53 protein-coding genes (1 of these 53 running past the window's edge) are annotated in these 57530 nt (G+C 49.5%); 23 read left to right on the top strand and 30 right to left on the bottom strand.

The features are described 5' to 3' along the window. Positions 1-927, bottom strand: the 5' portion of a protein-coding gene (ispE, locus tag PN498_RS18585; RefSeq protein WP_272064654.1) for a 4-(cytidine 5'-diphospho)-2-C-methyl-D-erythritol kinase. The gene continues 18 nt to the left of window position 1, outside the view; 927 of the gene's 945 nt are visible here — the first part of the coding sequence; its start codon is at positions 925-927; the stop codon falls past the left edge of the window. Positions 928-992: 65 nt separating this feature from the next. Then, positions 993-1826: a 16S rRNA (adenine(1518)-N(6)/adenine(1519)-N(6))-dimethyltransferase RsmA gene (gene rsmA / locus PN498_RS18580; protein WP_272064652.1), complete on the bottom strand. Its 834-nt coding sequence runs from the start codon at positions 1824-1826 to the stop codon at positions 993-995. A 268-nt stretch (positions 1827-2094) separates the two neighbouring features. On the opposite strand from rsmA, the gene PN498_RS18575 reads away from it, so the two are divergent. Then, positions 2095-3090 (top strand): hypothetical protein, encoded by a 996-nt coding sequence (locus PN498_RS18575; protein WP_272064650.1) that lies wholly within the window; start codon positions 2095-2097, stop codon positions 3088-3090. Here the strand turns inward: PN498_RS18575 and PN498_RS18570 are convergent. Beyond that, positions 3087-5201, bottom strand: coding sequence for a recombinase family protein (locus PN498_RS18570; protein WP_272064648.1), 2115 nt, complete (start codon positions 5199-5201; stop codon positions 3087-3089). The two genes, PN498_RS18575 and PN498_RS18570, sit on opposite strands and share 4 nt — an antisense overlap. A 509-nt stretch (positions 5202-5710) precedes the next feature. On the opposite strand from PN498_RS18570, the gene PN498_RS18565 reads away from it, so the two are divergent. After that, positions 5711-6472 carry an HAD family hydrolase gene (locus tag PN498_RS18565; RefSeq protein WP_272064647.1) on the top strand — a complete coding sequence of 254 codons (762 nt, stop codon included), beginning with the start codon at positions 5711-5713 and terminating at the stop codon, positions 6470-6472. 348 nt (positions 6473-6820) lie between these two features. Here the strand turns inward: PN498_RS18565 and psbM are convergent, their stop codons facing one another. Beyond that, entirely contained in the window at positions 6821-6931 is a 111-nt protein-coding gene (psbM, locus tag PN498_RS18560; RefSeq protein ID WP_008313172.1) for a photosystem II reaction center protein PsbM, read from the bottom strand. Positions 6932-7063: 132 nt separating this feature from the next. After that, complete coding sequence (locus PN498_RS18555; protein WP_272064644.1) at positions 7064-7381, bottom strand: 2Fe-2S iron-sulfur cluster-binding protein; 318 nt, start codon at positions 7379-7381, stop codon at positions 7064-7066. A 370-nt stretch (positions 7382-7751) separates the two neighbouring features. Here PN498_RS18555 and psbB point away from each other — a divergent pair, with 370 nt between their 5' ends. From psbB to nrdR, 3 genes are all read left to right on the top strand, one after another. Next, a complete protein-coding gene (psbB, locus tag PN498_RS18550) occupies positions 7752-9284 on the top strand; it encodes a photosystem II chlorophyll-binding protein CP47 (protein ID WP_272064642.1) in 1533 nt (510 codons plus the stop codon). A gap of 137 nt (positions 9285-9421) precedes the next feature. Beyond that, positions 9422-9520 carry a photosystem II reaction center protein T gene (locus PN498_RS18545; RefSeq protein WP_272064641.1) on the top strand — a complete coding sequence of 33 codons (99 nt, stop codon included), beginning with the start codon at positions 9422-9424 and terminating at the stop codon, positions 9518-9520. Between the two features lie 226 nt (positions 9521-9746). Beyond that, positions 9747-10259 carry a transcriptional regulator NrdR gene (gene nrdR / locus PN498_RS18540; RefSeq protein WP_272064640.1) on the top strand — a complete coding sequence of 171 codons (513 nt, stop codon included), beginning with the start codon at positions 9747-9749 and terminating at the stop codon, positions 10257-10259. Here nrdR and PN498_RS18535 read toward each other — a convergent pair. The 5 genes from PN498_RS18535 to PN498_RS18515 form a co-directional block, all read right to left on the bottom strand. After that, positions 10240-11076, bottom strand: coding sequence for an HAD family hydrolase (locus PN498_RS18535; RefSeq protein WP_272064638.1), 837 nt, complete (start codon positions 11074-11076; stop codon positions 10240-10242). The two genes, nrdR and PN498_RS18535, sit on opposite strands and share 20 nt — an antisense overlap. A 137-nt stretch (positions 11077-11213) precedes the next feature. Beyond that, complete coding sequence (gene dtd, locus PN498_RS18530; RefSeq protein ID WP_272064637.1) at positions 11214-11678, bottom strand: D-aminoacyl-tRNA deacylase; 465 nt, start codon at positions 11676-11678, stop codon at positions 11214-11216. Positions 11679-11683: 5 nt separating this feature from the next. Further along, entirely contained in the window at positions 11684-12184 is a 501-nt protein-coding gene (locus PN498_RS18525; protein ID WP_272064636.1) for an HIT family protein, read from the bottom strand. 235 nt (positions 12185-12419) lie between these two features. After that, complete coding sequence (locus PN498_RS18520) at positions 12420-13580, bottom strand: CobW family GTP-binding protein (RefSeq protein WP_272064635.1); 1161 nt, start codon at positions 13578-13580, stop codon at positions 12420-12422. 168 nt (positions 13581-13748) lie between these two features. Then, on the bottom strand, positions 13749-13889 hold the full coding sequence (locus tag PN498_RS18515; RefSeq protein ID WP_272064634.1) for a chlorophyll a/b-binding protein: 141 nt from the start codon (positions 13887-13889) through the stop codon (positions 13749-13751). A gap of 166 nt (positions 13890-14055) precedes the next feature. On the opposite strand from PN498_RS18515, the gene PN498_RS18510 reads away from it, so the two are divergent. Continuing rightward, positions 14056-14799 carry a DUF561 domain-containing protein gene (locus tag PN498_RS18510; protein WP_442951433.1) on the top strand — a complete coding sequence of 248 codons (744 nt, stop codon included), beginning with the start codon at positions 14056-14058 and terminating at the stop codon, positions 14797-14799. A 667-nt stretch (positions 14800-15466) separates the two neighbouring features. On the opposite strand, the gene PN498_RS18505 is transcribed toward PN498_RS18510, so the two are convergent. Next, positions 15467-17545, bottom strand: coding sequence for a M3 family metallopeptidase (locus PN498_RS18505; RefSeq protein WP_272064633.1), 2079 nt, complete (start codon positions 17543-17545; stop codon positions 15467-15469). Positions 17546-18065: 520 nt separating this feature from the next. Between PN498_RS18505 and bcp the strand changes: the two genes are divergently transcribed. From bcp to PN498_RS18490, 3 genes are read left to right on the top strand one after another with little or no spacing between them, the layout of a single operon-like run. Beyond that, positions 18066-18542, top strand: coding sequence for a thioredoxin-dependent thiol peroxidase (gene bcp / locus PN498_RS18500; RefSeq protein WP_272064712.1), 477 nt, complete (start codon positions 18066-18068; stop codon positions 18540-18542). 20 nt (positions 18543-18562) lie between these two features. Then, a complete protein-coding gene (locus tag PN498_RS18495) occupies positions 18563-19018 on the top strand; it encodes an NUDIX hydrolase (protein ID WP_272064632.1) in 456 nt (151 codons plus the stop codon). A 32-nt stretch (positions 19019-19050) separates the two neighbouring features. Next, positions 19051-19863: an alpha/beta fold hydrolase gene (locus PN498_RS18490; protein ID WP_272064631.1), complete on the top strand. Its 813-nt coding sequence runs from the start codon at positions 19051-19053 to the stop codon at positions 19861-19863. A 29-nt stretch (positions 19864-19892) separates the two neighbouring features. Here PN498_RS18490 and PN498_RS18485 read toward each other — a convergent pair whose 3' ends face one another. Continuing rightward, positions 19893-20762 carry a LysR family transcriptional regulator gene (locus tag PN498_RS18485; protein WP_272064630.1) on the bottom strand — a complete coding sequence of 290 codons (870 nt, stop codon included), beginning with the start codon at positions 20760-20762 and terminating at the stop codon, positions 19893-19895. Between the two features lie 119 nt (positions 20763-20881). On the opposite strand from PN498_RS18485, the gene PN498_RS18480 reads away from it, so the two are divergent. After that, positions 20882-21370: a redox protein gene (locus tag PN498_RS18480; protein WP_272064629.1), complete on the top strand. Its 489-nt coding sequence runs from the start codon at positions 20882-20884 to the stop codon at positions 21368-21370. Between the two features lie 92 nt (positions 21371-21462). Here PN498_RS18480 and PN498_RS18475 read toward each other — a convergent pair whose 3' ends face one another. The 7 genes from PN498_RS18475 to PN498_RS18445 all read right to left on the bottom strand — a co-directional run bounded on the left by PN498_RS18475 (position 21463) and on the right by PN498_RS18445 (position 26844). Further along, positions 21463-21912: a phosphatase domain-containing putative toxin gene (locus tag PN498_RS18475; protein WP_272064628.1), complete on the bottom strand. Its 450-nt coding sequence runs from the start codon at positions 21910-21912 to the stop codon at positions 21463-21465. A gap of 8 nt (positions 21913-21920) precedes the next feature. Next, positions 21921-22565, bottom strand: a complete 645-nt coding sequence (gene arsH, locus PN498_RS18470) for an arsenical resistance protein ArsH (protein ID WP_272064626.1) — start codon at positions 22563-22565, stop codon at positions 21921-21923. 289 nt (positions 22566-22854) lie between these two features. Next, a complete protein-coding gene (gene arsC / locus PN498_RS18465) occupies positions 22855-23247 on the bottom strand; it encodes an arsenate reductase, glutathione/glutaredoxin type (RefSeq protein WP_272064624.1) in 393 nt (130 codons plus the stop codon). 32 nt (positions 23248-23279) lie between these two features. Beyond that, positions 23280-24431, bottom strand: coding sequence for an ACR3 family arsenite efflux transporter (arsB, locus tag PN498_RS18460; protein WP_272064623.1), 1152 nt, complete (start codon positions 24429-24431; stop codon positions 23280-23282). A 371-nt stretch (positions 24432-24802) separates the two neighbouring features. Then, entirely contained in the window at positions 24803-25114 is a 312-nt protein-coding gene (locus tag PN498_RS18455; protein WP_272064622.1) for an ArsR/SmtB family transcription factor, read from the bottom strand. Between the two features lie 266 nt (positions 25115-25380). Then, entirely contained in the window at positions 25381-25734 is a 354-nt protein-coding gene (locus PN498_RS18450; RefSeq protein WP_272064621.1) for a hypothetical protein, read from the bottom strand. A 111-nt stretch (positions 25735-25845) separates the two neighbouring features. Next, positions 25846-26844, bottom strand: coding sequence for a zinc-binding dehydrogenase (locus PN498_RS18445; RefSeq protein WP_272064620.1), 999 nt, complete (start codon positions 26842-26844; stop codon positions 25846-25848). 180 nt (positions 26845-27024) lie between these two features. Between PN498_RS18445 and PN498_RS18440 the strand changes: the two genes are divergently transcribed. After that, positions 27025-27843, top strand: a complete 819-nt coding sequence (locus PN498_RS18440; protein WP_272064619.1) for a hypothetical protein — start codon at positions 27025-27027, stop codon at positions 27841-27843. Between the two features lie 42 nt (positions 27844-27885). Beyond that, the gene (locus PN498_RS18435) at positions 27886-28914 is read left to right on the top strand and encodes a glutathione S-transferase family protein (RefSeq protein WP_272064618.1); all 1029 of its coding nucleotides are present in this window, start codon (positions 27886-27888) and stop codon (positions 28912-28914) included. Positions 28915-29045: 131 nt separating this feature from the next. Here the strand turns inward: PN498_RS18435 and PN498_RS18430 are convergent, their stop codons facing one another. The 4 genes from PN498_RS18430 to PN498_RS18415 all read right to left on the bottom strand — a co-directional run bounded on the left by PN498_RS18430 (position 29046) and on the right by PN498_RS18415 (position 32923). Further along, entirely contained in the window at positions 29046-29621 is a 576-nt protein-coding gene (locus tag PN498_RS18430; protein ID WP_272064617.1) for a hypothetical protein, read from the bottom strand. Between the two features lie 19 nt (positions 29622-29640). Continuing rightward, a complete protein-coding gene (locus PN498_RS18425) occupies positions 29641-29937 on the bottom strand; it encodes a hypothetical protein (RefSeq protein WP_272064616.1) in 297 nt (98 codons plus the stop codon). Between the two features lie 339 nt (positions 29938-30276). After that, complete coding sequence (locus tag PN498_RS18420) at positions 30277-31416, bottom strand: sensor histidine kinase (protein WP_272064615.1); 1140 nt, start codon at positions 31414-31416, stop codon at positions 30277-30279. Beyond that, a complete protein-coding gene (locus PN498_RS18415; RefSeq protein ID WP_272064614.1) occupies positions 31409-32923 on the bottom strand; it encodes an ATPase domain-containing protein in 1515 nt (504 codons plus the stop codon). Before PN498_RS18415 ends, PN498_RS18420 begins: the two co-directional genes overlap by 8 nt. Before the next feature lie 418 nt (positions 32924-33341). Here PN498_RS18415 and PN498_RS18410 point away from each other — a divergent pair, with 418 nt between their 5' ends. Further along, a complete protein-coding gene (locus PN498_RS18410) occupies positions 33342-34586 on the top strand; it encodes an L-lactate MFS transporter (RefSeq protein ID WP_272064613.1) in 1245 nt (414 codons plus the stop codon). A 58-nt stretch (positions 34587-34644) separates the two neighbouring features. Here PN498_RS18410 and PN498_RS18405 read toward each other — a convergent pair whose 3' ends face one another. Further along, positions 34645-35499 (bottom strand): MlaE family lipid ABC transporter permease subunit, encoded by an 855-nt coding sequence (locus tag PN498_RS18405; RefSeq protein ID WP_272064612.1) that lies wholly within the window; start codon positions 35497-35499, stop codon positions 34645-34647. A gap of 580 nt (positions 35500-36079) precedes the next feature. Between PN498_RS18405 and PN498_RS18400 the strand changes: the two genes are divergently transcribed. The 3 genes from PN498_RS18400 to PN498_RS18390 all read left to right on the top strand — a co-directional run bounded on the left by PN498_RS18400 (position 36080) and on the right by PN498_RS18390 (position 38069). Continuing rightward, positions 36080-36988 carry a hypothetical protein gene (locus tag PN498_RS18400; protein WP_272064610.1) on the top strand — a complete coding sequence of 303 codons (909 nt, stop codon included), beginning with the start codon at positions 36080-36082 and terminating at the stop codon, positions 36986-36988. A gap of 138 nt (positions 36989-37126) precedes the next feature. After that, positions 37127-37537 carry a hypothetical protein gene (locus PN498_RS18395; protein ID WP_272064609.1) on the top strand — a complete coding sequence of 137 codons (411 nt, stop codon included), beginning with the start codon at positions 37127-37129 and terminating at the stop codon, positions 37535-37537. Then, positions 37503-38069 (top strand): hypothetical protein, encoded by a 567-nt coding sequence (locus tag PN498_RS18390; protein ID WP_272064608.1) that lies wholly within the window; start codon positions 37503-37505, stop codon positions 38067-38069. The genes PN498_RS18395 and PN498_RS18390 overlap by 35 nt, the downstream gene beginning before the upstream one ends. Positions 38070-38100: 31 nt before the next feature. On the opposite strand, the gene PN498_RS18385 is transcribed toward PN498_RS18390, so the two are convergent. Next, a complete protein-coding gene (locus PN498_RS18385; RefSeq protein ID WP_272064607.1) occupies positions 38101-38247 on the bottom strand; it encodes a hypothetical protein in 147 nt (48 codons plus the stop codon). Between PN498_RS18385 and PN498_RS18380 the strand changes: the two genes are divergently transcribed. After that, positions 38246-40186 carry a hypothetical protein gene (locus PN498_RS18380; protein ID WP_272064606.1) on the top strand — a complete coding sequence of 647 codons (1941 nt, stop codon included), beginning with the start codon at positions 38246-38248 and terminating at the stop codon, positions 40184-40186. The two genes, PN498_RS18385 and PN498_RS18380, sit on opposite strands and share 2 nt — an antisense overlap. 177 nt (positions 40187-40363) lie before the next feature. Here PN498_RS18380 and PN498_RS18375 read toward each other — a convergent pair whose 3' ends face one another. Together PN498_RS18375 and ppk1 are read right to left on the bottom strand one after the other, a co-directional pair. After that, a complete protein-coding gene (locus tag PN498_RS18375) occupies positions 40364-41149 on the bottom strand; it encodes a prohibitin family protein (protein WP_272064711.1) in 786 nt (261 codons plus the stop codon). Positions 41150-41671: 522 nt separating this feature from the next. Beyond that, positions 41672-43810, bottom strand: a complete 2139-nt coding sequence (ppk1, locus tag PN498_RS18370; RefSeq protein WP_272064605.1) for a polyphosphate kinase 1 — start codon at positions 43808-43810, stop codon at positions 41672-41674. Between the two features lie 224 nt (positions 43811-44034). On the opposite strand from ppk1, the gene atpD reads away from it, so the two are divergent. Together atpD and atpC are read left to right on the top strand one after the other, a co-directional pair. Continuing rightward, positions 44035-45483, top strand: a complete 1449-nt coding sequence (gene atpD, locus PN498_RS18365) for a F0F1 ATP synthase subunit beta (RefSeq protein WP_272064604.1) — start codon at positions 44035-44037, stop codon at positions 45481-45483. 88 nt (positions 45484-45571) lie between these two features. Beyond that, positions 45572-45982: an ATP synthase F1 subunit epsilon gene (atpC, locus tag PN498_RS18360; protein ID WP_272064603.1), complete on the top strand. Its 411-nt coding sequence runs from the start codon at positions 45572-45574 to the stop codon at positions 45980-45982. A gap of 196 nt (positions 45983-46178) precedes the next feature. Here the strand turns inward: atpC and PN498_RS18355 are convergent, their stop codons facing one another. Further along, positions 46179-46502, bottom strand: a complete 324-nt coding sequence (locus PN498_RS18355) for a 30S ribosomal protein PSRP-3 (RefSeq protein WP_272064601.1) — start codon at positions 46500-46502, stop codon at positions 46179-46181. 138 nt (positions 46503-46640) lie between these two features. Between PN498_RS18355 and PN498_RS18350 the strand changes: the two genes are divergently transcribed. Then, positions 46641-47447: a TIGR01548 family HAD-type hydrolase gene (locus tag PN498_RS18350; protein WP_272064708.1), complete on the top strand. Its 807-nt coding sequence runs from the start codon at positions 46641-46643 to the stop codon at positions 47445-47447. An 85-nt stretch (positions 47448-47532) separates the two neighbouring features. Here PN498_RS18350 and PN498_RS18345 read toward each other — a convergent pair whose 3' ends face one another. Further along, entirely contained in the window at positions 47533-50958 is a 3426-nt protein-coding gene (locus PN498_RS18345) for a PAS domain-containing protein (RefSeq protein ID WP_272064599.1), read from the bottom strand. Between the two features lie 540 nt (positions 50959-51498). Here PN498_RS18345 and PN498_RS18340 point away from each other — a divergent pair. From PN498_RS18340 to PN498_RS18330, 3 genes are all read left to right on the top strand, one after another. Then, positions 51499-54030, top strand: a complete 2532-nt coding sequence (locus tag PN498_RS18340) for a CPBP family glutamic-type intramembrane protease (protein ID WP_272064598.1) — start codon at positions 51499-51501, stop codon at positions 54028-54030. A 188-nt stretch (positions 54031-54218) separates the two neighbouring features. Continuing rightward, positions 54219-54623: an NIL domain-containing protein gene (locus tag PN498_RS18335; RefSeq protein WP_272064596.1), complete on the top strand. Its 405-nt coding sequence runs from the start codon at positions 54219-54221 to the stop codon at positions 54621-54623. 34 nt (positions 54624-54657) lie between these two features. Further along, on the top strand, positions 54658-55101 hold the full coding sequence (locus PN498_RS18330; protein ID WP_272064594.1) for a hypothetical protein: 444 nt from the start codon (positions 54658-54660) through the stop codon (positions 55099-55101). Positions 55102-55124: 23 nt separating this feature from the next. On the opposite strand, the gene PN498_RS18325 is transcribed toward PN498_RS18330, so the two are convergent. Then, positions 55125-56951, bottom strand: coding sequence for a radical SAM protein (locus PN498_RS18325; RefSeq protein WP_272064593.1), 1827 nt, complete (start codon positions 56949-56951; stop codon positions 55125-55127). Between the last annotated feature and the right edge of the window lie 579 nt (positions 56952-57530).

Raw genomic sequence — 57530 nt, 5'->3', positions numbered from 1 at the left:
GCTCGTTGGCGTAAACGACGTTACCCACAGCTGCAAATCGGGATCAGACAGACGACTTCGGGTTTGCTCTGCGATCGCTTCAGCTTCAGCCTGAGTTGCCGTTAGGGTAAACACCGTTGGGCCTGAGCCAGACATCAACGTTCCCAAACCGCCACAACTCACCATCGTCTCCTTCAGCTTTTGCACATCGGGATGAGCCGGCAATACAACTTTTTCGAGGTCGTTATGCAGATGTTCCCCAATCTCAGAACCGTTCTGATGGGAAATAGCTGCCACCATTGCACCTGAGCGCAGTGCTTCTTGACGACTTTCTCGCTCGACGCTGACGCTGACATAAGTTGAGGCAAACTGCTGTCGATAGGTCTGATAGGCCCACGGGGTCGAGACGGATAAATTTTGATACTTCGCCAATACAACATAGAGGTTGTCGATGCCATACAGCGAATCGACTTGTTCGCCCCGTCCGGTCGCGATCGCGGTCCCCCCGGCGATACAAAAAGGGACATCTGAACCCAACTCGGCGCCTAATGTCTGTAGCTCAATTTGGGTCAGTCCCAACTGCCACAGCATATCTAAGCCGATGAGCGTTGCTGCCGCATTCGTAGACCCCCCAGCCAGGCCGGCTCCGACAGGAATATTTTTCTCAAGGGTAATTTCAACGCCTCCGTACTGCTTCCAAGCCTGAGGAAACCGAGACTGGAGTAGAACCACAGCCTTGTGTACAAGGTTACTGGAATCGTTGGGGACTAGAGGATGATCGCAGTTCAGCCGAATCGCAGGAACGTTTAGACGTCGCAGCGTCAGTCGATCTGACAAGCTGACGCTTTGCATCACCATCACCAATTCGTGATAGCCGTCTGGGCGATCGCCGATGACCTCCAAATACAAATTGATTTTGGCGGCGGCGGAGAGAGAATAGGAATCCATATCGTTTTGCTGCTGTCTCCGAAAATGGCCCTTTAGATCTAGAAAACCGGAGCTGCATCCAGTCTTCACGTGAGATGCCCTTGCTCAAGCATCTTATTACTCAACGACACCCACTCTGCCACAGACAGGTCTTCTGCTCGCACGTTGTCAGCAATGTTTAGCATTTCAAACAATGCCAGTAGCTGCGATCGCTCAATTATGGACGACAGATTGTTCCGCAGCATCTTGCGCTTATTAGCAAACCCCAATTTCACAAGCTGTTGCAACAGCTGAGGATCTTGAGCCTGTAAGGGGAATGGACGCGGAGATAGCCGAATGACGGCTGACCAAACCTTGGGTGGCGGATGGAAAGCTTTGGGTGGCACTGAACAGATGATTTCGCAATCTGCTAGGTATTGCACTTTGACTGTTAAGCCACCAAAAGTTTTGGTTCCAGATTGAGCACAGAGGCGATTAGCAATGTCCTGTTGAACGAGCAAGACAATCTGGTCGAAAGAAGCGATTTGAGGTTGAATAATCGTTCCCAGCAAACGCTCTAAAATCGGTCCCGTAATGTAGTAAGGAATGTTGGCAACAACTTTATTCGGATCCTGAAATCCTGAGCCTGAGAGCTTTTCGGTTAAGTTCATGGTCAAGAAATCGCCCTGCAGCAGCAACAGATTTTGCGCTCCAGCAAATTTTGCGACGAGTTTGTGACACAGGTCATAATCGATTTCGACCGCTACGACTTGCTGCGCCTGGGATAACAGCCGATGAGTCAGCACCCCTGTGCCTGGACCAATCTCCAGGATGCAATCGTCATTTTTTAGAGCTGCTGCCTCAACAATTTTGGATAAAACCGTTTCACTCTGAAGCCAATGCTGCCCAAATTGTTTTCGAGGTCGTGCAGAGAAAGTCATCCCATTCTAAGGTGTGAAAGTGAAGTCATCGTATCGCACGACAATTTCAGAAAAACAGCGTGTCTACAGTGCTCAAATATCAGTGTTCCTACGGTTGTTTGAACAATTTCTAGATTTTCCTAAACATTACTGCATCCGTGCATCTTGGTAAAGAATTGTCTCTCTACACTACAGGTGTTGTGTACCAGACAACATTCTCCTGCCAGCTCTGATAAATTGAGTCTTCAAGCTTTCACATTGCCCGCCAAATCGTAGTTAATTCTCAACTATGCAACAGAGCAATTCTCTGGATTTCAAACTTGTTCAGCGGGTGTGTCTACTACAGCAGGCTCTAGATCAGGCTTTAGGTTCGCTTGACGAATTGACCGCTCAAGTTCGAGATAAGCAATGGGTTGAGACTCAGCTTGCTAATACTGAGAAATATGCGAATGTTCAGCAGCAGGCGATCGCTCATTTAAAGCAGCAACTTGCTCAGTTTACCGAGGTGCAAAATCATCTCCTCAGCGTCATGGGCTATCGCTTGAACGAGCTGATTGATCATCAACAGCAAGAGTTTGACTACCTCAATATTCAGTTCCATCAAACCAATGCAGAACTGCAGGGGTACTTACAGTATTTGGGGCAGCAGCAACAATCTGGCAAAGGCGCAAACAAAGAATCACCAGACTATCAGCTAGCTTTGGAAGCCGAGGTGATGGTGGCCCGTTCCATGTCAGTTAACCTCAGTCAACATCTGAGTGCCGCTAAGCAGCACCTAACTAGCCTGAAATCAGATCTAGGTGGACATCACACCCATTTGAGTCAAATTATTAAGACGATTCAGGCGATGATCGCCGATTTAGAAGCTTTTCAGGAAACGGATGCAACAACTCAGGCCGATTCCGTAGAGGAAGATGCCAATACCCGAGAATCCATGTCGATCTTAGATCCAGAAGATGTGATGGATTCTGTGGGGGATGGCGATGCCGACACGGGTGTGTTGGAGATGGCTTTGCATCGGCAGGAGCATCGTATTCATGAGCTAGAAGCGATGTTGATGGACCACGTCGAACAGGAGGCTCAGCTTCGACAGCGTTATCAAGCCGTTGCTGCCGAGCGCGATCGCTATAAGCGCGAGCTGCATAAGCTACGACAGATCCAAACGGTCCAGTCTTCCGCTACTGCTGACCCATCGGTTGCCCAAAACCGTACCCATCGGGCTCGTCGGCGATCGCAGCCCTCACAACCCATTCAGCCGCTTAAGTTACCGAACGACCCGTCCTAAGGGGCGGTCTCCAAAGTCGCCAGTGACCACTCCTCTGCAACATCGATTAAGGTCAGGAGCGGTCCAGTTTGTTCTTGTCCATTAACAGCCAGATCGCTGTGACAGAGAATGACCTGCTCGGTCGCGCGGCCCAATAGATCCCGCAAGATGCGTTCTAGACGGGCCTCATGACTTTGTTCAATAAAGTCTGCTGTCCACGGACGACCTTGCCGACCTTCCAGGAAAATGGGATAGCCAAAGAGAGCGTCAGTCCCTGTAAGCCATCGCGGTGATCCTGCATCCAGCCAAAATTGCCAACGATGCGTTAGCCGCTGTGAGCGATATTGAAAAACCGTTGAGAGGGTAATTCCCTGCTGCCCCTGCTCCAAAGGTTTGACCGGAAAGGGATTGGCGGTAACGATACCTTGACGCAGCAAATGCAGAAATCGTCCTTCGGGGGACAATTCGGTGTCTAGAGCATCGCTGGAGAACCGCCGCTGTAGTTGCAGACGGCCCTGTACTTCCCAAAAGTGCTGTGCCGTCTCAACCAGTTCTCGTAGAGCAGCCAACTGGTCATAGGGTAAATAGTTGCCGCGCCACAAGAAAGATTGGATGGCTCTATCAATCAGGCTTACGGGACTTGTGATGAGGCGCTGCTGACGCGCTTGCCGCTGTTGAGCAATCCACTCTCGTAGGGTGTTGTATGCCTCTGTTGCCTGATATCCCAGTCGATCCCAACGAGGAAATTCAGTCACTTCCAGCAGGTCAGGATGTTCGAGATCCGGTTGGAAGCAATGGTCGACAATCAATTCTGCCCGCACCGGATCAATTTGTACGCGCTCAAACCAGGACTGGTTAGGGCTGCCTTGAGCAGACTGACTGAGAACAACCAGCATCTCAGCGACGGCATCCTTGTCAAGGAATCGTCCCAATCCGGAATAGATGAAGGGAATTAAGGTCAGAACTGATCGCACTAACGGTGTACTGACTAGGGGGCGCTGGTCGTTCAAGGAGACCACGGGAATGCCCTGTTTTTGGAGGATCTCAGCTAGGGTGTAGCGGGCGATCGCGTCGAATCCAGGACCAATTACGGCGATCTCTCCCGGCGTCATTGCTTCCTGCTGAATCGCTTGGGCGATCGCTTCGGCAGTTCTACGCAACAGCTCTCCTCTTGATGTTGATTGAATGACCTGGATAGCTTCGATAGGCTCAGGTACGGCCACAGGGTCGAGCACAGCGGTGACAAGGAGTTCACCCCAAGTTGCTGCGATGGTATCTGAGGCAATATTTGATGTGTCATCCAGCACGGTTGCCTGATTCCGCAGCTTCTCTAAGGCACCAGGATCGGCACCAACACCTAGCCGGACTTTGCCATAGGGATTCCATGTGATGGCAGTCGGTAATCCCAAGCTGTCTGCATGCGCCAGAATCATGCGAAAAATGGCCGGATATTCATCCAAGTCGTCCGCCAAGACACCACAGAATCGCTGAGTAAACTTTTCGAGATAGAGCGAATGCGGTAAGAGGTAGCGCCAATAGAGTTCTGTCGCGATGCTGTAAGTCAAGAAGCCTCGCTTGAGACACCAATCTCGCCAGGTGACAATTGCTTGCGCGATCGCCTCCCAGACTTCGACCGGAGCAATGCCGTTGGGCATACCTTCTGGTAAAAGCGTGGAGAGGTCCTCCGCCGGAATGCCACTGTTGGCTGCAAGCAACAGGAAATCAAGCGATCGCCGGACGGTCTGTGCTTCTGTCCAGCCGGGAACCAATAGGGCATCTCCTTCAAGCTCACTTCGCCAGACCTGAGTTGCCAGTTCCTGCTCGTTTTCGGGGCGCAGCTTCATGGGAAACTGTGGACTCAGACCCAAGGCCTCGACTAACACAGGCCAGAATAAAGCGACTTCGTTTTGAATGAAGCCGGCTGGCGTTGAGGTGGTTACGGGCACGCTAGCAGGAATTGTCTCCGCCAAGCGGTCAGCTAGGACTAAGCGGTTATCTCCGTTAGCCGCAAACATCAGAAACACGGTTCCGGTCTCGACGCGATCGCGTTCAGCCAGCCCCGATAAATGGGCTAGCAGCTGGGCTGTTTTGCCACTGCGAGTTGTGCCTTCGATCCAGGTCAAGTTCTCCATGACCAAAGCTTATACGAGGTTAGAGGTTTAGGCTGGCGTTAAGGGACCTTCACGATGCGGCGGCACGTTAGCGCAGCGTTCAGATATTGAGCACATCACCGAATAGGTTGTCGTCTTGCCTTAGCGGAACGACGAGGGCTATATCCACGGTCGGTGAGCGTTTGGGGATAAGCTGCTGTGATGGTATGAGAAAATGACCCTGAAGTGGGTGACGGGGTAACTACAGAACCATAATTGTTGTTACTGCGTAAATAATTGCAGTCCTCCTTCTTGCTATTGTCTTCCTCCTGTTGCGCAGGACCAAACTGCATCCTTTTTCACATTTCCCCCTTATTTCCCTCACAGAGAGAGCAATGTTTCCAAGAGATACGCTTCAGGAGTGGATATTTGTGATTGGATATGTGTCGTTCCTTCTGTTTATTGCTTGGCGCGTCATTGTCTCTTCATCTAGCGATCGCTAAACATGAGAGTATGGCGATCGCAGCGAATCTTCCTGACAGAGATTATTCATGACTACGCTCGAAGCCATCATCTTTGACGTCGATGGGACTTTGGCAGAAACTGAACGGGATGGACATCGCGTTGCTTTTAATCAAACTTTTCAAGCCGCAGGTCTGAACTGGCACTGGTCAACGGCGCTTTATGGCGATCTCCTGCAGGTAGCAGGGGGCAAAGAGCGCATTCGCTATTTCATTGAGCACTACTCACCGCATGTTCCGGAAATCCACAATTGGACGGAATTCATCGCTGATCTCCATCGCACTAAAACTGAACGCTACACGGCTCTGCTGAAGACTGGCAATATTCAGCTGAGGCCCGGCGTCGAGAGGCTAATTTCTGAAGCAAGACGAGCGGGTCTTTGTTTGGCGATCGCCACCACCAGTCGCTTAGAAAATGCTCTTACCTTGTTAGAAACAGCGCTCGATCCTGAAGCAGCTAACTGGTTTGCAGTCATTGCGGCGGGTGATATCGTGCCGCATAAAAAACCAGCGCCCGATATTTATCACTACGTCCTCGACAAAACGGCTCTTTCATCAAGCCACTGCATCGTGATTGAAGATACTGAACATGGCCTGGCTGCGGCCACCGGTGCAGGCTTGAAAACAGTAGTGACTATCAATGGCTACACGGTGCAGCAGAACTTTTCAAAAGCGTCTTTGGTTCTCAATCACTTAGGAGAGCCAACCCATCCTTGCCAAGTTTTGCAAGGGATGTCTATGAACCAGGCGTATTTCAGTGTGGCGATCGCTCAACAGCTACTCACGCTTTGAACGCTTACTCAGCGATCAGGTCTCAAGCTGTAGTTTATCGGTAGTCTGTTCAATACTGACTTCACCCTCTAGGGAAGTCGTTCAACAATGACACAGGGTTGCGGAGATTTTCCGCTTCAACTCAACCAGCAGAAACGACCACTTTTTAGTTAGGGCATTTTGATGCCATCGGCAAAAATTTGGGCTGCCTATTCTCAACGAACAAACAGCCCAAAACAGTGTGATTAGTCAAAGGTTCAAGCCTTTTTCTGCATCGAGCTGGCGATGCAATCAAGCATAGACCCCAGTCTAAACCGCCTTATTTGGCTAAGACAGAGGCCTAACTTGTGAAACAAAATCTGATCGAACTTAAGAACCTGTCTGCTTACTAGAAGTCTGAATATACAGAATGAGAAGAAAGACCGTGGGCACTAAAACAAACAAAATGCTCGCGACAAAGCCTAGATTATTAACTTCCATGATGTAAAACCTTAACTCTCAAGCACAACATCAGCATCTACAGTCTACGCTATCGCGCTAACGAATCGTTTAGTCTTCGTCCTTCCCCAAAAACCCAAGCACCTAACTCACATAAGCGCAAACGTTGATGACCTATTTCTTCTTCTTAGGTTTGGTTTGCACCGTGACAGGGCCATTAACAACGACTTGACAGGCCAGACGACAGCTCTCAGGACGCTTACGAAGCTTTCGCTCTTCAACCTTGGTACGCGGTGATAAATTTTCTGCACCTTCAATGACATCAACGACACAGGTGCCACATTGGCCATAACCACCACAGTTCGTCAGCTTCCCAGTAAAGGTATAGATATCAACCCCGTTCTCCATCGCTTTGTATCGGAGATTAGCCCCATCCGCTGCGACAACTTCCTTTGCCTCCTTCCCTTCTTCAAGAAACTTAATAACCGCCATCAGTGTTCTCCTCAAGGATTCAAATTGGCTCAATCAGCTAGTTTTCATCCCTAAACTGCCTTGATCTCAATCCTAGCGAATTGCGATCGCGGTCAGGGTCAGCGTTTATCCGCTGAAGTCGATTGCGTAGGGATGTGACACTAGTTACACTTCTTTATATCTTGTCTACAAGACTTATCATTGCAAGGTCGAACTGACCAGATGGGATCTGATCTTTTTTGTCTTGCGTGGGTGAACCGATCACCTGAATGAGCTTCTTGGGTCCCCTCTGGGCGATTGGGAGGCGGCAAGTCTGGTAGGCTATCAATAATCATGACTCTTAATAAACCTGCAAAAGGAATTGTTGAAACTAAGAGGAGGAGAGTAGTCGATGGGACTACCCTGGTATCGAGTACATACGGTCGTTCTTAACGACCCTGGTCGCCTAATATCTGTTCACCTCATGCATACGGCATTGGTAGCAGGCTGGGCTGGCTCTATGGCTTTGTTCGAGTTAGCCACCTTTGATCCCAGTGATCCTGTTTTGAATCCGATGTGGCGTCAGGGAATGTTTGTGCTTCCCTTCATGGCCCGCTTGGGAGTCACTCAGTCCTGGGGGGGGTGGAGCGTTACGGGTGAGCCCGCTGTCAATCCTGGCTTCTGGAGCTTTGAGGGTGTTGCCGCAGCGCATATCGTGCTTTCGGGTCTGCTGTTCTTGGCGGCTTGTTGGCACTGGGTGTATTGGGATTTGGATCTCTTCCGCGATCCCAGAACAGGCGAGCCTGCTCTGGATTTGCCCAAGATGTTCGGTATTCATCTATTTTTATCGGGTCTTCTGTGCTTCGGCTTTGGCGCGTTCCACCTAACAGGTCTATGGGGACCTGGCATGTGGATTTCTGATCCTTACGGCGTCACAGGTCACGTTCAGGGGGTAGCGCCTGAATGGGGACCCGCCGGATTCAACCCGTTCAATCCTGGGGGCATTGTTGCCCACCACATTGCTGCTGGTATTGTTGGCATCATCGCTGGATTGTTTCACTTGACAGTGCGTCCTCCTCAGCGTCTCTACAAGGCTCTGCGGATGGGTAACATCGAAACAGTTCTGTCTAGTAGTATTGCCGCTGTCTTCTTCGCCGCTTTTGTGGTTGCCGGAACGATGTGGTACGGCAATGCAGCAACGCCGATCGAACTGTTTGGCCCTACTCGCTATCAGTGGGATAGTGGCTATTTCCAGGAAGAAATTCAGCGACGCGCTCAAGCGGCTTCCGCAACAGGTGCTTCCGCTGAAGAGGCGTATGCAGCTATTCCTGAGAAGCTGGCGTTCTACGATTACGTGGGTAACAGCCCTGCGAAGGGTGGTTTGTTCCGCGTAGGGCCGATGAACGAAGGTGATGGGATTGCCCGCAGCTGGCTGGGTCACCCTGTCTTCAAGGATGGCGAAGGCCGAGTGCTGAGCGTCCGTCGTTTGCCTAACTTCTTTGAGACGTTCCCGGTCGTTCTGACCGACAAAAATGGCATTGTTCGTGCCGATATTCCTTTCCGTCGAGCTGAGTCTAAGTACAGCTTTGAGCAAACTGGTGTGACCGTTTCGTTCTACGGTGGAGAGCGTGCTGGTGAGACCGTTACGGATCCCGCTGAGGTGAAGCGAATTGCTCGTAAGGCGCAGCTCGGTGAGCCTTTTGAGTTCGATCGCGAAACTCTAGAATCAGACGGTGTCTTCCGGACAAGTCCCCGTGGCTGGTTCACCTATGCTCATGCTGTCTTCGCACTGCTCTTCTTCTTTGGGCATATCTGGCATGGTTCTCGGACACTATACCGGGACGTCTTTGCAGGTATCGACCCCGAGCTTTCTGCCGAGCAGGTGGAGTGGGGTTTCTTCCAGAAAGTGGGTGACCGCTCGACCCGTAGCAAAGAGACTGTATAAGCAGTTCTGAGCTTTGCAGATCAATTGATCAAGCGTTCAGCTTTTTCCCTTTCAGTAAGGATATTAAATAGCTGAACGCTTTTTCATCGAAATACCTTAGACTAAACGTAGAGTAAGTAGAGTAGGAGGCCCTAAAGATGGAAGCCGTTGCTTACATTTTTATTTTCACTTGCATCATTGGTACGCTGTTTTTTGCGATCGCGTTTCGCGAACCTCCCCGGATTTCTAAAGACTAGCTTCGAGATCTGATTTTGCTGGTCAGATTCGCTGATTCTGCAAAAGCTTACAGAGCACTGGGCAGCGGTTCGTTTATGCGGACCGCTGCTTCATTTTTCTAGAGTTAGATACTATTAAAAAGGAGACTACCTAAGAATGCTTTAAGACTTGACAACTTTGTTGTTAAGTTCGGCGATATGTAGGTATTTTTTTGACTTAGTTGAGTTCTACTGGAGACATAGCGGCATGCAGTGTCCCTTCTGCCAGCATCCTAACAACCGCGTTTTAGAGTCTCGTTCGGCTGAGAGCGGCAGAAGTATTCGTCGCAGACGCGAGTGTCTAGAGTGCGGAAGACGATTTACGACCTACGAACGGATTGAATACGTTCCGATCACGGTGATCAAGCAGAGTGGCGATCGTGAGTCCTTTGATCGGTCTAAAGTATTACGAGGCGTTATCCGGGCTTGCGAGAAAACCGGGGTTGAGGCCAGCACCCTCGATTCCTTAGTAGATGATATTGAGGCGGATTTGCAGCAGCGGGCACGTCGAGAAATTGAAAGCACAGAAATTGGCGATTTAGTGCTCAAACGACTCAAAGATATCAGTGAGGTAGCCTACATTCGCTTTGCCTCTGTCTATCGTCAGTTTAAGGGGATTCAAGATTTTACCGAAACCTTAAATCACTTGAATTCGGAGACTCAAGTGGAAACGTCACCTGATACAACCGTTAACTCTCGTCTTAACGCACTGATTTCGTAGCATAACTGTGATAGTCACGAAACAGCGTTTTGGGATGCAGAATCAGCTGTTGAGTTGCGGCATAGAGATCACGATGCAGGGCACTGGGCGTAAACCCTTTCAGGTAAGCAGAGCTCCGGATACCACAGGTGACGGCAATAGCTGGGATGTCAGCCGCCTGTCCGGCACAAATGTCGGCTTCCGTATCACCAATCATGCAGCTCTGAGTCGTATCGCAACCGAGGCGTTGCTGATCCGCGATCGCATCTTTTAGGCGAGCAATCTTGTGTTCTGTACGGTTTGGGTAAGCGGCTGTTGTCGTGTCAGCACCATAGATCTGACTAACTGTCGTCGCTAAGTCATGTTGATGCAGAAAATCTAATACCTGAGCAGCCTGCCGCAGCGTAACAATCACGATCCGGTGACCTCGATCCTGTAAAGCATGAAGGGCCGCCTTAGCACCCGGTTGAAGTTGATCTTGTTGCAACAAAGTGGTCTGATTGACTATCGTCGCAACGTGATTCAAGAAATCATCCACTTGGATTCCTGACAAACCAGACCAGTCTGCGATTGTGGTATCAGGAGTTCGGTTTTGCTTCATGTACCAAAACTGCGCCTTAGTCAAGCGACGAATGGGCAGCCGTTCACCTCGCTCAGCATAGTCTGATCGGACAGCTGAAAGCGCTAGCTTATAAGTGCTGTAGTATCGTTCAGAAACGTCTGCAATAGGACCGTCAAAATCACAAAATAGAGTACGGTTGCCCAGTGCTGAACTCGACCTGGACGAAGTCTTTGACCGGTGGGGCAGACGTGCAGAGAGAGAAAGAGCGTTCTGCATAAAGCAAGACTTTAAGTTTAATTACAAAGTTCAAAAATCTACTACACCTTAACAGCCATTTTCGCGGAATGGGATGATTATTAGCAGGTTTCATATAGACTCGACTTATTGCTTATCGATCAAGAATAAGCTTTACTTTATGCTTTTAACGTATTGGGAGCTTCTCGTTCTAGCAAAAACGTGACTGGACCATTGTTCTGAATATCCACCCGCATGTTGGCACCGAATTGTCCGGTCACCACTTTCAAACCGCTGACACGCAGCTTATCCACAAATTGTTCAAAGAGGGGTTCTGCCACAGGTGGAGGAGCTGCTTTATCGAACGATGGGCGTCGTCCTTTACGACAATTTCCATAAAGCGTGAATTGGCTCACCACCAGAATTTCACCTCCAATCTCTTGTACAGAGGCGTCCCAGCGATCATCTTCTCCCTGCGGAAACAGCCTCAGATTGAGACATTTCTGTGCCATCCAATCCAGTTCGACCTCGGTATCCGTATCGGTAAGGCCAACCAAAAGATTCAATCCCTGAGCAATGTCGGCTATCGTGTGCCCATCCACTTGTACACGCGATTCAATGACCCTCTGAACTAAAACACGCATAGCGATTAATGACTCAAGGAACGCTGGTGGTAAAGCTGCTCATACATTTGACGAATCTTATGGGCCGCAGTGATCATCTCGGTATCGGTTGGTTTCGACTGTAGCGATCGATAAATTTGGAGTTCCAACCCTTGTAGCCCTAGTTCAGCTTTGCCCGCAAAGCGAGGTTGTAAAACGAAATGAATGTGGTAAGGCGGCTGATCGACCCAGGAGTTAATATAAATACGCTCTGCCCCTAGAGCCTGCTGCATTGCGTAAGTCATTTGCTGCAAAAAAGGCCCTAGAGACGCTGCTTCATTGGCAGACAAGTCCCAAAAATTCTCCCGATGGGCACGAGTTTTAATCACAACTGCACCAATACCGTGGCTGCCTAGACAGTGGTCGGCCATCCACCAAGCATTTTCCGCAATGATGCCGCCCGGAACAGATACTTTGCCCTGAACGATTTGACAGGCAAGGCAATCCGGGTGAGGCTGATTGCCGTTGTTGGGATGAGTGTTAGACATGCGATCGCGACAACAGAATGCTATGAGATAAATCCACCCGCCGCCTTATCAATAGACAAGACTCATCCAGTAATTTTTTCCGGCCTAACTCTCCTCACGCTAATGCCAGAGGTACTTCCACAGATTCTCTACAGGTCGTAGATGCAACACCCTTGCACTCAAATGCTAGGAAACCTTTGTCTTCAGCGACCATAAGAGACTAAGGCGATAAAACTGGATAGAACTATCCTACGTGCTAGCGACCAAATCCCTTTTCTCGATTTTCCGAGGGTTCGCATAAACAATCATTAAGCTGAGTCCGAAGTGTGTTGTGGTCCAAATTCTGCCCAATTAAAACGACCTGATTTTTAGGATTGCCTTTCCATTCGTCATCGTCTAGGGAAAACCGCTTGCCGCTGAGGTGGAAGATATGTCGCTTAGGGCTTTCATCAAACCAAATAATACCTTTGGCACGAAAGATATTTTCTGGCAGTTGATTATCTAGAAAAGACTGAAATTTGCGGATGGCAAAGGGGCGATCGCTTGCGAATGACAACGATGTAAAGCCATCGATTGCTAGGTGATCAGAGTGATGATGGTGGTGTTCGTGCTCATGGTCATGGTCACAGTCAGCATGGTCATGATCGTGTTCGGCATGGCTATGGTGCCCGTGGTCATGACTGTGCTCGTGGTCGTGACTGTGCTCGTGGTCGTGACTGTGCTCGTGGTCGTGGTGATCAGAATTGTCGAAGTACTGATCCGACTCGAACAATCCGACGCTCAGGATCAAAGGCAGCGGTACCTCTGACTTCGTTGTACGAATGATGCGCGCGCCTTCTTTAACGTCACGAATTTTACCTTCCAGCTGCTCCAGCTTGGCATCGTCTACCAAATCTGCCTTGTTCAATAAAAGGATGTCGCCATAGGCAATTTGGTTATAGGCAGCTTGGCTATTGAACAAATCGAGACTGTAATTCTCGGAATCGACAACAGTCACAATGGAATCAAGACGAGTCAAATCGCGCAATTCTGTACCCAAGAACGTTAGAGCAATGGGCAGAGGATCGGCCAATCCAGTTGTTTCAACCACTAGATAATCAATTTTGTCCTGCCGTTCCAGAACCTTATAGACAGCGTTCATTAAATCGTCGTTGATAGTGCAGCAAATACAGCCGTTGCTGAGTTCTACCATCGTGTCATCGCTTTCTCCAGTCGTGACTAGCAAGTCGTTATCGATGCCAATTTCACCAAACTCATTGACCAGAACAGCAGTTTTCAGCCCCTCTTGGTTGCTCAAGATGTGGTTCAGCAGCGTTGTTTTCCCACTGCCCAAAAAGCCAGTGATGATTGTGACGGGCATCCCCTGCTTTGTGTCGTCCATGCCCTTAGCCTGATTGGAGGTAACCACTGAAGTCATAAGCTGCTGCTAGAATTCGCGACATTCTCCATAATAATGTTCATTTTCGAATACGACTTTGTTCATCTTGAGACGGGAACAAACCGACAGGAAAATTGAGAAACATAAAAGCCTGGAGAGCGATCTCTCTCCAGGCCTAATACCGCCCTTAAAAGTCAACTGATATCTCTACATCAAGCCAATCTGAGACAGGATGCTTTGTCCTGTGAAGTATTCAGTAGCCACCCCAATCACAAAACCCAACATTGCTAAGCGACCATTCCACGTTTCAGCAAAGCGAACAAAACCAAACTTACCTTCGTTTTCCATGATAGTTATTCATAATGGTTAATTTAGGTTTTAATGCAACCCCTTGTTACAGAGCGTAACACAATCAATTATACCCTTGCCAAGTCCTAAACTAGCTTCCCTGAAAGCGGTAAAGTGCATGGCAGAATATAGCAGTTATGAACCTGATTACGGGGATTCTTTGACTATGCACGCCAAGCTTCAAACAGCATTTGCCCAAGGCCGAGCGCTCAAGATTATCAGTGGGCTAACCAACTTTAATCGAGATCGCGTCACATCTGTCATTCGAGCAGCGGATCAAGGCGGCGCGACCTGTGTTGATATTGCAGCAGATGCTGACCTTGTGCGGCTGGCTAAACAGCTAACGGATTTACCCATTTGCGTATCGGCAGTTGATGTCGATGCATTTGCCGCTCCTGTTCAGGCGGGCGCTGACCTAATTGAGATTGGTAACTTCGACGCTTTTTATGCCCAGGGCATTCGATTCGAAGCCGCAGAGGTGCTGGCGTTAACTCAGGCAACCCGTCAGCAGTTCCCCGGCATGACCCTTTCGGTCACGGTTCCCCACATTCTCGCTCTAGATGAACAGGTACAACTGGCTGAAGCATTAGTGTCCGCTGGGGCGGACATCATTCAAACCGAGGGCGGGACTAGCAGTCAGCCTAGTCACGGCGGCACGCTAGGACTGATCGAAAAGGCTGCTCCGACCCTAGCGGCGGCGCGAGAAATTTCTCGGGCGGTGACGATCCCAGTTCTCTGTGCGTCTGGGTTGTCGGATGTCACTGCACCCATGGCGATCGCCGCTGGAGCTTCAGGTATTGGTGTTGGCTCTGCCGTGAATAAGCTTGATAGCGAACTCGCCATGATTGCAGCTGTCCGAAGCTTGGCTGAAGCCCTTGACACAGCCTATTCTCATGCGATCGCTCGCTAAAGACTATTTTGTTCAACACGATAGGTTTGATAACACTTGTGGTGTGCTCGCCAGCAAATTTAGTCGGGGGCTAAATTCACCTTTGTGCAGAGGGTAGAGAATGGGTCAATAATGCCAGCCCCCGACATTCATAAAGTCAAAAAAAAGCCCAGCGATGCTGGGCTAGTGATGATATTTTGGATTCAAGTTTTTGATTTATCGGGTTGATTTATATTGATATATAGCTGCCTTTTAGGATAGCGCTTCTTCCTAAAAATGTCCTGTTTTTCTGAAAAAGCATAGGCCGAAATTCAGAAGAAAAAGGCAAAGAAATGAATCAATCCCCTTTCTAGATTAGGTTCTAGCGTTTTTCTAACGTTTTTGAATGACTCCGCACCAGCTACACATGCCTTAGCATTTCTCTCAAAAAGGGGAAATTGAATAGGCAGAAATGTGATGTATTGCCACCTGCGAGTGAGTCCTCACAACTGTAGCTTCAGCCATCCAGGCTGGTACACCCAATAGCATTCGGGTCCTTAACCATAGCCCAATGGCTCGCCGTCTTGTTCTAACGAAACTGACAACAAGCTTACAGCTATAGCGTTCTGCCTCGACGCTGCCCCTTCAAAATAAAGCAGGGCGAGCTAATCCCACCCTGCCTTTAGTACTCCGATGAGAGAGCTCAAGATTACGCAGCAACTAATCCACGATGGCGTAAGAGTGCCTGGGTGCTGGGTTCTCTACCACGGAAAGACGTAAAGACCTCCATTGGATGACGGCTGCCACCCAACGAGAGAACGGTATCCCTAAAGCGACGCCCAGTCGCTGTAATGGCCTGCTCGTTTTCCAATCCTGCTTCTTCAAACGCTGCAAATGCATCGGCGCTAAGGACTTCCGCCCAGAAATAGCTGTAGTAGCCAGCGGCATATCCACCGGCAAAGATGTGTCCAAATGCACAGAGAAATGCGTCTTCAGGTAACGGTTTCAGAACAGCTGTCTTTTCAGCCAAGCGATCGCGGACATCCCAGATCGTTTCTTCACCTCCTGGCTGATAGCGATGATGGAGTTCAATATCAAGCCAGCCAAAATTCACCTGTCGCAAAATTGCATTACCCGTCATAAAGTTACGAGCTGCAACGATTTTTTGAAACAGATCGTCCGGCAAAGGCTGTCCTGTTTCATAATGGCGAGCTAGGGTCAGCAACGTCTCACGGTGATAACACCAGTTTTCCATGAACTGGCTAGGCAGCTCGACAGCATCCCATTCCACATTGTTGATGCCCGCTGCACCGGAGTAGTCGACGGTTGTGAGCATGTGCTGTAACCCGTGGCCAAATTCATGGAACAGCGTTTCAACTTCTCGGAAGGTCATTAAGCTAGGTTTATCCTCAACACGCGGTGACTGGTTGCAAACCAAATAGGCAACCGGCAAACGGACTTGACCGTTGGATTGACCTCGATTGACGCAATCATCCATCCAAGCACCTCCCCGTTTTTCAGCAGGACGGCTATAGGGATCGAGATAGAAATGCGCGATCGTCTGCCCCTCTTCCCCAGTTACCTGAAAATAGCGCACATCAGGATGCCACACAGGTGCTTCGCCATCGGCAGCAGCAATCGTAATGCCAAATAGGCGATGAGCTAGCGTAAACAGACCTTCCAGCACTTGAGGCAGCGGAAAATAAGGACGCAGCTCTTCGTCGTTCAGACCATACTGCTCTTCCCGCATGCGCTCTGCCCAGAAGGACACATCCCACTGCTTAACGTCATCGGTAAACCCGTGATCTTGAGCAAAGGTTGTCAACTCCTCCAGTTCACGAGTGGCTGCCTTGTAGCTAGCGCTCCGTAATTCCTCCATCAGTTGTTCAACGGCTGACACCGAAGGAGCCATCTTCCGAGCAATACTCAACTCAGCATAGGTGTCGTAGCCCAAAATGTTTGACATCTGCTGACGAAGCTCCAGGATACGTTCAATCAGCGGTTGGTTGTCGAGATCACCGGAGGCAGCGCGAGTGATAAAGGCCCGATAGATCTTCTCTCTCAGATCACGACGACGGCTATGCTGCATGAAAGGAACGTAGCTGGGGTAGTCCAGCGTGATGCGCCAAGGCCCGTTTTCGACTGTAGCTTCCTCATGATCCGCTTCTTTAGCAGCCTGAGCCGCTAAAGCCAATAGACTTTGAGGCAGTCCCTCAATCTCTTCAGACGTTGACAGCGTTAGGCTAAATGCCTTCGTTGCGTCTAAGACGTGATTGGAGAACTTCGTTGAAAGCTCAGCTAGCTGCTGCTGAATCTGGTTAAAGGCTTCCTTGGCTTCACCTTCTAAACCCACACCTGACAGTTCAGCGTCACGGATAGCTGCGTCAACAATTCGCTTTTGGGCAGAAGTAAGCTGCTGCCATTGCGTGCCTTCTCGAATTTGCTTGAAAGCCTGGTAGAGCGGTTTGCTTTGTCCCAAACGATTGCCGAATTGAACTAAGCCAGGTTGCACCGTTTCATAGGCTTCCCGTAGTTCTGGGCTGTTTTTTACGCCCATCAAATGCCCAATAATGCTCCAGCTCCAGCCTAAGCGCTCCTCAATCTTGGTGAGGGGCTCAACCGAACCCTCCCAAGTCGGCTGAACGGTAGCTTCCAAATGTTCTAGATCAGATGTCAGCGTGCTCAGCAGCTCTTCAATGCCTGGAACGATGTGTTCAGGACGAATGGCATCGAAGGGAGGTAGCCCCTGACCAATCAGTAGTGGATTTGTTTGAACAGTTGCACTCATAGCACTCTCGATTAGCTTTACAGATTCGGTCAAACACGTAATGAGACAGGAGGATTGAATGGATAGGAGCAAAAGGCGATCGCGCTTCTTCACTCAGTTTGGGTGCGGCCTTCAACCCCTGTCAACGCGCTGAGCTTGAAGCCTCTTTTGACTTTAAACACAACATCACAGCACTTTTTCGAATGGGAAGCTTTGCTGCGCTGACTTTTAGATCTAGGTATTAGGAAAACAGTTCGATCTTCAACCAGGACTGACATCCCCATATCCCCTTATCCCTAAATTCTAGGAGACGCCGAATTCGACTTCCTCAGGCTTGGAAATTACAGGGCTAAGAACAGATTCAGCTGCATAAACCTTGATAGCGTTCACCCGTCAGGGAGGTCTTCAGGTCAATCTATAGACTCACTTCACTCTAGCCAAAACCACTTAACCAAAATCATTATGAGTTTATATTAGCGTGTTCTTGACCAGGTATAAGCCGGTATAGAATGACATCACGATCTTTATGCAACAAATTTTTATGACATTGACCGTTGGGGACCTAGCACCTGATTTCGAGTTACCAAACGCTGAAGGTGAGGTCATCAAATCGCAAGACCTGAGGGGGAAGTGGGTCGTTTTGTATTTTTATCCCCGTGACAATACTCCCGGCTGTACGAAAGAAGCTTGTGGTTTTCGGGAGGCTTACGCGGACTATCAAGATAGTGACATTGTTGTACTCGGCGTCAGCACAGACGATGCCAAGTCTCATACCAAGTTTGCGACCAAGCACAATTTGCCTTTTCCCTTGTTGGTGGATGAAGGAGGGGCGATCGCTAGCAGCTATGGCAGCTATGGTCTAAAGAAATTTATGGGTAAAGAGTACATGGGCATTACTCGCAGTACTTTTGTTATCAATCCTGAAGGTCATTTAGCCAAGATTTACCGCAAGGTCAAACCTGAGCCCCATGCTCAGGAAGTCTTGGCAGATATTGCAGCTCTTTCAGCAAGCACCTAGTGTGCTTGCAGTCTTTATCAATGGAATCAATTTGGCGTGCAGGACGAGTTTTGTTGGGTCTGATTCTTCGAAGACCCATTGTTGGTGTGTGTATTCTCCCTATTCTGCCTGATGGTAAGGTAGTGCTGATTCGTCGTCAGGATTCAGGGCGATGGGGGTTTCCAGGCGGGCTGGTTGATTGGGGAGAGAACATTCTGACGGCTACCCAGCGAGAATTGGAAGAAGAAACGGGTTTGGACGTATCCGAAGTGGGGCGGCTCGTCGGCGTTTACTCCGCCCCCAATCGAGATTCGCGTTTTCACTCCATTTGTATTGCGCTGGAAGTTCGCGTCATGGGGACGCCTGTAGTAAATGATCCGGCAGAGGTTGCAGCGATCGCGTCATTCGCTTGGACTGATTTGGCAGAACTTGACATGGCCCACGATCATGCCCAGCACGTAGAAGATTATCTGGCTAAGAGAACCGTCATCGCTTAGTGTCCAACGAGTAAAAGGGACCAACGACCAGAATGGTACGACCAATTCGGAGTGTCAGAGTTCGCGTTTCACAGGGAACTTTCTTTTGGCGAGAAATCGGGCATGGTCCAACCCTTCTGATGCTTCACGGCAGTTGGTCTAGCAGCGATCAGTGGGTTCCTCTGATGGAGGCATTAGGGCGGCAATTTCACTGTGTTGCTCCTGACCTATTGGGATTTGGAGAATCGAGTACGTTGCCACTCAAGACCTACTCCATTGAAACGGAGGTGAATGCTCTCACTGAGTGCTTAAAGCAGTTACGCACCTCACCGCAATTCATCGTGGCAGATTCCCTAGGAGCCTGGGTCGCAATTCGCTATTGCCTCAAACATCCTCACCAGGTTAAGCAACTTGTCATAGCGACTCCAGAAGGATTAACGCATCCTCAGCTAAAGCAGTATTGGCAGCCATATCGATGGTTGGCTCGTGCTTGGGCACCCCGCTACTGGATCATTCAAACGTTTGCGCCACTCATTATCCGCTTTGGTCAACAGAAGACTTGGTTGCGGCAGATCAAAGCACGACGCCAGCAGTTGAGACAAAATACGGCTGCCTGTCGGCTGCTGTTTCAGCGGCAGAGAACGGTTTTACAAGCTGAGGGATTGAATGAAGCCTTGCCCCAGCTGTCAACGCCAATGCTGATTCTCCAGCCAGCAATTGCATCCCACAGAACGACCTTAATCAACGCTCTGGTTCATCAACTCGCTCCGGAGGCGTACATCCAAATTGTTCCAGGGACTGAAACAGGACTCTGGCATCAAGCAGTTGATGACATCCAAACTTGGCTCAAGCAAAGTTCGATCTGACTCGACCTGTCGGTAGAAATCACCTAGACCTATAAGCCGGCCTCATCACACAGCATGGCAATGAAAACGTCTACAGCTGGTGTCCGGGGGGTTTGAGCAAGCGTTGCTGCGCCAATAACCCGTTCCAAAGGTTCTGGCAGCGATCGCACCTGGACGGATTTAGGAATGGGTAACGCTGCGAGTCTAGGAAGAACTGCCGCCCCTAAGCCTTCTGCCACCATACTGACAATCGTCGAATCCTCTTTGACAACATAAGCCACCTCAAGCTTTTGTCCCCATCGTTGCCAATGTTCACGCACAGCGTTAGTACATTCGGCATAGTTATACAGAATGAAATCGTAATCGGAGAGGTCATGCCACGTCAGCACCTTAGCGATCGACCGTGACGAACGAGGCAAAAGTGCCACATATTCATCCCTAGCAATCTCCCACACCACAAATTCCTCCGATCGGGGGAGCGGCACCAGTCCAATATCAACCTGACCTTCCCGCAAAGCCTGTTCCACACCGGCTGGCTCCAACTCAGACAGACTGACTTCCACACGGGGAAAGCGATCGCGAAAACGGGCTAGAATAGGCGGCAAAAGATGAGTCGATGCACTCCGAAAGGACGCAATTCTAAGCCGTCCAGCGTATAGTCCCTTTTCCAGATTAACCTCATAATCAATCTGCTCCCGGAGTTCCAAAATGTCTTGAGCATGCCGCAGCACTCGTTCCCCTACCTGAGTCGGTTTGGCACCGAATCGCCCGCGTTTCAGTAAAGGGACGCCTAATTCCGCTTCCAGAGACGCAATCGCGCGACTGACTGCTGCCTGAGACGTTTCCAATACAAGAGCTGCGTTAGAAAACGTTCCCTCACGAGCGATCGCAACCAGCACTTCCAGGTGATGAATGTTCATAGTAATGATCTATTCGCAAACCGAATAGATAGGACACGCCGACTGTTTTGATCCCAACTGAGCACAACAGTTAGGGTGACGGGCAAGCTGATTTCATCATTGAATTGCTACAGGTTGCCATGTTCGAACTCCTTTCTTTCCATCGTTTTCGAGACACGCCGAGTGTCCAGTTTTTTGACATCACTGTTTTAGACTCCAACGCCCGCGATCTAGTTTTTCATGAAGGACCTGCAACGAGTCCCAATAATTCTTCAGAAGGTGCTTGGCAATTTTACCTACATCCCAATCAAGAAGATAACCTGCTAGCGGTTGCGGGTGGACGGACATTTTACTTAGTGAACTTTTCCTGGGAATATCCGTTCCACAAAGTTCGCCTGGACGCCAACCAGCATATTTTGCGCCTCCCCCCCGGCACGTTTCACCGCTCAGTTTCCGATCCCAACGGTTCTCTGGTTTTAAACCAAGCAGTCCGTACTGCGCGAGCGTCTATCAAAAGTGAATTTCGGGTTTACAACAGCGCTGAAATTCCACGCCTACGCCGCTTATTAGATTCAAACTTGCAGCCTATCGAGCACGGCTTTGTAGAGGACTGGCCGATGGCTGCCTAACGCTGCCCAGGTAGTGAGGCGAACAGCGACTCCTTAGACGTTTTCACATTGTTGATTATTGTCGCCAGCTAGAAGTTGACGCACGTCAAGAGTCACTCTGTAGCCAGCGTTTTCAAAAAGTCGAGCTGAACCGCTCTCATTTCGACCCTTGGATTAGCGCGGGCGATCGCCTCCAAAACCTCCTCATAGCCAGCCCCCATCAGAATACGATAGGCTCCTAAAAAAGTTGCTGTGCGGCGACGACCGCTTGAGCAGTGCACTGCAACCGCTCTTCCAGCTGCTATTTGAGCAACCGCAAAAGTGCGAAACCCTTCAATCTGTTGCCGTGTAGGCGCAGTTCCCCCCGTCGTTGGTAGCCATAAAAACGGAAGCTTAGCCGCCTCATAAGCCTCCAGATTTGATGGATCGTCCATCACCGAAACAACAGCCCCAACTCCCAGCATTCCAAGCGTATTCACCTCACTAATATGAGGCTTTCGCATCCCCGCCAACTTTCCAGGAATAAGCCACCAAACACTTTCCTCAAGCGAAGATTGAGTCATCGGCCTTGTTATTGAAGTGCCTTCTGAGCAGACTCAGCCATAGCTTCAGCCGCCTTCACCTTGCGTTCACTGTATCGATCCGTTAGTTCATCCACCCTATCTCGCAACAGCAGAGTAAATCGATACAGCTCCTCCATCACATCGACAACGCGATCGCGATAAGCCGACTCCTTCATCGTTCCATCCTCATGGAATTCCTGATAAGCCTTCGCCACCGAAGACTGATTCGGAATCGTAAACATCCGCATCCAGCGTCCCAAAATCCGCATCGTGTTCACCGCATTAAAAGACTGTGACCCACCCGAAACCTGCATCACAGCCAGCGTCCGCCCCTGAGTAGGCCGAACAGCCCCCAACGTCAGCGGAATCCAATCAATTTGCGTTTTCATCAAACCCGAGATATTGCCATGCAGCTCCGGACTCGACCAAACCTGCCCCTCAGACCAGAGCGACAGCTCCCTCAACTCCTGCACTTTAGGATGAGTATCCGGTTCAGCCCCATACACAGGCAAACCATGCGGGTCAAAAAACCTCACCTCAGCACCAAACCCCTCAATAATCCCCGCAGCCTCCTCAGCCAACAACCGACTATACGACCGTTCCCGCAAAGAACCATAGAGAAAAAGAATACGAGGTGGATGAGCAAACACCATAGGAACCTACTTTGCAATTTTAGAGTTTCGATTGTGAATTCAAGCCAACCTGGCTTATATCACTTGCAACCTCAACATCAACAGCGCCCCACACTATTCCCCCCCTCCTAACCAACGCCTCAAAGCGGCAGCAAAAGACAACCGTCTTCAGCCTAAGTCCAGCACTGCCACCTTTCCGCGTGGATCACCTCCTACCCCTCCCCGCACCATCTGCGCCATCTGCGCCATCTGCGGATCTAGCCTCCTACCCCTCCCCGCACCATCTGCGCCATCTGCGCCATCTGCGGATCTAGACCAACCCCTCAATCAACGTCTTAACTCGTTCCTCAACCTCATCACGAACCCGAGGAAAAATCTCTGGCTGCTCAGCCGGATCATCCAACTGCCAGTCATCGAAATAGTCACGAGTCAGCCATTCCGGCGGTAAGTTAACCCCACAGCCGCAGAGAGAAATGACCGCATCAAAATCCTCCGGCCTAAACTCACTCAGCGCATTAGACGTCTGGTCGCTAATATCGATGCCAACATCCTTCATTGTCGCGATCGCCTCAGGCCGGACCTGACTCGCCTCCAAGCCCGCACTCGTCACCTCGATTTTGTCTTGGCCCAGCGACTTAGCAAACCCTTCTGCCATCTGAGAACGAGAAGAATTTTTCTTACACACAAACATGACCCGTTTCATCGAAACTCTCCCTGTTCGTTTTGTCATCAGCGTCATCGCAGCATGCTGATGCATCGAGGATCTGGCAAAGATGCCTTCTCTGGCTCTCGTGGAAACCAAAAAGCCGTCCTTTTGCAAAACTCCACCAGCATCAGCATGACAGGCACCTCGATCAGGACTCCAACCACCGTCGCGAGGGCTGCACCAGAGCTCAGGCCAAACAGCATGACAGCAGTTGCGATCGCCACTTCGAAATGATTACTCGCTCCGATCAAGGCTGCCGGAGCAGCATCTTCATAAAACAAGCCCATCTTCTGAGCGGCAACATACGTGATCAAAAAGATGAAGTTAGTTTGCAGGAATAATGGAACTGAAATCAGAAGAATGTGAAGCGGGTTCCGTACAATCAAGTCTCCTTTCAATGCGAAGAGTAAGACTAACGTCGTCAACAAGGCTGCGATTGAAACGGGACCAAGATATTTCAGAAAAACCTGATCGAACCAAACCTTGCCCCTATGCCTTAAAATCCACGTTCGCGTTATCGCACCTGCCAAGAGCGGCAACCCGACATAGACCAACACCGATATCACAATCGTTTCCCACGGAACAGTGAGATTGTTGGTTGCCAGCAGCCACCGTCCCAGAGGAGCGTACAAAAACAGCATTGCCAGGGAATTGATTGCCACCATCACCAGCGTATGGCCCTGGTTACTAAAAGACAGGTAGCCCCACATCAAAACCATGGCCGTGCAGGGAGCAATCCCCAACAAAATGGCGCCAGCGATGTAGGAATCTGCCAGCGCAATTTCCGCCCCACGGATTGTCTCGCTACCGGTTAACAGCGGTTGAAATAGCCACCCAAGAAAGAATTGGGCAAACACTACCATGGTGAATGGCTTAACTAACCAATTAATGATCAAGGTCAGCATGACTGGGCAAGGAGCTTGGGCAGCCCGCTTTGCTTGCGAAAAGTCAATTTTGACCATGATTGGATACATCATGAAAAACAGACAAACCGCAATAGGGATCGATACCTGATAAACGCTCATGGTATCCAGGACGACGGCTACCTCTGGCAACAGCCGTCCCAGCAGAATGCCTGCCACAATGCACAGAAAAACCCAAACCGTTAGATATCGTTCGAAAAAACTCAGCCGACCTCCAATCTGTCGGGCTTTGGTATCGCCCGAAGAGTGAGTTGTCATTGATCATCTCCAAAGAACACTGAAACACAGGGAAATCTTTCACCACGCTCAACAAGATGAGCACAACGAAGAAGCTCGAATTTCTATACTCAGAAAGTTCGAGGAATACGTAAAATCCATCTGCGTAGCATTTTATCAAATATTTTTGATTTTTTCTTAGGAATGATGATGAGTTCTAAGTGAGAGTTTTCTTAGAAAACTTGTTCGGCAATGGGCCTTAAGGTATTTTAAACGACGGAAATTTTAGGGTTGAGCTTTAACACTAGTGATTTAGCCTGTTGATCGCTGTATGAAGTGAAGAAAGAGATTTCAAACGATCATTGAGAGGAACAAAATTACGGCTTCTTGCGTCGCAATTTTGTTCAACTGAATCAGGTGTAGACGGGCAGGGGAGATGGTATACCATCAAGGCGGAAATCGGCTAGATGCTGCTCAATAGCAACGATTTGAGGAAGATTGAGACTGTAATAGGTCCAACGACCTTGGGATCGTGAGCGTACAATGGCCGATTCCTTTAAGACTCGCAAATGAAACGATAATTTAGATTGACTAACGTCTAGATGTTTACACAAATCGCAAACGCAATACTCCTGTTTTCTTAGGCTCTCAATGATGCGAAGTCTCAGTGGATCAGAAAGAGCATGAAAGGATTTTGCCGTGGAAATTTTCTCTCCTGAAAACATTTTCTCAGATGTTTATTACTTGACTACTTGAATCAAGTCTAATTAGTAAATCTAGAGATGCCATTGCCCCGAGGGGGGATTTCCATCATCAAAAAAAGCCATCTAAAAAACTAAAAATCTATGCTTATTAATGAGTCAAATTAATGCTGGTTTTTAGATAAACTTGAGTCTATAAATAAGCTGCAAAAGTTCTCATGAGAGATGACTCATCAATGTGTATTTTTTTGAAGCATTGAACTACGTAGAATTGAGTAGTTCTGTATCGGCTATGCTTCCAAATAGTGATTCAGGTCCTCTAAGACGCGAGGAAGTTCGGCTTCTGTCGTCAAGCGAATACGATCATCACGAACTGTAATCAACAGCTTGGCAGCAAAAGGGCTTGGCCAAATATTAGGATTGCAAAACACTTCGAAGAAAACGTCACCCGCATGCTGATACTCCAGGGTGGGTTCTGGAGTACGTTTGCTGGAACCCACAGGCTGAGCCGCGATCGCCTTAAGTTGAGTCACTAACTTGACGAGAGCAACCTTTAAATCTTGAGCTGCGGCCTCTGAGAAGTTGAAGCGAACAGAACCCTGCAGCAGATTGAGCGTAATTTGTGCCGAAGTTTGAGAAGTCATCTAAATGTATTTGATGGGACCTTCTAGTATTGTGAGGCGAAAATCTCCCCATTCTCTCTGTGCTTAACGTTGAGTAAAATTCGCCGCAATCGAATTACTGTCCAGCACCTATCAGTCCATCACCAAAACCACTTTGCCCATGCCCTGACCTTCCTCAATCCATCGGTGAGCGGTAGCAGCTTGACTCAGCGGAAACGTTTTGTCGACATGAATGTGCAGTTGACCTGTATCCAGACGTTTTGCACAGCTCGCCAAAATCTTAGCTTGATGAGCACGAGCTTCAGGAAGAGTTTGCAGCTGCGGCGTTAGCATCAGTTCAAAGCTGAGGCGAAGATTGCGATCGCGAGCCGTTTTCCAGTCCGTGCTCTCGGTCGGTGCTAGGAGCGTTATGACATCGCCTCCATATCGAGTTGCCTTAAAGCTGTCAGACAATACCGGACCGCCAACCGTATCAAAAGTAATATCAACACCATGGCCATCTGTCCAAGCCATGACGGCTTCGACAAAATGAATGCGATCGTAATAAATGCAGTGATCGGCCCCGAGTTGGGTAACAAGCTGGGCCTTGGACTCAGAGCTAATGGTGGTCGCCACATGAGCCTCTCGCAGCTTGGCCAATTGAATCGCAACGTGGCCCACCCCGCCCGCTCCGGCATGAATCAAAACACGCTGATGAGCCGTTATACGAGCGCGGTCATACAATGCTTCCCAAGCGGCAAGCAGCACAAGCGGTGCCGCCGCCGCCTCTGCAAAACTCAAACGAGCGGGCTTATGAATGGCGTCATGTTCATCCACAATGGCGTACTCTGCATAGTTGCCGCGATCGCCACCCAAACCACCACTACAAAAGAAGACCTCGTCGCCCACACTAAACTTACGGACCCCTGCCCCTACCGATTCAACAATTCCCGCACCATCGCAACCCGGAATTGTAAAGGCAGCGTCTTTCCTAAATGCTCCACGTCGGCGAATCTTCGTGTCAATAGGATTGATGCCCGCCGCTTTCAGCCTGACTTGAATTTCAGTATCCCGGCTGATGGTGGGGAGGGGGACATCGGTGTAGGCAAGAACGTCTACAGACCCAGGATGTTTAAAGAGACAGGCTTTCATACGAACTAAAACTGATAAGTCGGAAACTCGCTACGGGTATCGAGAATGACTTCCCATTTTTTACTTTAATGGATGCGCCCATGGGCAGACTCTTTTTAAGCGGCCTCTTTTTACCAAAAGAGATCGCTATGATCGAATGACTTGTTCGCGTTATTCGCGACTGGAGAAATAACTACTGCTATGGCCTTTCAGAACTTTTCCGTAACGACTCGTTGGCGTGCTCTTGTGTGGGCGACAGCTCTTTGTTTGACAGCAGGCTGTAGTGCCCAAGAACCTGTCAGCGATCGCGCTGATGTTTCCCCTAAGTCCGACATGTCCACACCGCAGCAAACTTCAGAAGCTGCTGAAAATTGGTCTGACAAGTCGCCATCCTCGGAAGCGTTCCTCGAATCGACCAATGTCTCAAAGGCCAACTCCTCTTCATCATCACAGCTGGCTCAAGCGATTGACTCCGACCTCACCATCGTTCCTGGTGAACGAGTAGGGCCTGTGAGCGAAACGACTAGCCGTGCCGACTTAGCAGAGATCTTTGGTGAGGCGGCCTTAGACGATACTGAAATTGCTGTAGGAGAAGGGTTTACAGAATCCGGTACGGTCGTCAATGCGGGCACCGATCAGGCATTTTCTGTGATCTGGTTGGATAACGATCGCACTCAACCGCTGTTAATTAGAGATTTTGGGTCTGCTTGGCAACTTTCAGAAGGGATTCAGATTGGCACCTCTTTTTCTAGGTTGCAAACCCTGCTGGGTTCCTTCGATCTCTATGGCTTTGGTTGGGATTATGGCGGTACCGTTGTGCTCGAAGGATCGAACCTAGAAGCGTATTATGGCATGCTCATTCTACGATTGCAGCCTGATTCAGCGGCGATCGCCCAGTCCTCTGAAGCCCTGCAAGCAGTTCAAGGTGATGAACTCTTTTCATCCGATAATCCCAATCTAGCGATGCTCAACCTAACAGTCGATGAAATGCTGGTGTACCTCAGTTCCGTGACCGAATAACGCTCCATTTTTCCCAACCCTCCATTCCTCCAACCCTCTACCATGTCAAGCTCCCCCAAACTCAAGGCTAGTCTTCCTCCCGGACTGATTGTTCGTCTGGGTAAAACGGTTTGGCATACTTTGTGGCAGGTGATGATGGCTCGGCTTGCGCCGTCTGACAAATCCGGCGCTTATACTCGCCCGGAGAGTGGTTTTCGCTCCATGATTGCACCAGACAGTCCCTATTCTCCCGCCACCGGACGCTACTGTCTGATCGTGGGTATGGGTTGTCCATGGGCACATCGAACGTTGGTGACTCAAGCCCTGAAAGGTCTGGAGAATGTCATTCCACTCTGGCGGGTATCTCCATCTCCTAATGAAGGCATTTGGCTGTTTGATAATCCTGGTTTGGGCTGGCGATCGCTCCCCGAACTCTACCAAACGGCTCAACCCGGCTACTCAGGGCGCAGTACGGTTCCCGTCCTCTGGGATACTCAGACCCGCACAATCGTCAACAACGAAAGCGCAGACATCATCAAAATCTTGAATGAAGGATTCGATGAATACGCTGCTCACCCCGAACTTGACCTCTACCCAGAAGATCTAAGAGAACAGATCGAAGCCTGGAACAGACGCATCTATCCGGCTATCAATAACGGCGTCTATCGTACCGGGTTTGCCCAATCTCAAGCCGCTTATGAGTCCGCCTGCACTGCATTGTTCACAGCGCTAGATGACATTGACGCTCATCTCAAAGGACATCGATATCTTTGCGGCGATCGCCTGACTTTAGCAGACGTACGGTTGTTCACGACTCTGTTCCGCTTCGATGCTGTTTACTACAGTTTATTCAAGTGCGATCGCCACCGTATCTGTGACTATCCGCAGCTGTGGCCCTATGCACGTGATATCTATCAGCAGCCTGGTGTTGCCCGAACCTGTGATTTAGCCGCTATCCGCGCCGACTATTTTGGCAATTTGTTTCCCCTCAATCCTGGTGGCATCATTCCTTTGGGCGCTGATCCCAAAATATGGTCTGAGCCTTGCGATCGCGCCTCACTGAGTCAAGAGCTACCCCTCACTGCTTCGTAGAGTGTGAAAGTCGTGTTGCTTCGCTTCACGCCTTAGCCTTAGGAGATTTTTGAAAATATAGCAGTGTACAAGTGAAACAAGTCCCTCTGTTCCCTAATTCCTTACCCTTGTCCCCTGTTCCCCTGAATGCCCTAATCGACAACGACGATGCGAACACCATTAGCGGTTTGGTTGGCTGTGACGGTTTCTAACATGCCAAGGGAGTTGTAATCGAAGCGAATATTGTCAATGCTGCGAATACGACCGCTTCTGAAATAGTTGAAATCCACGTTATCGATGGAGTTGAAGCGACCATTACTGAAATAGTTGAAGCGAATGTCATCAATAGCTCGGACGCGACCACTGCTGAAGTAATAAAAGCCCGTATTGCCAATGCGGCGGATACGCCCCCCGGTCGAATAATCAACTTCGACTGAGTAATTCTGCTCCGCAATCTCTACACGTCCCCCAGCGTGGACTTTGATGGTGGCCCCAGGAATGTTGACAAAGGTTTCTAGAACTCGGCCACGGTTGTTGATATGGACCACCTGAAAGCCTACGGCCTCCGATGCAAAACTATTCTCGGCTTCTACGTTCTGAGAATAGTCAAAGATGTCTTGGCTTTGATAGCTCGGAGAGGCGTATGCCAGGTTTGTCGGCAAGGCCACACTGGCTATTGAGACGAGAGATATCCAGCCACAGTACCCGAACAAGCAAATTGATTTCATAATCCATCCTGGACAGACTTCAGAAGGGAAGGTTGATAGACTCCAACATCTCTGACAAAGCCTTGATGATTGTCTTGGGTAAAAGGGCTGCCAAACAACCCACGAACACGGGAAGTGCGATCGCACTGCCTAACGTCACCCATCCCACCTCAGCTACAGAAGTATGGGTCATCTCTAGAGACAACACTAGGTAAACGAAGATAGGTAAGCCACTCAAGAAAGCGCCAGCTAAAAAGTTTTGAGCCAGCTTCGGCACTGTCGACCTATTAGCGTCTGACTGCTGGACCTGAGCTTTAGAGAGATCGTCTGATGACATACAACACCTCATCCTGTCTTTCTAGCTTAGGTGGACCCATAGAACCTGCCATCGTGCGATCGGATTCACCCACCTGGATGACGACCCTTTAGTCCTTTTCTTGAGGTTCTCAATCACTGCACACCCTGCCTTGCACAGGCGAACCATTGAACTTCTCAAGACCTCTATTACAGCCGTCGCCAGTCCCATAATCTTCAACGGATGCCAGACTTCTCTTTGTGCAGACTCCGTTGAGTTTTGAGATATAGCGGCATGCATGGGAGGCATCATAGGCTTCACTAAAAGCCATACAGCATGTATTCGTGAGGCTCAGAGGTGTTTTTCTTGATATGCGATCCTCTAGGCTTGAGTAGTGACAGCTCTTGGCAGGTCAAAATGAAAGGTACTACCTTGACCTAGCTCCGAGTTAACGCCCAGCGTTCCACCATGTTGGTTAACGATTCGTTGACAGAGGGCCAGACCCAATCCACTGCCCTCGACCTGACTTTTACCAACCCGAACAAACAGCTGAAATATTTTTTGCTGATCTTCGAAGGAAATACCAGGTCCATTATCGATGACTCGAAAGTGATAGCGATCGCCCCGCGATTCACTCTCAATCATGACGATAGGTTTGACTGCTTCATTGTGAAGAATAGCGTTTTTAATTAAATTATTGACCAAATTCTCTAACAGCTTTGCATTGCCTTGCACAACTGGCAAATCAGTCCAATCGACTGTAGCTTGGTAAGCATTGATGATGTTTTGTAATCCATTCACTGCTTGCTCAACGACAACACTCATATCAGTAGTCTCAAACGTGAGATTACGCCGAGATTCGAGCTTGCCGTACTCTAACAGCGCTTTCAGCGTTTGGTTCATTTTGCGGGAAGTTTGCAAACCCTTTTGTACGAGTTTTTGTTCACTACTCTCTAGCGACATTCGCTGTAGCAAATCCAAGCTAACAGTCACAACGTTGAGCGGGTTGCGCAGCTCATGGGCCACCATATGGTTGAAACTTTCAAGGGCAAGATTGCTCTCGTGTAGCTGCCGCAGTGTGTCTCGCAGTTGAAACTGGCGCTGTCGATTGCTCAGGCAAGTCTGCACAATTGAAGTAAACTCATGGCGCTTGAGCGGCATTTCAAGCAGGGTGATGCTGCGCTGATAACGGGCAGACCGTAACATCGCTAGGCAGTTCGGGAAGCGGCGACAGTGTTTGAGCAAGAAAATTATGGGAATGTCAGACCATTCTGGCTGCTCATTTAAGCCAGTCACTAATTGCTCAAAGTTATTACCAAGCGATAGCATCTCTTCAGAAACAATCACCAAGCTAACTTCCGCCTGGATGGCAGCCAACACTGTCTCTATTGTGGTCGCATCAACGCAGGACCATCCTTGGGCTGCGAGAACCTGTTGGATAACCTCGGCATTCTGCTCAAGTTGCGTCGCAACAACAATTGCGTCTGCGGAGAGCGCTAGAGTATCAGCGAGTTCATCCATCAGCATCCATCAAACTTTGAGCATCGCCAATATAGTTAGGAATACCCGAAAGCACACCTATAAATTGTTCGAGCGGTTCGCCAATATGAATGCCCGCTGAACTCAACTGCACTTCACGAATTCGCGTTTCATGTGTACCGTAACGCTTTTTATAGACACCGATCGCTCGATGTAACGCTCCTTGAGCTTCAAAATGCCGCAGTAACAGCACGGCGTCAGCTAAGTAGCTAATATCGATTTCTTCACTGAGCTGATTACCAATTACGCCATGTTGTGCCACAACTAACAATGTCAGAACATTTTGCCGATTCAGTGCAATCAGCAAGTCATGTAGTTGGGTAATGAGCTTCTGAGTGCTGGGCATAGAATTGACATAGCCCGTTAAGCTATCAATCAAAACAATTCTCGCTCCCCATTCCTTGATCTCCCGGTCAATCAGATGCGTGAATTTGCCTAGGTTACTGTTGCTCAGTCCCAGTTCATGAATTCGAATTTGATCTGAATATTCTGCCCGATCTAAGCCAATGCCTAGTCCTTTGGACCGCTCCAGAAAGGTGGTTGCCAACTCATCAAACAGAAAAACGCTGGCTTTGCCACCTTGCTTGATGAAATGATGAATAAACAAGCTAGCGATCGTCGTCTTTCCTGTGCCTGACGGACCAATAAATAAGCACGAAGTACCAGTTAGGAGATGATCGCCAATCAGTTTGTCTAATGGCTCGACGCCGCTCGAAACAAGCTGATAAGGAACCTTAGTGGGGCTTGAAATCTGGGGAATTTGATTAGAAGACTGATGACGAATGGGATAGACGCGCATGCCTTGATTGGTGATTTCCAAATCGTGAATGCCCGACTGAAAGTCACTGCCTCGGATTTTGGATACCTGCAGGTAATGGTAATCTTGACCGTAATCAGTCGTCTCCTTAAATAAGGTGATAATGCCGTGAACGGTGGAGACTAGTTCGAGATCACTAAGGGCTACCTCTTGAGTATCCGTCAACATTACAGTGATGTTGCGGGTGTACATATAATCCCGCAGTATCAATAAATTACGTCGATAGACCAAAGCATCGTTGGCGAGCATGCGCAGATACTCAATACCATCAAACATGACGCGCTGAGGCTGCATCGCTTCAATGACCTTCGTAAAATAAGTCATCATCTCTTCCAACTCGACCTCAGACGTATCAAAAACAGTCTGTTGTCGCGCTGTCACCTCCAGCGCTTGCGGAGTACTGAATTCTTCAAAAACAATGCCGCTTGTATCTATGCCTACAGAAGTTGCTGTCTGCTGTAGGCTTTGTACCCGTTGAGATAGAGCAATACACAAGACTTTTTCACCCGCCTGTATCCCTGCTTGGAGAAAATGGAGTCCCAAAATAGTCTTTCCCGCACCGGGCGCACCATTGACAACGTAGATTTCACCTTTGGGTAGACCGCCACAGGTAATGTCGTTAAGCGAGGTTATTCCAGTTGAGATTCTGATTAGTTGACCATCATTTTTCATAGGTGACAGACTATGTTTTTCTAAATCCAAAAGATGATTCTTACTGTACGACAGACTCCCCCCAATCTCTTGAAGTTGGCAGCACAATTGTATGGCAGAGGCTAAATTTTGAGCCTTGCCCATAATTAGGGAAGACATCCTTGCACGGTTACATCCAAACTTCAGGTTCTCAATCCCAAATATGGAGAAGCCAGATTCAACGTCCCAGTTTTTGGGGTGAGGGGGTTCATGCGTCAGTCCTAACCCAGATACGAATGGGTGCACAAGCTTAAGCTAAAGCCATAACTCACCCCCCGCTTTGTCTATCGCTACTCAAGAGAACCGATATGCTGAAGTCCGCTTTATCAACAAACTGACTCGAATCTGTCCCCTAAAATGTTGGAAATTTATGGAGGAGCGACCACAGTAGACATAGCCTATGAGCACAATCGGTCATGAGTCCGAGATAACTGTGTTGGGCCTGCCTGCGGACAAAGGCAGATGGCTGTTGATTCCTTTAGGTATGATCGTCTCGCTATGCCTGGGGACAGTCTATTCCTGGAGTATTTTTAGAAAACCGCTAGAAGCTGAACTAGACCTTACCGCGACTGAAAGCCTACTGCCCTACACCTTTGTATTGCTTTTTTATGCTGGATTCGTAGCGGTTGCAGGTTTTTTCATTCCGCGCATCGGTACCCGAACTACAACAGTGATTGGTGGCATTGTTTTAGGGTCAGGATATATCCTGGCAAGCTTTGTCGACCACGTTGCCATGCTCACCCTCACCTATGGTGTGATTGGCGGGACGGGAGTCGGCATCACCTATGGTGTGCCTATGATCGTAGCGTCGCGGTGGTTTCCTGATAGGAAAGGTCTGGCGGTGGGTTGGATGATCGGAGGGTTCGGACTGTCACCGCTAATTACAGCTCCCCTCGCCAATCACCTCATCAATACGTATACGGCTCGACCGACGCTAAGAATCTTAGGCATTGCTTTTATGGCAATTATTCTAGCGATCGCGATCGCCCTCAAATTGCCCCCACCCGGCTGGCAACCTCGGCAACAGATTACTCGCGCTACAACAATTCCAAACAAGTCTTATCCCAGCAGTCTCTTCAAAAGTCGGTCGTTTTATGGTTTGTGGATTTGCTATGTGATCGGCACCTTGGTGGGGTTAAGTGCCATTGGTATTTCCAGTCCTGTGGCGGAAGAAATCATCAATATTAATCCGACCTTGGCGGCCAACAGCATTTCGCTATTCGCCCTCTTCAATGGCTTCAGTCGTCCGCTGTTCGGGTGGTTGACTGATCGCTTCAAACCCCACTACGTTGCGATCGTCTCCTATACCTTGACGATCATCGCCTGTATTTTGATGTTTCATGCCCAATCAGGGCAAGTCGTTACCTACCTATTAGCCTTCTGCATTTTCTGGTTCTGTTTAGGCGGTTGGTTGGCCATGGCCCCAGCCACCACACTGCGTTTTTTCAACCCTGACCGATATGCGCAAAACTATGGCATTGTGTTTACGGCCTATGGGGTTGGTGCCCTGATAGGGACATTTGTTACGGGACGCATTCGAGATTTGTTCGGGTCCTACACGCAAGCGTTTTCCCCCATGGCTGGATTTGCAATCGTTGGCATTGTGATTGCGAGCCTCATGCTCAAACATGATCGAGCTGGCTGAAAACTTTTTTGCCCGTGAAGCCTACGCTCCCCGTCTTTCAGCTCTCTTGAGAACGGCATTAATACGTGATTTGCAGGCCATGGAAGAGTAAGACAGTGATAAAGAAATCAACAACGAATAAACCAACCCAGGTTGTTACCACAGCGGAAGTTGCCGATCGCCCTAATCCTTTACTACACGTCGTCGTTAGGCCCCAGGTACAACCTGCCAAAGCAATCATGGTCCCAAAAATCACCGCTTTTAACAAAACTGCAACCAAATCCATGGGCTCTAGAAGTGTTTGCACAGACTCTAGAAAAATAGCCCCCTGGACGTTGAAGAAAAAACTGGCAGCAAAAAGTCCGCCTACCACGCCCAGAACCAAACCTGTGACGGTCAGCACAGGCAACATCACACAGCAAGCAACGACTCTGGGAACGACAAGATAATCAATCGGATCAGTGCGGAGAACTTTAAGCGCGTCGATTTGCTCCGTAATTTTCATACTGCCAATTTCAGAAGCGAAGGCTGAACCAACCTGTCCCGCCAAGATGGCCGCAGTCAAAATGGGTGCAAGCTCCCGACAAAAACCCATGGCAAAGGCTCCACCTAAAGCACTAATGGCACCAAAACGGGCCATCTCGCGAGCAGTTTGAATTGAAAAGATCATCCCTGCAAACAGATTAGTCATCAGGACGGGCATGAGTGCGCCAGGACCTGCCATGACCATTTGTTCCATGACCTGATGACGTCGGACCCGGCCCCGCAAAATCCGCATAAGGACCTGTCCACCTAACAACACCGCCATCATGATGTGATAAGCACAAGACCGAGTTCGTATGTGAGTGTAGGGGGACAGCGATGTCGTTATCAGGGGGCGCTTCCTTGCCGCAGCATAGTTGTCAGGAGAGCTGAGCCGAAAAGGATTGATCATGAATGCACCGTTTCTTGCTTAAAGTGCCTTACTGAGTTGTCAGACGAACATCCAGAAAAAGCCCTGGAGGCGATCGCCCACATTCATCAGCGTCAGACTTCCGCATTAGCCCCCTGAATCCCTCAATACTAAGGGCACCCCAGACGTTAGATCTTCGAGATCACGGCTTGGAGTGTTGCAACCAAGATTGATTGCGTAAGTCTTGGCTTTTCTAACCTGCAGAACAAAACTCCATCAGCGATTGCCTATCAATCCCTTTGCTTTAAAGCGTTTTGTGCCGTTGCAAGGCTGAAAAGGAAAATAACATACTTCTTTAAGACGACCAGTGATCAGCATTTGTTCACAAGGGTGCCTGTAATCATCCTTCACACCATCTTGCTCTATCCGCCACCGAGATAGTCAACAAAGGAGGCCGTTAAAACTGACGGTCAGCAGCTTATCAGAGCGACGATCGCCAGCAGCGATTGAAGAGATCACACCAATGTATTGCAAATCAAGAAAAAGAAAGTACACTTATACTTATTAATTAGTACGTCTGTACTGAATCCTGATTTGACTTAACACTGTCTGGTGTGTCCTGATGAATAACTCCGAATTCAGCTCCATTCGCGAACAACTGCTCGCCCTTCAAAATGAGACCAATGCCCGCCATCAGACTCCTGCCCTCAGTGAAGACAGCGCGCGATCGCCGGACTTGCCTTTTGCTGGAATGGAGGGGAGTGCTGCACGGCAATCGCATCAGACTCATCAGACAGATATGGTGCAGGCGCTGCGGCAGCGATCGCCTCAGCCAACACCTCATTTGGAAACGCCAGAGGTCACCATACCGCCTAGCGTCAACAGTCATCTGGAGCGGCTCCGCAACGAAGCTGACCGGATCAATGACTTGTATCGACAGCAGGAACTAGCTATCCAAAAATTTCAACGGACGGCCAAGGCGCTCGACATCATTCTGCCGCGTCAGGCGCAAGGTAGCGGTTTAGCACGAGAGCAGTTCTGTGAGTTGAGAGACGCCGCCCTCACCAACGTAGTTCAAGATGAAAATGGGTGCTACGTCTTGATGGCGGTTGATATTGATCTGAATCTTGATGAGCATCAGGCCTCTCAAAATGCCGCAGAAATTCGCACCTATGGGCGGTCTCGTCCACAACGGCTAAGGCCAAACGTTCATGCTGTGCGATCGCTGATTGCAGAGCCTATGGCGGCGTTTGAAACTGTTTGGCAATCCGTTACCGCCACGTTAGAAAACCGATCGCCGCTGACCCCGCTACACATGCTGGCATGGTTTGGCGGTGGATTAATCAGTCGGGTGGCCTTAGACCTGGCTTTGTCGGCGACCCCTTGGCTTTGGCACTGGATTGTAGGAGCCATTGTAGGAGCTGTCGTGCTAGGGCTTTATCGGCTTTTATTTTCAGAACGTCCGGATTCAGCGTTCATCACTCGTCTCTTCTTAGCTTTGGTCGGGCTGTGGCTGGGGGGGCAGTTTTAAGTACGAGATGAGCCGCTGACTAATTGACAATGAGGGGCTTAGACCATTTCAGGTTTGTTGAAGTTTCTTTGAACTGTTCAGGATTGGATTTTGTCGTATTTTCTACGTTTTGATTTTATCGCTTAGGAGCTGAATGCTATGGTGAGTCAACCGTCTAGACCCTCTCAAGCCTCACCGATGAAGTCTTTGGTAGCAGGGGGTGTCATCATCGCCGCGACCCTAGTACTGGTCGATGTGCAAAACATGCGGTCGTGGTTATCGCGATCGCAAACCAGCGTTAATGAGAAGGCTTGTGAGGAGTTTGTGCAAACTGAGGCGACCCTCTCTCGTCAACAGCTTGCAGAACTGCTGACGATTCCCGAACGGGATTCTAAGGAACGTGTCCGCCAAGTTGTGGCTGAACCGTATTGCAGAATGGCCGGTTTATCTGTTCGAGCTGGGGTCAAAGCAGAACGAGAAGCCTATCCTTTGGAATTTGATCCCAAGACACAATTAGTCATCCTGTACGAAGACAATGAGTATGCTGGGTATCGATTTAATTTCGAATAGGCTGCGCCACTGTCTAGACAACTCTATTCAGGTTGCACTGGGAGAGCAGATGGGGTCGCTGAGAATCGGTTCAGTTGCTAGGTGGAGCCTGACAGTCGTGATGTGTATTGGCTTGGGAGTCACTTTGACCAGTTGCCGCGAAGAGGCGGTTGCATCATCTCGCTCGGTAGCGCTGGATCAATCTTGGGAACTCGATCTAGGTGATGTCATAGAGGGCTTCAAGATTGTTGCCGGGCTAGGCGATGTTTCGGTTCACCTGAGGGGCGCACGGGTGAGAGCACCCTTTGATGGCGAGGTTCAAACTGCCGCCAACGAGCAGAACTGCGTTTTTTTCTCATCACCTGAAGTCCCTGCCTATTTGTTTCGATTCTGCGGTATTAAACGACCGCGTATTGGACTGGTGGAGCGGGGAGAATCAATGGGATCTGCCGATTATCTTCATTTCGCCACCCTGCGGCGGCAACCTGAGGGAACATGGGCGATTGTTGAACCCTCGACCTATGTGCTAGAGCGATCGCTTGAACGCTATTGACTGGCTGTCTCGTTTCGTCTTATGACCGCTTCTACTCGGCCAATCTTGAGTGGTTTAGAGCTGGCTGATGCTCCATTTGAAAGTCCATTGGACTCTCGTTACTGTCTTCGACGTGTTGCTGTCTCAAAAACTGGTTTGCCCCATCGACCTCATTTCTTTCATCCGCTAACTTTGCCATGAAACCCTCCAAAGTCCTATTAACCCTTGGAACCCTAGCATTCACGGTAGGCCTTGGTACCACAGCTAGAGCCGAAGATGAAATTGCGCTTTCGTTTGATCTGGAACCTGCTGGTAGCGATGACATCACAGAGGATGCTGCTGAAGCACAAACTATCGATGTCTCTGTGGTTGAGGTGGATCCGGAGGCTCCGCTAGCAATACCAGCAGGTGCCGAAAATCCGCCTATTTCTAGCGAAACGACACGGCCCAACGGCGTCTACGGTGGGCTTGATGCTTTGGCACTGGGCGCTACTCAGTCGGTGCAAGAGCTGCTACCCGCACCGCCGCCAACTCCAGTTCAGATAGCGGGCAACTTTCCCAAAATTCCTCAAGCCCCCGAGGCTGATTTGGAAGAAAACGCGCCTCAGGAAGCGATCGACGATACGCTAGCGTTCAATTTGGAGCTTGACTTTGGTGCAGAAACTGAGGCAGCTGAAACGATTGCCGACGTTGCTCCTAGCTTGAACTCATCCGACTCGGTTAGTAAATCACACGTTCGGAATGACGCTTTAACAGCATCAGTCGATAGTACTTGGAGCAGTGTTCAAACGCTGTTTGACGGCGGGACCGATTCCTTGGTAGCTCGCGCTGTGGGCAGTGCCGAAGGAACACGGACTCCAGAGGGACACAAAACCCCTGCTTACTTTGGCCACGTCGATCCAGGGAATGGCGTATGGAATCTGGGGACGTTCTCCTATCAGCACGGTGCTCAAAACCCTGAAGAAGCCGACGACAAGCAAATGCGGCGACTACAGCGACAAACGGAAGTGTTGCAGCGTAAGGCCCAGACTAAAGGGCTAGAGCTTTCTGACGAGGAGCTTTTGAACGGCATCGATCTGGCCAACCAAGCACCCCTGGCTGCGTTAGATCGGGGTGGCTATATCGATTGGCTTAAAGAAGCCCAAGCTCTGGGTATGGAGGGATCAGAAGCCATTATTTGGGCCCGCACGCGATCGTTTATCGATCCGGATACTCAACGGTGGAATGCGCCTGGTTTAGGGAACAACATTTACTCCATCCACAGCGATCAGGAACGACGGGCTCATGCGATCACCCGCGCTATCTCAGCAACTAGCCCGATCAGTCGTTCTGCCCAAGTCGCAGACACCCGTGAGGTAGCCATCCAAGAAGTGCTTCAGCCGATGATGCAGGGAACGACTGAAGCATTAGAAAACTCTGATGATGTAGCCCTCAATTTCTTGTTTGGAGAGCCGGCGCCCGCCGCTAGTCAGCCGCCCGCGATCGTTCAGCAGGAAGCTCCGTCAGTATCATCAGCACCTCAGCCGCCTTCTTCCCAACCGCCTTCTGAAGGTGAACAGCTGCCAGCATTGAAGCAATCAGAACTGCCAGACACGATTGCTGATGCAGAAAGTTCCTTGTTGACAGCTACCTCAGACCCCAGGGAAAAGGGTATGATTCCCCAACCTCCAGCGGCAAGCGAGGGACTAGAACCTGCTTCAAATCAGCCTTTCAAGACAACACCTGAACCGTGGTCAGAAGCGGCTTCGGCAGATGTGGAGCAGTTGAATCATTCTCCCCAACCCGAAGACGTTGAGCCATTATCAGCCAACCGGGTTGAGTTTCCTCAGACTGCAACCAGCACAGTGACGGCGGATCAGGATGCTTTGATCGACATGACGGATGATGTGCTGGCAATCCCATCTGAGCATGATCAAAAGCCGGTCAGCGACTTAACAGAACCAACAGCGGCCTTTTCTGAGCCATTTGTTTCTTATCCTTCAGACGACAATATCTCTGGGAATGACGAAGATAGTAAGTCAACTTATAAGGAGCGCAAGCAAGAGACCTCTGCTCGTGAACCCAGATTGAGCCAAGATATGATTTCAGGCGCGCTCAAAGAACTGGACACTATCCAGCAAGATCTGCGCAAGCGTTGAATTCTAGCTTAAGGCACTGAGGCTAGAGCATCCAGTGGTATCTGGGTAGCGATCGCCAAATGGCTCGCTATCTTGTCCTACCAGAACTGATAACAGCCATCGAGTGCAACAGAGAACCCCAACGAGATCCTACGCTCTCGTTGGGGTTCTCATTTTGTAGGCAGATCGCTTTTGGACTTATTCCTGGAGATCAGCCATGTTGAAAATGAATGGAACGCTTGAGGATTGTCCGCCGGTTACCAATACACGAGGCATTTGTGCGCCGCCCTCTTTCCAGGCTTCGATCGCCTCTTTCTGCAAAACAAGTTCACCCCCTTGAGCTTTCAAGGTTTCAGCTAACAGTCTCTGAGCTTCAGCCCGACCTTTTGCTCGGTTAACTTCAGCCTGAGCTTCCTGTTCCGCTTCCTGGGCGACATACACGGCTCGACGTGCACGCTGTTCAGCAATCTGCTTTTCTTCCACAGCCCGAGCAAACTCTGGCGAAAACTGAAGGTCAACAACGCTGGTATCGAGTACGATGATGCCGTACTTATCAAGTCGGGCACCCAGTGCCTCATCAAAATCCTCCTTTAGATCTTCTCGCTTGGTAATGGCCTCTTCGACTGTTCGCCGAGCCGCAGCAATTTTGAAGGATTCTTGAGTTTGGGGCGCGATGATTTTAGACACAATGTTTGCCAAGGTGCCTTGAGTCCGGCGAACGGTGACGACCTCGCTGGGATCTAGGCGAAAGTTAATAGCAAAACGGGCAGACAGATCTTGCAAATCCTTGGTGGAGCTTTGAGCCGGAACTTCAAACTTCTGCACGGTGACATCGTACACATCCACCACCGAAACAACGGGTGGCTTGAAGTGAACACCTTCTAGCAATGCCCCATCTTGTGCCTTACCCAAAACACTGAGTACGCCTGCCTGACCAGGGTTTATGATGACAAAACTACTAGAGGCAACTGCAAACAGCGCCAGCGCTACAAAGGCTAGTGCAACCGGTTGCCAACCGAGCGATTGAGATTTCAAGGGAGTCTCCTGGGATGATTTCAACAAACGGGATCTATTGTAAGGAGGGTTAGCGACCAGTATCACTGGACGTAAGGATTCCTCAATCTATTCCTGATACCATAATGCATCGGGGATTGCCGAGTAGCGCTCAAACTCTTCTGTTACGCCCGTTATGCGATCGCCAATTGCGTTAGGACAAAACGGCGAGTCACCTGACATAAGTAGACTTCTGACAATAAAGCTACTTGGCTATGGTGCATTACGCTGCGCTAATGACACCTTACCAGCGGTCAATTCTCTTCTGGAGATCCCCTAAGCTCAGCATCGGATGCTGTTGGGTACAAAATCCCAAATAGCCAAAGCTATAGCGGCATGCACTTGCATCAAGCACACCCCATGTCCTCTTCCCTATTCCCTGCTCTCTTAAGACACTGAGATGGACTTGACCTATCTGCACAGGGCTATATATCTTCTTATTCCAAACTCAGACTAGCTAATATTGTCAATCGTGCCACCCCGATCGCGCTTAGCCGCTCGTTCCATTAAAAGATCGTGAGTATTGCGAACATCCCCGTCTTCTCCTGGCGATCGCTGGGTGAAGTTGCCGTCTTCACCCAGTTCCCAAGCCTGCCGATTGTCCGTCAGCATGATATCTAAGATATCTTTCAGTTCCTGAATGGCTGCGGGTTCGAGTACTGGCGTTACTGCCTCTACCCGTCGATCTAAATTGCGCGGCATCCAGTCTGCACTCCCCGCATAGAATTCTTCGTCTCCATCGTTAGCAAAGTAGAAAATACGGGCGTGTTCGAGGTAGCGGCCAATGATACTGATGACGCGAATGCGATCGCTTATCCCTGCCACGCCAGGTCGCAAGCAGCAGATACCGCGTATGATCAAATCGATTTCAACTCCAACCTGCGATGCTCGATAAAGCGCCTGAATCATATTCTGATCCACGAGAGAATTCATCTTGGCGATAATGCGTCCCTCCTTACCCGCTACGACATGCTGAATTTCCCGTTCAATCAGCTTGACCATGCCCTGTCGTAGAGTAAGCGGCGCAACCAGCAGCTTGCGATAATTGGTTTGTCGAGAATAACCCGTCAAAAAGTTGAAGAGATCCGTTAAGTCTGCCCCCAAGGCCTCTCGACAGCTGAGGAGACCCAGATCAGTATAGAGTTTGGACGTTTTGGGATTGTAGTTGCCCGTCCCAATGTGGACATAGCGGCGAATGCGATCGCCCTCTCGCCGTACTACTAGGGTCGTCTTAGTATGCGTTTTGAGACCAACAACGCCATACACTACATGGACCCCAGCATCCTCTAACTTGCGCGCCCAGATAATATTGTTTTGCTCATCAAAGCGAGCCTTGAGTTCAACTAAAGCGACAACTTGCTTCCCGTTTTCTGCTGCCGCAATCAGCGACTGCACGATAGGCGAATCTCCTGATGTGCGATAGAGCGTTATCTTGATGGTCAGAACATGTGGGTCGTGAGCTGCGTGGGCAATGAACAGTTGCACTGAAGACGCAAAGGATTCATAGGGATGATGGAGCAAGATATCTGCCCCTCGAATAGCGTTGAAGATGCTTTTTTCGCCTCGTTCGACGTCCTTTAAACGGGGAGGAACAACCGCCTTCCAAGGAGCATCTTTCAGATGAGGCAGCGGCATCGATAGGAAGAAGAATAAGTCCTTTAGATTAAGGACGCCCTGCAATTCATAAATGTCGGCCTGATTGACGTTCAGTTCTTGCATCAATCCTTGACGCAGTTCCTCGGGCATCGATTCTTCTACTTCCAAGCGGCAAACAAATCCATCTAAACGCCGTTTGCTGATTTCTTCTTCAATCGCAACTAGCAGATCATCGGCATCATCCTCGCGAATCGTGAAGTCGGCGTTGCGCGTAATACGAAACAGATACCGACCAGAGATTTCCATGCCTGGGAAAAGGTAATTCAGGTTGTTGGCAATGATCTCTTCTAAGGTTGTCCCTATCCAAACCGGGTCAGCGCCCCCTACTTTGGACAGCTCTTCGGGCAAGCCAATAAAACGCGGTAGGTTATTCGGGACTTTGATGCGAGCAAACTTTTGGATCTCCGTTTCTGGATCAGTGACTGCGGCGGCCAAGTTCAAGCTGAGATTGGAGAGCCGTGGGAATGGATGGGCAGGGTCAACGCTCAAAGGCGTGAGTACAGGAAAAATTTGACTTTCAAAATAATGCTGTAGGTAGTCTTTTTGGGCGTCATTGAACTGGTCGTAATTCAACAGAAAGATATCGTGATCTTTGAGTTGAGGTCGTAACTCCTCCTGGAATAAGGAATGCTGCTGTCGCAGTTGAGGCTTGACGTGCTTCCGTACTGCCTGAATGGCTTCACCGGGAGTCAGTCCATCTATCGTTTGTGACTGAACCCCCTCACTCACCTGGTCCATCAGACCAGAAACCCGCACCATAAAGAATTCGTCTAGGTTAGAGCTATAAATCGCGATGAATTTGAGTCGCTCCAAAAAGGGAGTTCGTGGATCGATCGCTTCGTGCAGAACGCGATCGTTAAATTTCAACCAGCTCAATTCTCGATTGAAGTAATACTGAGGATCGCTCAGCTCCTTGCTTGAAGACACTGGAGTCATCACGCTTTATTCCAATTTCACTTTGACCTTATAACACTAAGTCGACAAAGTAATCGTCTGCTTAAGGGCCCAGTGAGCGAAGGGCAGGAAAGTCCCGAAACTTGCGAGAGGCGATCGCTAAGAAGTAGCACGTTCAGTGATAATGTGTTAGATGGCGCTGCGAAAACCTAATGTTGTCTTTAGAAAGCGGCCAGAACAGCTGATCACAGAGTATAGACGCAAGCATGGTCACCACTGCAGAGAAAACTAATATCGGCTACATCGTACAGGTCGTCGGTCCTGTCGTTGACGTTGAATTTAAGGGCGGAAGCTTACCTGAAATTTATAACGCTCTAGTTATCGCGGGAACTAATCCCGCTGGGCAAGACGTTTCTGTTACCTGTGAAGTGCAACAGCTCCTTGGAGATTCCAAAGTTCGTTCGGTTGCAATGAGCGGTACTGATGGTTTGGTCCGCGGCATGGAAGTCACAGACACTGGCGCACCGATTAGTGTTCCTGTTGGCGGTGCGACGCTAGGTCGTATCTTCAACGTTCTGGGCGAACCCATCGATGAAAAAGGTCCTGTTTCGAACGACGAAACGTCTCCTATTCACCGTGAGGCCCCTTCTCTCACAGAGTTGGAGACAAAACCTGCTGTATTTGAAACGGGTATCAAAGTTATTGACTTGCTGGCTCCCTATCGTCGGGGTGGAAAAACAGGTCTGTTTGGCGGTGCCGGCGTTGGTAAAACCGTATTGATTCAGGAGTTAATCAACAACATCGCCAAAGAGCACGGCGGCGTGTCGGTGTTTGGTGGCGTGGGTGAGCGAACTCGCGAAGGTAACGACCTCTATAACGAATTTATTGAGTCAGGCGTTATCAACAGCGAAGACTTGAGTCAATCCAAGGTGGCACTAGTTTATGGCCAAATGAATGAGCCTCCTGGTGCACGGATGCGGGTTGGCCTATCAGCGCTGACGATGGCTGAGTACTTCCGGGATGTGAATAAGCAGGACGTGCTCCTGTTCATCGATAACATTTTTAGATTCGTACAGGCCGGTTCTGAGGTCTCTGCACTGCTGGGACGGATGCCTTCTGCGGTAGGCTACCAGCCCACCTTGGGAACGGATATGGGTGACCTGCAAGAGCGCATTACCTCGACGTTGGAAGGATCCATCACGTCTATTCAAGCCGTCTACGTTCCGGCAGACGACTTAACTGACCCTGCTCCAGCAACAACCTTTGCTCACTTGGATGCCACGACCGTACTGTCTCGTGCCCTCGCTTCTAAGGGGATTTATCCTGCGGTTGATCCGCTGGATTCAACCTCAACCATGCTACAGCCGGCTGTTGTAGGAGATGAGCACTACGACACGGCACGTGCTGTGCAGTCTACCCTACAGCGCTATAAGGAATTGCAGGACATCATTGCCATTCTGGGCCTGGACGAATTGTCTGAAGACGATCGCTTGACGGTAGCACGGGCACGCAAGATCGAGAAATTCTTGTCTCAGCCTTTCTTCGTGGCGGAAATCTTCACCGGCATGCCTGGGCAGTATGTCTCTCTGGCAGATAACATCAAAGGCTTCCAGATGATTCTCAATGGTGATCTGGACGACATTCCTGAGCAGGCATTCTACCTCAAGGGCAACATGGACATGGTGCTCAAAGCGGCTGAAGAGATGAAGTCCTAATGGGATGGAAGGGTCGGCTTCTGTCTTGGAAGCCGACGCTAGTTTTAATGCAACACTTATCGTTTTCAAAAGAGCGGTTTAATTCACGATGTCTCTAACCGTGCGCGTAATAGCTCCAGACAAAACAGTCTGGGATGCTGAAGCTGAAGAGGTTATCTTGCCTAGCACCACTGGGCAATTGGGTATTTTAAGTGGTCATGCCCCGCTGATGACCGCCCTGGATGTCGGGGTCATGCGAGTGCGACCTGACAAAAACTGGGTGGCGATCGCGCTCATGGGTGGGTTCGCTGAGGTTGATGAAAACGAAGTCACCATTCTCGTCAGAGGTGCCGAGCGGGGTGACGGCATTGACAAAGACGCAGCGCGTTCTGAGTATGAAGCGGCACAAGCAAAGATGGGCGCAACCTCATCGGACGACCGACGAGCATCCTTAGAAGCGCGTCAAGCTCTGCAACGAGCGCGAGCACGCTTTCAGGCAGCAGGCGGTAGTCCTGAATAGCTTCTGTCGGTTGCTCAAAACCGAGGAAATCTCATAGCTATGCCAAAGGGGTGGTAGATGTGTCTACCACCCCTTTCATGAGTCAATGACTTTAGGATTTAAGTTGGAGGAGTCATCCAGCGTCTTGTAGATGAGCGTTGAACCGAGTGCAGGCTTTGCATTCTCGCACAGTGAACTAACGTGGATAGCCGCTGACCTACGAACTACCTGTGAACAAAACGCTCTTGAACTTCTCCTGAGCAACCCGCATGGGCTTACCCTTACCTTCTTCCTGCCAATAATTGATAATTTCGGTAGCTTTGTTGAGCAAATCTACGCGCTCTTCTTCAGAAATCCAGCTTTTATTTTCTAGCTCAGTCTTCATCTGCTCCCAAGCATCATTGCGAGGCCAAAAGAAATATGCAGTCAAAGGACTTGTGCCCTTACCTACAACTTGATCAACCGCCAGCGCAACATCTTTATCTAGCCAAAGAACCTTAAGGACAAATCTGGCATCAGTTTCTAACGCAGCAACCTCCACCGCAACCCCCTTTCAAGACAACAGTTCTCCATGATATCTCAAATCGTATAGCTACGGTGGAAAAATTGATGCCCTGGAGATCCGGCCTCCATATGACATGATGTAGGCCAGAGATACCAAAGGACATGAGCAGTGGGTTTGAAGGCGATCGCGATTTTTGATATTGATGGCGTCATTCGAGATGTCAGCGGTTCGTATCGTCGTGCTCTGGCTGACACTGTTGAGCGGTATACCGATAATTGCTATCGCCCGACCTCTGAAGACATTGATGCTCTCAAGTCAGAAGGTGCTTGGAACAACGATTGGGACGCATCGCAAGAATTGATTTATCGCTATTTTGAATCTCAGGCAAAATCGCGCTCTGAGGTGAAGCTAGAGTTTGAAGCACTCGTAGACTTCTTTCAGAAACGCTATCGCGGCCCAGTGCTGGATGATCCCACTCAGTGGACGGGCTATATTGCCGAGGAACCGCTTTTAATACAAGCCTCCTACTTCGAGCAGCTCACCCAAGGTCAAGTCGCTTGGGGATTTTTTAGCGGGGCAACCCGAGGATCGGCCTTGTTCGTGTTGAAAAATCGCATTGGCTTAGCGGCTCCGCTATTGATAGCGATGCATGATGCCCCTGGAAAACCCGATCCGACTGGACTCTTTCAGATGGCAGACCAGCTGAATCCTGACCATGAAGTAGTTCCTGTGCTATATGCAGGGGATACTGTTGCTGACATGCAAACAGTGTTACATGCCTGTCAACAGCGTCCTGAGCGGGAATGGATTGGAGTGGGCATCTTGCCGCCCCATGTTGTGAGAGCCGGGACGGTCTATGCCGCAGACTACAGCGATCGCCTCACAGCAGCTGGAGCCAAAGTGGTATTACCCTCTCTCAGCGCACTAACACCCGCAAAAATTGAGGCGATCGCCCACTTGCAGCACAAAGCAGAAGGATGAAATAGGAATCTGAGTGAGTTCTAGGGTTTGCTGAACGCTTCAATTGCATTGAACAGTCTGTCACTACTAGTCTTGCATCGTTTCGCTATGACTGTTGGGTCGGAATGGTGATGTGAAATGCAGTTCCTCGCCCAATTTCTGAGTCACAGTCCAGGGTGCCAAGATGATTTTCAGTGACGATCTGATAGCTAATAGATAGTCCAATGCCCGTTCCTTTACCAATAGGCTTGGTGGTGTAAAAAGGTTCAAAGATGCGCTGACGGTTTTCGCGAGAAATACCAGGACCGTTGTCAGCAATAGTAATCTGGATTTGAGTGGGTGGGTGGAATCGTGTAGTGATGGCAATGGTAGGCGATTGGTTTTGATGGCCCTGGTGACATTGCTCCTCAAGGGCATCAATTGCATTGCTCAAAAGATTCATGAACACCTGGTTGAGCTTACCTGCATAGCATTCCACGAGCGGCAGATTGCCATAGTAACGAGCTAGGGTGATGAGGGGGCGATCGCCATCTGCTTTCAGGCGATGCTGCAAAATCATTACTGTACTGTCTAGACCTTCGTGGATATCAACGATCTTTAAATCTGCTTCGTCGGTGCGGGAAAACGTGCGCAGAGAAGTGACGATGTTTTTAATTCGTTCAGCCCCTATCCGCATTGAGTTTAAAAGCTTGGGGAAATCTTCAGTGAGAAAATCCAGATCAATGTCCTCCCGAAGACTCGATATGGCTGAAGATGGCTTAGGATAAGCAGCCTGATATTGTTCAATCAGTTGCAAGAGGCCCTGGGCATATCGGGCTGCATATGGAATGTTGCCATCGATAAAACTCACTGGGTTGTTGATCTCGTGGGCCACACCCGCCACTAATTGTCCCAAACTCGACATCTTTTCGGTTTGTACCAGTTTGGCTTGAGTCTGACGAAGTTCTGCCAGAGTTGCTTCCAGGTCTTCTGCTTTTTGACGGGCACGAGCTGCATTCTCGGTTGCCTGTCGATAGAGATCCGCTTGACCGATCGCAATTCCTACTTGTCCAGAAAGCGCAATCAACAATTCAATCTCAGTGTTGTTCCAGCAGCGAGCTGCCTCACATTCATGGGCAATCAACAAGCCCCAGAGTCTTCTTTTGAGCCAGATTGGAGCAATGAGTTCAGCGCGTATTTGCAGGTTTTCGCAATATCGTACGTAGCAGCGGTTTAACTCTGGGGTGTAGATATCATCGATAGCAGAAACTCGTTCTGTTTCATAACGCTGAGCCAACATTTCATGACAGCAGATATCCAGATCGTTGAGAGATAACCGCCATTGAGAAGTGGCCTCTTCAACAACGACTTCCCCAGACCCATCTTCCCTGAAGCGATAAACGAGCACACGATCCGTTTTGAGCTGACTACGGACAGTCTGCGCAGTGGTTTGTAAAATTGGCATCAACTCTAACGAATCACGAATCTGGGTAGAGATGCGGTTAATGAGTCCCTCTCGGTGAGCCAGTTCTCGCGATCGATTTTCAGACTCTTTACGGCGGGTAATATCCGTCACGACGCCATCCAGGAGATGGACTGTTCCTGTTTCATTCAGTACCGGTTGGCCTGCCTCTTCAACCCATCGAATGGAACCATTCGCATGGAAGATGCGGTATTCCATTGCAAAGGGCTGACCTTGAGCGATCGCCTGAGAAATCACCTGTTTCACCTGGGCGTAGTCATCAGGGTGAATCAGTGCCCAATCCTTCTTGTGAATGGAATGGCTGGCTGGATATCCGGTGATGTCTAAGATTGCATCACTCATAAACACTAGGGTCCAGGTTTTGTCAGCTTGGCAACGATAGACGGCTCCAGGAATGTTGTTAATCAGCGTACGATTGCGTTCTTCGCTGTCTCGCAGAGCGGTGATTGCGCTCTTTCGACTGGTAATGTCTACAACGGTTCCCATCAAGCCCAAGACAAAGCCATCTGGATCGCGCCAGATACCGCTCCGCTCGCCGACCCAGCGAACATCACCATTACTCAAAAGGAGGCGATATTCAATCTGATAATCCTGCCCCACCTTGAGCGCTTGACTAATCGCCATTTTGACAACAGCGCGATCGTCGACATGGACATTCTGCAAATAGGCCTCGAAAGTATCGCAAAAGCTCACGCCGGTGGTGCTGAACAAAGTTCCGGGTTCCGTTTTCCAGATCATTTGGTCAGTCGCGATATCCCAGGTCCAAACTCCCATCCCTGAAACGTTGAGAGCCATCCGGAGCTGCCGCTCATTCTCCCGATAAGCTTCCTCAATTGCCTTGCGGTTTGTCGTATCAAGGATAACGCCACAAAAAACCACTCCGTTTTGTAAGTGGGGCAGGGGCATGGCATCAATTCGCCACCATCGAGATCTGCCTCTTGGCGTCACGATCCGGCCTTCAAATTGCCAAGCACTGATATGGGCAACAGCCTCCTTGATAGTGTCTTGCAGGCGTTGGCTATCCATGGGATGAATGCGCTCTAACAAGGCATTGGCATTTGCCATGAGCGTATTAGGCGTCAACCCCACAATGTCCTGGATGCGATCGCTCACAAAATCAACGAAATAGTTATCCTCTTGAACCCGAAACTGAATCAGAGCACCGGGGATGGTTTCCGTAATGGTCTGAAATCGCGCTTCGTTATCGGCGAGAGCCTGCTCCATCACCGCTTGCTCGATAGTGGCAGCTTCGGCTTGTTTGCGATCGGTGATGTCCATAAGCAGGCCATTCCACACAACGCCGCCATCTGGCAAGCCATGGGGACGAGCAGCAGTTTGTATCCAACCTGTTTCTCCATCCGGTTGGTAATAACGCCCTTCCCAGAGCCAAAATTCCAAAGTTTCAGCAGAGCAGGCTAGCGACTGGTCAAAAGTGGACCGATCTAAAGAGTGAATTCGAGCGAGTACGTGATCGACATGGGTGCCAACCGTGTTGGGTGCAATCCCAAAAATCTCAGATGCCCCAGGACTGATAAAGGTGAACCGTAGTGTTCCGTCAGCCTGACGATAGAGCTGATAAATTGCAGCAGGGACATTGGATAAAAGCGTATGCACCTGGGGGATTTGCCATAGTGGAGCTTGCAATATTGCAGTCTGTTCTGACGGTGGGCTGTTAGGCTCAGCGTCTTCTAAAAAACAGAGGATATGCTCACCCTGGGCAGCCAGTTCTACCCGCCGAGTAACGGTTTGGCACCGACCGTTGGGAAGATGAAGCATAATGACTTTTGGCTCTGCGGCGATCGCGGCGTTGCCTTGCAGCATGGCCTGATCCTGTGCTTGCAGCTGCAAAGCCATTGTTGAGGGCAACATTTCAGATTCCAGAGCGTTGAGTAACTGATTGCGCGATCGCCCCAACAACTTACAGCAGGCATCATTGACGAACAACAGACGTTGCTCTCTGTCCTTGATATAGATCGCTGTGGATACTCCGTTAAGAGCCTGATGCAAAAGCTCAGACGTCACCATCATTGTTGTTGAAAGATTGCATTCGTTCGGGCGGTCGTTAGACATAAGTGGTGTCTGTCAGCATCAAGCTATGCAGGAGGTCGCAAAGTTAATATTTCGCTAAGGAATGAAATGAGAGCAGAGGGATGATGTAGCGCTATGCTTCTATTTCTAATATCCCCTTCTAATATCCCCATGTTGATGGTAAAAGATGCGATCGCGTGGCCCTATACCTTCATTCGCAACATCTCGTGCGCTATCAGGCTCGGATTTCATATCGCCTGCAGAAGACAAAGCCTTAATACTGTAGGCGGCAGGGAAAAGGGTGATAGTGGGAACTGAGATCTTGTACTAGTACATCAGCATCCTGCATTTGTCCCCCAAAAGCCCCCAATTCTGGGGGACTTCGATCTCAGAACCCCCCAAATTTGGGGGCAGGGGGGCCAGACCAGGCAATGTCGGGACAACGGCAAGATCTGAGGGGAACCGGCTCGGACGGCTCAAGTCTATTTCTTGCTATATAGTTCTGTATAAGCCTGTATGGGCTAGATTTCTGGGCGGAGGGTTTAGGGGTGCAAAGCAGGTGGTAATGACGTTTAAAGCTGCATGGTGAACTGGCTGAAGCCGAAAAGAATACTTTGGTTTCTAGCCGGGCTGGGCTTACTTTTAGGCTTGGCAATCCATCTATTGCTGCCCAAGCCGCCGCCTGCACCTCAAGCGTCAAGTTATGAAAAAATCCAAATTGCTGCGTTCAGCCGCTCTAGCAATTATTTGACCCTAACCAACGCATCTTTCGCAGGGGATGACTGGTATCGTCCTATTGCAGAGTGGACTGGGCGACTGATCCTACCCACAGAGGCAGACTACGAACAGGCCACGGGCGATTGGGTTTGGCTAGAGATTCAGAATGCGCCGCAGCCTGATCTGATTGGGCAAACCGTGAAGCTGACCTGGCAGCAAACTCCAGCAATTCAGCAGTATCTGGCTGCGGTTACTGTCGATGTAAATATGGGTGAGGCAGCGGCACGATCGCGCCTTAAAGGGGATGTTGTCCCTAATCGACTTGATGGGCGTCGCCAAGTTGGACCGCTCCAATCACTAGCAGGAGCGCTACCGATGGATGAGGTAGTTGTGCGTCTGTCTGAAGTCGAACAGCAGGCGGACGACCCCATGACATTGGCAATTCGGTCAGTTCCTGTGCAAATTAGCGGTCGACTAATGGCTTTGGTCCAAATTCTGGAATCGGTGCCGCGATCGCCTCGTTCCCTCACTTGCCCAGGCCAGCAGCCCTGTCCAAGTGAATCCTTTCGCGTCCGTCATTACAATCCTGCAACCCAGCAGTTCGATGGCTTAGAAACAGTTATCCGTATTCCACAGCAGCCCCGCGATCGCAATGACCGCTTGATGTCCAGCATTCTTGATTTGGAAGAATCACCAGCTGGAAATGCGGGTTGGTATGTCTACGGGGCCTTCGATACCGAAGGGGTATTCACGGCTGAAGCGCTTCAGCCGCGATCGCTAATGCAGCTTACCGCCGATGAGGTTGTTCTTGGGACAACGCCGGCCTCTAACTTCATTACTTGGCAGAACTGGCGTGACATTGAAGACCAGCAGGGCACGTTGGATCGTACCATCGTTGTCGCTGATCCTGGCGAAGCCTTAGATGAATCAATCACAGAGGAATCAATTGCAGCAGCTTCGGCAGTCGTTGATCAATGGCAACTCGGCGATCGCGGTCTGCTCATGCATCTCTTTGGGGGCATTGGGGGCGATCGGGCTGAAGGCGGCGTGCCTGGAACCGTGACAGGACACTTCTCCTTTGGACTTTGGGAAATTGTCCGCGATCGCTTCACCAACGAACCTCAATTTCAAATCACCTATCACCAGGTATATGGCCATAATCCCAACGGCATTGTCTCTGGCGTCATTGACTGGAGTGCCTACACCGGGGATCTGGAAAAAGGCTGGCTCGGCAGCCGTCCAATTTCTGATGTAGCGGTGAAGCTGGATATTCTGACGGATGCTCTGGATGTGGGCAGCCGCTCTCTCTTGCCCCTTGACACTCTATTGACGGAGATACAAATTATTGCTGCCCGGTATCGTACCGGAGATGGCACTGGCGTTACGCCTGTAACCCCCGCTACCTCTTGCGTTCAGGATTCCGGCCAGGCGTTATATATTGCGATCGAACAGTTGAAACAGCAGGCGACGGCAACACCAGCACTGACAGTCCAGTCAGACATTAGTCCTGATATCCCCGATGCTGAGAATTTTCAGGAATTAGTCAAGCTCGGTCGATCACTGGAAAATCTGCTCGTTCCCTATGGGGTTGTGCGCTCTGACTGGAAACAAAACGCGAAAGCTCTAGCAGGCGTCAATCGTCGCGATCAATTCGTCAGCAGTCAGAATTTCATCAATGTCTTGCTAAGCTGGCGTTCCATGCTGCCCAGACGGGCCCACGATGACCTGAGTCAGGTGTTTCTCAAACACGGCGCGCAGCTTTGGTTTTTTCGGACCAATCAAGTCGGAGGGCGAAACCCTGAGATTGTCCCATTAGCTCCCACCGAACTATTTGGTCGATCGCCCGTTTTCGGTACGCTGATCAAGCGCCTGAGCGATGCTGTAAGTGCTTCCATCAACTCACGAGTTGGGCTAATCACGGCAGGGGCCTTATCAATCTACGGTGCGATCGCTGTCCTTTACGGATTCCGCAGTGGTTTTCTAGAACTCACGCCAACCAGTCTCAGAGAATGGTTGCGTCCCAGTTTGCTGCTGCGTCTGCTGATCATGCCTGCCATTCTGGAAGAAATTCTGTTTAGAGTCTTCCTGCTGCCTCATCCTTTGGAAGGAGTTGCTCCCCTGCGCTGGCTGCTTTGGGCCTGTCTGAGTCTGTTCTTATTTCTCGTCTACCATCCCTTGAATGCCCTGCTGTTTTATCCCCCGGGGCGCAAAACGTTTTGGGACGGTCGATTTCTGAGCCTCACGCTGCTGCTCGGCATCACCTGTACGGTTGTGTATGGCCTGACGGGAGCATTTTGGGCGATCGTGCTGATTCACTGGAGTGTCGTTATCGTGTGGCTAAAGGGACTAGGCGGCGAGCAACAGCTTTTGACGGTGACAGAGACAGATGACAAATAACCCATGACGGAGACATCGAAATAGCTACAGGCAGGGCAACACAGTCTATTGGTGTGAGTTCAGTTCTGGAAACGTGACGTAGAGACACGCACGATACGAATGGCTGGGGAGGTTTGAGCCTCTGCAATAATGAAGCTTATAGGCTTTTAGAATTCCGAGTCGTCACAAGATATGGCTAGGCGATCGCAATGAAAAAACGAGTCACGCTGACCTTTCCAAAGCGTTTAGTGCATCAGCCGATTACGTATCGATTGGCAAAGGATTTTAACGTGGCGGCGAATATTTTTCGGGCTGAGGTCGCCCCCAACCAAGTCGGCAAGCTGTTGGTCGAATTGTCTGGGGATATTGATCAGCTGGAGGACGCGATCGTTTGGCTACAAGAACAAGATATTGGCGTCTCGCAGACCAGTCGCGAAATCAAAATCGACGAAGACATCTGTGTTCACTGCGGTCTTTGTACGGGGGTCTGTCCAACGGGGGCGCTCAGCCTGCATCCTGACTCGTTCAAGCTAATGTTTGCGCGATCGCGCTGCATTGTCTGCGAACAATGTATTCCAACTTGTCCAGTACAAGCCATTTCAACAAATCTGTAAGATGGGTGAAAGGATGACGGCAGAAGGCAAAAGGATGAAAAGCTACTGGCTCTCCTGGGGATTGTTGATATTAGCCTATGCGACCTATGGACAACTGCTACATGCAGGAGAGCCGAGACAGTATGTTTGGTGGGCAACACTGGCTTTCATCATTGTCAAGGCTGGTATCCTGACGCTGGTTTGGCAACCTGTAAGAGATTTTGCGCTGAGGGGATTCAAGACTGACGTGGGTTATACCGTCATGGTCCTCCTGCTTGCGTCTCTGGCAGTGCTGGCCGTCGTTCAATTTCGAGCGTTTGCCTATGTGATTGTGCTAATGGCAGCGGCTTTGTTAGCACGGGTGGATTGTTTGATTTTGGGACTGGGCGATCGTCTTTCATTCCTTACCCTAGTCCTACTGTCCATCATTGGACTAGGGCTGAGCTGGCTGCCAATTCTGTTATTTCAAGGTGCAGAGCTAATGACGCAAGTACTTTGAAACTATGGCTGTATGAGTCTGTGTCATCGTTCGATAAAACTGCTGGCATTGTTCACATCCCCCATGCCTGCTACGGGACAGGTTTGACACGTTTTCCTGAGTGAGCCTGTTAAAAGCTCGGAGCGAAGTTTCTCGTAATTGGGATTATTCCAAATCGTTTCAAACGAGTCATCGAATACGTTGCCCAATGGCGGCTCGTTGTACCACCAACCACAGGGCACGACATAACCATCGGGCTGTAGTCCAACAAAATGCCAGGGGAATGAACAACAGGGCTGATTTTCGACTTGCCCCTCAACAGAAAAGTTAAACATCATGTTTTGAATACTGACGTGACCCTTAGCCTGCTCTTCATGAGAGAGATCTACTAGATCACCAGGGCCTGAGGGTTGCTCTGTTGAAGAGTGATCGGACGAAACAACCTCCGGCATTGGCTCGATGGGTAACTCAGGGATTGCTACATCAGAGGGAACTGTTTGGGGAACTGCCTCGATCTCGATTGCTGAAATTGGCTCTAATGTCAGGTCAAATTTTTCAGGGAAGACTACACTAATGCCATATTTGCTGGCTAGATCTCGTGCTTCATCAAGCATCGTGTTACACAGTTCTTTGTGAGATTCCAGAGACTCTTTGTTGTAGTCAATGACGGCTTCTGATAAGGGCACCATATGAACCGCTGATACAGCTTCAACCTTCAACTCATGAGCCAGATGCATCAGCGTAGGAAGTTCTTCAATATTGGAACGCATGATGACAATGCCAAATCCAATATGGGGTGTTGGAGAGCTCGCTGCTTCTTTTGCCTGATTAAGAGCTTTGATATTAGAGATCAATTTCTCAAACTTAGCCCCCACCCTGACGTATTCATAGGTTTTCTTTGTTGCACCGTCAATTGAAATGCAAATCTGGTCCAAGCCACCGTGAATGACTTCAGCGATTGTCTTTTTGTTTAAGAGCAAACCATTCGTATACATGCGAACGGTCGGAACCTGGTAATCTTTTGTGATTTTGAGCAATTGACCAAATTCGCTGTGGAGTAATGGCTCTGTGCTAATTGAAAGAGACATTTCTGAACACAACGGAAACATGCGATCGGCCACTTTGTGAAAATTCTCGACAGACATTTCCGTCTTCTTGCGCTTAGCCGTAGCTACGTCACTGAAGTGACACATGATGCAGCGAAGATTACATTGGTTCACAATATCCATTTCGAGATTAAGCGGTCTGATGTTCAAAAATGTTCGAGGATTTCCATTTTTAACAACATCAATTCGCGTTTCAAAAGTCTTTACCTGTTTGTAGTAGTGTTCAATACAAGACAAGACTTCTTCTTTTGATGGTTCTCTAAAAAGAAATGTTCGATAAACATAAAAAATCTCTTGGAGAAGAGGCTGCACAATCTTGTCAAAATCATCTGCTCCAACCACTTTTCTAAGCAAGTCAATAAAGGACACTTGCTCATCTTGAAATTGCAGAACAAAATGACAAAGCGGGGATAGGGCTGATTTCCAGAGTTCTGGAAAAGCGTTCAAATAGGATTGAGAATTGAAATATGCGTTAGGGTTTTGCTGCTTGTTTTTGATGTAGTGGGCAAGCGGATTGATTTTTTTTGCAGCTAACTCTGGGTTTTGTTCAAAGTAATGGAGCGTATCAAAAAAAGGGCTGGGGTTTCGCCCTTCTTCCGCCCCATGATGGATATAGTGCGCAACGGGTGAAATGTTCTCATTTCTGACATCCGCATTCTGGCTTAGATAATAAATATTATCCAGCAGTCCACTTTTCTCAATAATTACTGCTTCAGAAGGTATGGAAAAGGCTTTTGCAAGCTTTAAAGGAATCTTTTTGAGCATTTTGATTATTTCAACCAACGTTTACGCGATTGAATAGCTGTTCGACAGCTGAGTCAGGTTGCAGTCTCGCCAGGAACCCTACAGTTTCTGCCTGTAAGAGTTATAGCAAAAGGTTGAAGGTAGAAGATACAAGGATAAATCAGATTGTTGCAGGGGAAGCAATCTATCACATGTAGTTATCTCAGGCCAAGCAGCCCGGCTATGTAAAATTTCGGTGTGCCAAATGTTATCTTTTTACGATTCATCTGCAAAGTTGGTCTGTAACGGTTTTTTGTCGATTTAGGCTATTCCGGCAACTCATTTACTTTTATATCGGTGACCAGAGTGTCCAGTGACCAGGGTGTCGAGACAAAACTGTAGGACTGCAAGCTAGAAGATATTAGTGACAGGAATTTGTCAAATCCGGTGACAATGCAGTGAGCCCGCGATCGCACGACTAGCATCTAAACACTTCATGAACGAGACTACCCGAATTGAGCTGCATTGTTCATCCAAGAAATTCCTTATCACAAATAATGCCTTAACCAAAAGTCTACTGTAACGAACATCTCTGCTAGACAAGACCCAAAAAAGGGGGGG

It is taken from the genome of Oscillatoria sp. CS-180, from assembly GCF_028330965.1.
Lineage (GTDB): Bacteria > Cyanobacteriota > Cyanobacteriia > Phormidesmidales > Phormidesmidaceae > Halomicronema.
Note: the sequence above shows the minus strand (reverse complement) of the source record. Positions and strands in the feature narration are given on the sequence as shown.

Bases quoted from the DNA above. Each gene is read 5' to 3' on its own strand.
- rsmA (WP_272064652.1), bottom strand. From the start codon at position 1,826: ATGACTTTCTCTGCACGACCTCGAAAACAATTTGGGCAGCATTGGCTT.
- PN498_RS18575 (WP_272064650.1), top strand. From the start codon at position 2,095: ATGCAACAGAGCAATTCTCTGGATTTCAAACTTGTTCAGCGGGTGTGT.
- PN498_RS18570 (WP_272064648.1), bottom strand. From the start codon at position 5,201: ATGGAGAACTTGACCTGGATCGAAGGCACAACTCGCAGTGGCAAAACA.
- PN498_RS18565 (WP_272064647.1), top strand. From the start codon at position 5,711: ATGACTACGCTCGAAGCCATCATCTTTGACGTCGATGGGACTTTGGCA.
- psbM (WP_008313172.1), bottom strand. From the start codon at position 6,931: ATGGAAGTTAATAATCTAGGCTTTGTCGCGAGCATTTTGTTTGTTTTA.
- PN498_RS18555 (WP_272064644.1), bottom strand. From the start codon at position 7,381: ATGGCGGTTATTAAGTTTCTTGAAGAAGGGAAGGAGGCAAAGGAAGTT.
- psbB (WP_272064642.1), top strand. From the start codon at position 7,752: ATGGGACTACCCTGGTATCGAGTACATACGGTCGTTCTTAACGACCCT.
- PN498_RS18545 (WP_272064641.1), top strand. From the start codon at position 9,422: ATGGAAGCCGTTGCTTACATTTTTATTTTCACTTGCATCATTGGTACG.
- nrdR (WP_272064640.1), top strand. From the start codon at position 9,747: ATGCAGTGTCCCTTCTGCCAGCATCCTAACAACCGCGTTTTAGAGTCT.
- PN498_RS18535 (WP_272064638.1), bottom strand. From the start codon at position 11,076: ATGCAGAACGCTCTTTCTCTCTCTGCACGTCTGCCCCACCGGTCAAAG.
- dtd (WP_272064637.1), bottom strand. From the start codon at position 11,678: ATGCGTGTTTTAGTTCAGAGGGTCATTGAATCGCGTGTACAAGTGGAT.
- PN498_RS18525 (WP_272064636.1), bottom strand. From the start codon at position 12,184: ATGTCTAACACTCATCCCAACAACGGCAATCAGCCTCACCCGGATTGC.
- PN498_RS18520 (WP_272064635.1), bottom strand. From the start codon at position 13,580: ATGACTTCAGTGGTTACCTCCAATCAGGCTAAGGGCATGGACGACACA.
- PN498_RS18515 (WP_272064634.1), bottom strand. From the start codon at position 13,889: ATGGAAAACGAAGGTAAGTTTGGTTTTGTTCGCTTTGCTGAAACGTGG.
- PN498_RS18510 (WP_442951433.1), top strand. From the start codon at position 14,056: ATGCACGCCAAGCTTCAAACAGCATTTGCCCAAGGCCGAGCGCTCAAG.
- PN498_RS18505 (WP_272064633.1), bottom strand. From the start codon at position 17,545: ATGAGTGCAACTGTTCAAACAAATCCACTACTGATTGGTCAGGGGCTA.
- bcp (WP_272064712.1), top strand. From the start codon at position 18,066: ATGACATTGACCGTTGGGGACCTAGCACCTGATTTCGAGTTACCAAAC.
- PN498_RS18495 (WP_272064632.1), top strand. From the start codon at position 18,563: ATGGAATCAATTTGGCGTGCAGGACGAGTTTTGTTGGGTCTGATTCTT.
- PN498_RS18490 (WP_272064631.1), top strand. From the start codon at position 19,051: ATGGTACGACCAATTCGGAGTGTCAGAGTTCGCGTTTCACAGGGAACT.
- PN498_RS18485 (WP_272064630.1), bottom strand. From the start codon at position 20,762: ATGAACATTCATCACCTGGAAGTGCTGGTTGCGATCGCTCGTGAGGGA.
- PN498_RS18480 (WP_272064629.1), top strand. From the start codon at position 20,882: ATGTTCGAACTCCTTTCTTTCCATCGTTTTCGAGACACGCCGAGTGTC.
- PN498_RS18475 (WP_272064628.1), bottom strand. From the start codon at position 21,912: ATGACTCAATCTTCGCTTGAGGAAAGTGTTTGGTGGCTTATTCCTGGA.
- arsH (WP_272064626.1), bottom strand. From the start codon at position 22,565: ATGGTGTTTGCTCATCCACCTCGTATTCTTTTTCTCTATGGTTCTTTG.
- arsC (WP_272064624.1), bottom strand. From the start codon at position 23,247: ATGAAACGGGTCATGTTTGTGTGTAAGAAAAATTCTTCTCGTTCTCAG.
- arsB (WP_272064623.1), bottom strand. From the start codon at position 24,431: ATGACAACTCACTCTTCGGGCGATACCAAAGCCCGACAGATTGGAGGT.
- PN498_RS18455 (WP_272064622.1), bottom strand. From the start codon at position 25,114: ATGTTTTCAGGAGAGAAAATTTCCACGGCAAAATCCTTTCATGCTCTT.
- PN498_RS18450 (WP_272064621.1), bottom strand. From the start codon at position 25,734: ATGACTTCTCAAACTTCGGCACAAATTACGCTCAATCTGCTGCAGGGT.
- PN498_RS18445 (WP_272064620.1), bottom strand. From the start codon at position 26,844: ATGAAAGCCTGTCTCTTTAAACATCCTGGGTCTGTAGACGTTCTTGCC.
- PN498_RS18440 (WP_272064619.1), top strand. From the start codon at position 27,025: ATGGCCTTTCAGAACTTTTCCGTAACGACTCGTTGGCGTGCTCTTGTG.
- PN498_RS18435 (WP_272064618.1), top strand. From the start codon at position 27,886: ATGTCAAGCTCCCCCAAACTCAAGGCTAGTCTTCCTCCCGGACTGATT.
- PN498_RS18430 (WP_272064617.1), bottom strand. From the start codon at position 29,621: ATGAAATCAATTTGCTTGTTCGGGTACTGTGGCTGGATATCTCTCGTC.
- PN498_RS18425 (WP_272064616.1), bottom strand. From the start codon at position 29,937: ATGTCATCAGACGATCTCTCTAAAGCTCAGGTCCAGCAGTCAGACGCT.
- PN498_RS18420 (WP_272064615.1), bottom strand. From the start codon at position 31,416: ATGGATGAACTCGCTGATACTCTAGCGCTCTCCGCAGACGCAATTGTT.
- PN498_RS18415 (WP_272064614.1), bottom strand. From the start codon at position 32,923: ATGAAAAATGATGGTCAACTAATCAGAATCTCAACTGGAATAACCTCG.
- PN498_RS18410 (WP_272064613.1), top strand. From the start codon at position 33,342: ATGAGCACAATCGGTCATGAGTCCGAGATAACTGTGTTGGGCCTGCCT.
- PN498_RS18405 (WP_272064612.1), bottom strand. From the start codon at position 35,499: ATGATCAATCCTTTTCGGCTCAGCTCTCCTGACAACTATGCTGCGGCA.
- PN498_RS18400 (WP_272064610.1), top strand. From the start codon at position 36,080: ATGAATAACTCCGAATTCAGCTCCATTCGCGAACAACTGCTCGCCCTT.
- PN498_RS18395 (WP_272064609.1), top strand. From the start codon at position 37,127: ATGGTGAGTCAACCGTCTAGACCCTCTCAAGCCTCACCGATGAAGTCT.
- PN498_RS18390 (WP_272064608.1), top strand. From the start codon at position 37,503: ATGAGTATGCTGGGTATCGATTTAATTTCGAATAGGCTGCGCCACTGT.
- PN498_RS18380 (WP_272064606.1), top strand. From the start codon at position 38,246: ATGAAACCCTCCAAAGTCCTATTAACCCTTGGAACCCTAGCATTCACG.
- PN498_RS18385 (WP_272064607.1), bottom strand. From the start codon at position 38,247: ATGGCAAAGTTAGCGGATGAAAGAAATGAGGTCGATGGGGCAAACCAG.
- ppk1 (WP_272064605.1), bottom strand. From the start codon at position 43,810: ATGACTCCAGTGTCTTCAAGCAAGGAGCTGAGCGATCCTCAGTATTAC.
- atpD (WP_272064604.1), top strand. From the start codon at position 44,035: ATGGTCACCACTGCAGAGAAAACTAATATCGGCTACATCGTACAGGTC.
- atpC (WP_272064603.1), top strand. From the start codon at position 45,572: ATGTCTCTAACCGTGCGCGTAATAGCTCCAGACAAAACAGTCTGGGAT.
- PN498_RS18345 (WP_272064599.1), bottom strand. From the start codon at position 50,958: ATGTCTAACGACCGCCCGAACGAATGCAATCTTTCAACAACAATGATG.
- PN498_RS18340 (WP_272064598.1), top strand. From the start codon at position 51,499: ATGGTGAACTGGCTGAAGCCGAAAAGAATACTTTGGTTTCTAGCCGGG.
- PN498_RS18335 (WP_272064596.1), top strand. From the start codon at position 54,219: ATGAAAAAACGAGTCACGCTGACCTTTCCAAAGCGTTTAGTGCATCAG.
- PN498_RS18330 (WP_272064594.1), top strand. From the start codon at position 54,658: ATGAAAAGCTACTGGCTCTCCTGGGGATTGTTGATATTAGCCTATGCG.
- PN498_RS18325 (WP_272064593.1), bottom strand. From the start codon at position 56,951: ATGCTCAAAAAGATTCCTTTAAAGCTTGCAAAAGCCTTTTCCATACCT.